Origin of the sequence: Allobosea sp. TWI1241 (assembly GCF_039673065.1) — a bacterium.
In the GTDB taxonomy this organism is placed as follows: Bacteria; Pseudomonadota; Alphaproteobacteria; order Rhizobiales; family Beijerinckiaceae; genus Allobosea.
This window is the reverse complement of sequence record NZ_JBDJKW010000023.1, coordinates 1-53,159: the sequence shown is the minus strand read 5'-3', so window position 1 is coordinate 53,159 and position 53,159 is coordinate 1. Positions and strand designations below refer to the sequence as shown.

48 protein-coding genes and 1 riboswitch are annotated in these 53,159 nt (G+C 70.7%); of the genes, 32 read left to right on the top strand and 16 right to left on the bottom strand.

What is annotated here, in order from left to right:
• The first annotated feature begins 382 nt into the window (after window positions 1–382).
• The 7 genes from ABE438_RS19830 to ABE438_RS19800 all read left to right on the top strand — a co-directional run bounded on the left by ABE438_RS19830 (window position 383) and on the right by ABE438_RS19800 (window position 8,593).
• Complete coding sequence (locus ABE438_RS19830; protein ID WP_346504404.1) at window positions 383–820, top strand: PPC domain-containing DNA-binding protein; 438 nt, start codon at window positions 383–385, stop codon at window positions 818–820.
• 318 nt (window positions 821–1,138) lie between these two features.
• The gene (locus tag ABE438_RS19825; RefSeq protein ID WP_346504403.1) at window positions 1,139–1,984 is read left to right on the top strand and encodes a VOC family protein; all 846 of its coding nucleotides are present in this window, start codon (window positions 1,139–1,141) and stop codon (window positions 1,982–1,984) included.
• 37 nt (window positions 1,985–2,021) lie between these two features.
• Window positions 2,022–3,626, top strand: a complete 1,605-nt coding sequence (locus tag ABE438_RS19820) for an ABC transporter substrate-binding protein (RefSeq protein WP_346504402.1) — start codon at window positions 2,022–2,024, stop codon at window positions 3,624–3,626.
• Between the two features lie 62 nt (window positions 3,627–3,688).
• Window positions 3,689–4,666, top strand: a complete 978-nt coding sequence (locus tag ABE438_RS19815; protein WP_346504401.1) for an ABC transporter permease — start codon at window positions 3,689–3,691, stop codon at window positions 4,664–4,666.
• Window positions 4,667–4,671: 5 nt separating this feature from the next.
• A complete protein-coding gene (locus tag ABE438_RS19810; RefSeq protein WP_346504400.1) occupies window positions 4,672–5,502 on the top strand; it encodes an ABC transporter permease in 831 nt (276 codons plus the stop codon).
• Entirely contained in the window at window positions 5,499–7,130 is a 1,632-nt protein-coding gene (locus tag ABE438_RS19805; RefSeq protein ID WP_346504399.1) for an ABC transporter ATP-binding protein, read from the top strand. Before ABE438_RS19810 ends, ABE438_RS19805 begins: the two co-directional genes overlap by 4 nt.
• Window positions 7,131–7,132: 2 nt before the next feature.
• Window positions 7,133–8,593, top strand: a complete 1,461-nt coding sequence (locus tag ABE438_RS19800; protein WP_346504398.1) for an NAD(P)/FAD-dependent oxidoreductase — start codon at window positions 7,133–7,135, stop codon at window positions 8,591–8,593.
• A gap of 6 nt (window positions 8,594–8,599) precedes the next feature.
• On the opposite strand, the gene ABE438_RS19795 is transcribed toward ABE438_RS19800, so the two are convergent.
• Window positions 8,600–9,706 (bottom strand): helix-turn-helix transcriptional regulator, encoded by a 1,107-nt coding sequence (locus tag ABE438_RS19795; protein WP_346504397.1) that lies wholly within the window; start codon window positions 9,704–9,706, stop codon window positions 8,600–8,602.
• 172 nt (window positions 9,707–9,878) lie between these two features.
• Here ABE438_RS19795 and ABE438_RS19790 point away from each other — a divergent pair, with 172 nt between their 5' ends.
• Both ABE438_RS19790 and ABE438_RS19785 read left to right on the top strand, forming a co-directional pair.
• Window positions 9,879–10,082: a CsbD family protein gene (locus ABE438_RS19790; RefSeq protein WP_346504396.1), complete on the top strand. Its 204-nt coding sequence runs from the start codon at window positions 9,879–9,881 to the stop codon at window positions 10,080–10,082.
• A 160-nt stretch (window positions 10,083–10,242) separates the two neighbouring features.
• Window positions 10,243–10,530 carry a hypothetical protein gene (locus ABE438_RS19785; RefSeq protein ID WP_346504395.1) on the top strand — a complete coding sequence of 96 codons (288 nt, stop codon included), beginning with the start codon at window positions 10,243–10,245 and terminating at the stop codon, window positions 10,528–10,530.
• Window positions 10,531–10,542: 12 nt separating this feature from the next.
• Here ABE438_RS19785 and ABE438_RS19780 read toward each other — a convergent pair whose 3' ends face one another.
• The 6 genes from ABE438_RS19780 to ABE438_RS19755 are packed head-to-tail and all read right to left on the bottom strand — an operon-like array spanning window position 10,543 to window position 16,405.
• On the bottom strand, window positions 10,543–11,373 hold the full coding sequence (locus tag ABE438_RS19780) for an inositol monophosphatase family protein (protein ID WP_346504394.1): 831 nt from the start codon (window positions 11,371–11,373) through the stop codon (window positions 10,543–10,545).
• Between the two features lie 6 nt (window positions 11,374–11,379).
• Window positions 11,380–12,222: an endonuclease/exonuclease/phosphatase family protein gene (locus ABE438_RS19775; protein ID WP_346504393.1), complete on the bottom strand. Its 843-nt coding sequence runs from the start codon at window positions 12,220–12,222 to the stop codon at window positions 11,380–11,382.
• Window positions 12,223–12,250: 28 nt separating this feature from the next.
• Window positions 12,251–13,132, bottom strand: a complete 882-nt coding sequence (locus ABE438_RS19770; protein ID WP_346504392.1) for a carbohydrate ABC transporter permease — start codon at window positions 13,130–13,132, stop codon at window positions 12,251–12,253.
• Entirely contained in the window at window positions 13,129–14,007 is an 879-nt protein-coding gene (locus ABE438_RS19765; RefSeq protein ID WP_346504391.1) for a carbohydrate ABC transporter permease, read from the bottom strand. Before ABE438_RS19765 ends, ABE438_RS19770 begins: the two co-directional genes overlap by 4 nt.
• Before the next feature lie 19 nt (window positions 14,008–14,026).
• Complete coding sequence (locus ABE438_RS19760; RefSeq protein ID WP_346504390.1) at window positions 14,027–15,319, bottom strand: ABC transporter substrate-binding protein; 1,293 nt, start codon at window positions 15,317–15,319, stop codon at window positions 14,027–14,029.
• Window positions 15,320–15,367: 48 nt separating this feature from the next.
• Window positions 15,368–16,405 (bottom strand): ABC transporter ATP-binding protein, encoded by a 1,038-nt coding sequence (locus ABE438_RS19755; protein ID WP_346504389.1) that lies wholly within the window; start codon window positions 16,403–16,405, stop codon window positions 15,368–15,370.
• 332 nt (window positions 16,406–16,737) lie between these two features.
• On the opposite strand from ABE438_RS19755, the gene ABE438_RS19750 reads away from it, so the two are divergent.
• Window positions 16,738–17,037: a hypothetical protein gene (locus ABE438_RS19750; RefSeq protein WP_346504388.1), complete on the top strand. Its 300-nt coding sequence runs from the start codon at window positions 16,738–16,740 to the stop codon at window positions 17,035–17,037.
• 76 nt (window positions 17,038–17,113) lie between these two features.
• Here ABE438_RS19750 and metZ read toward each other — a convergent pair whose 3' ends face one another.
• Window positions 17,114–18,310, bottom strand: coding sequence for an O-succinylhomoserine sulfhydrylase (metZ, locus tag ABE438_RS19745; RefSeq protein ID WP_346504387.1), 1,197 nt, complete (start codon window positions 18,308–18,310; stop codon window positions 17,114–17,116).
• A gap of 304 nt (window positions 18,311–18,614) precedes the next feature.
• On the opposite strand from metZ, the gene ABE438_RS19740 reads away from it, so the two are divergent.
• The 5 genes from ABE438_RS19740 to ABE438_RS19720 all read left to right on the top strand — a co-directional run bounded on the left by ABE438_RS19740 (window position 18,615) and on the right by ABE438_RS19720 (window position 23,265).
• Window positions 18,615–19,085 carry an Lrp/AsnC family transcriptional regulator gene (locus tag ABE438_RS19740; protein WP_346504386.1) on the top strand — a complete coding sequence of 157 codons (471 nt, stop codon included), beginning with the start codon at window positions 18,615–18,617 and terminating at the stop codon, window positions 19,083–19,085.
• A gap of 125 nt (window positions 19,086–19,210) precedes the next feature.
• A complete protein-coding gene (locus ABE438_RS19735) occupies window positions 19,211–19,897 on the top strand; it encodes a fumarylacetoacetate hydrolase family protein (RefSeq protein WP_346504385.1) in 687 nt (228 codons plus the stop codon).
• 25 nt (window positions 19,898–19,922) lie between these two features.
• Entirely contained in the window at window positions 19,923–20,852 is a 930-nt protein-coding gene (locus tag ABE438_RS19730; RefSeq protein WP_346504384.1) for a dihydrodipicolinate synthase family protein, read from the top strand.
• A gap of 159 nt (window positions 20,853–21,011) precedes the next feature.
• Window positions 21,012–22,256 carry an amidase gene (locus ABE438_RS19725; protein WP_346504383.1) on the top strand — a complete coding sequence of 415 codons (1,245 nt, stop codon included), beginning with the start codon at window positions 21,012–21,014 and terminating at the stop codon, window positions 22,254–22,256.
• A gap of 619 nt (window positions 22,257–22,875) precedes the next feature.
• Window positions 22,876–23,265, top strand: a complete 390-nt coding sequence (locus tag ABE438_RS19720; RefSeq protein ID WP_346504407.1) for a DUF983 domain-containing protein — start codon at window positions 22,876–22,878, stop codon at window positions 23,263–23,265.
• 24 nt (window positions 23,266–23,289) lie between these two features.
• Here the strand turns inward: ABE438_RS19720 and ABE438_RS19715 are convergent, their stop codons facing one another.
• Both ABE438_RS19715 and ABE438_RS19710 read right to left on the bottom strand, forming a co-directional pair.
• The gene (locus ABE438_RS19715; protein WP_346504382.1) at window positions 23,290–24,330 is read right to left on the bottom strand and encodes a threonine aldolase family protein; all 1,041 of its coding nucleotides are present in this window, start codon (window positions 24,328–24,330) and stop codon (window positions 23,290–23,292) included.
• 49 nt (window positions 24,331–24,379) lie between these two features.
• Window positions 24,380–25,150 carry a hypothetical protein gene (locus ABE438_RS19710; RefSeq protein ID WP_346504381.1) on the bottom strand — a complete coding sequence of 257 codons (771 nt, stop codon included), beginning with the start codon at window positions 25,148–25,150 and terminating at the stop codon, window positions 24,380–24,382.
• A gap of 500 nt (window positions 25,151–25,650) precedes the next feature.
• On the opposite strand from ABE438_RS19710, the gene ABE438_RS19705 reads away from it, so the two are divergent.
• From ABE438_RS19705 to ABE438_RS19680, 6 genes are all read left to right on the top strand, one after another.
• Window positions 25,651–25,953 carry a hypothetical protein gene (locus tag ABE438_RS19705; protein WP_346504380.1) on the top strand — a complete coding sequence of 101 codons (303 nt, stop codon included), beginning with the start codon at window positions 25,651–25,653 and terminating at the stop codon, window positions 25,951–25,953.
• A 69-nt stretch (window positions 25,954–26,022) separates the two neighbouring features.
• Window positions 26,023–27,132, top strand: coding sequence for a methionine ABC transporter ATP-binding protein (locus tag ABE438_RS19700; RefSeq protein ID WP_346504379.1), 1,110 nt, complete (start codon window positions 26,023–26,025; stop codon window positions 27,130–27,132).
• On the top strand, window positions 27,122–27,787 hold the full coding sequence (locus ABE438_RS19695) for a methionine ABC transporter permease (RefSeq protein WP_346504378.1): 666 nt from the start codon (window positions 27,122–27,124) through the stop codon (window positions 27,785–27,787). The genes ABE438_RS19700 and ABE438_RS19695 overlap by 11 nt, the downstream gene beginning before the upstream one ends.
• A gap of 40 nt (window positions 27,788–27,827) precedes the next feature.
• Entirely contained in the window at window positions 27,828–28,631 is an 804-nt protein-coding gene (locus ABE438_RS19690) for a MetQ/NlpA family ABC transporter substrate-binding protein (protein ID WP_346504377.1), read from the top strand.
• A 53-nt stretch (window positions 28,632–28,684) separates the two neighbouring features.
• Window positions 28,685–29,473, top strand: a complete 789-nt coding sequence (locus ABE438_RS19685) for a MetQ/NlpA family ABC transporter substrate-binding protein (protein ID WP_346504376.1) — start codon at window positions 28,685–28,687, stop codon at window positions 29,471–29,473.
• Window positions 29,474–29,520: 47 nt separating this feature from the next.
• Window positions 29,521–30,309, top strand: coding sequence for a MetQ/NlpA family ABC transporter substrate-binding protein (locus ABE438_RS19680; RefSeq protein WP_346504375.1), 789 nt, complete (start codon window positions 29,521–29,523; stop codon window positions 30,307–30,309).
• Window positions 30,310–30,405: 96 nt separating this feature from the next.
• On the opposite strand, the gene ABE438_RS19675 is transcribed toward ABE438_RS19680, so the two are convergent.
• From ABE438_RS19675 to ABE438_RS19655, 5 genes are all read right to left on the bottom strand, one after another.
• Window positions 30,406–31,113, bottom strand: a complete 708-nt coding sequence (locus ABE438_RS19675) for an ABC transporter ATP-binding protein (RefSeq protein ID WP_346504374.1) — start codon at window positions 31,111–31,113, stop codon at window positions 30,406–30,408.
• Window positions 31,113–31,892: an ABC transporter ATP-binding protein gene (locus tag ABE438_RS19670; RefSeq protein ID WP_465248646.1), complete on the bottom strand. Its 780-nt coding sequence runs from the start codon at window positions 31,890–31,892 to the stop codon at window positions 31,113–31,115. Before ABE438_RS19670 ends, ABE438_RS19675 begins: the two co-directional genes overlap by 1 nt.
• A gap of 17 nt (window positions 31,893–31,909) precedes the next feature.
• Complete coding sequence (locus ABE438_RS19665) at window positions 31,910–33,781, bottom strand: ABC transporter permease (protein ID WP_346504373.1); 1,872 nt, start codon at window positions 33,779–33,781, stop codon at window positions 31,910–31,912.
• Between the two features lie 124 nt (window positions 33,782–33,905).
• Window positions 33,906–35,120, bottom strand: coding sequence for an ABC transporter substrate-binding protein (locus ABE438_RS19660; protein WP_465248645.1), 1,215 nt, complete (start codon window positions 35,118–35,120; stop codon window positions 33,906–33,908).
• Window positions 35,121–35,451: 331 nt separating this feature from the next.
• Complete coding sequence (locus ABE438_RS19655; protein ID WP_346504372.1) at window positions 35,452–35,661, bottom strand: cold-shock protein; 210 nt, start codon at window positions 35,659–35,661, stop codon at window positions 35,452–35,454.
• A 204-nt stretch (window positions 35,662–35,865) separates the two neighbouring features.
• Window positions 35,866–35,967, top strand: a riboswitch (TPP riboswitch).
• 86 nt (window positions 35,968–36,053) lie between these two features.
• Between ABE438_RS19655 and thiC the strand changes: the two genes are divergently transcribed.
• From thiC to ABE438_RS19600, 11 genes are all read left to right on the top strand, one after another.
• Window positions 36,054–37,931, top strand: coding sequence for a phosphomethylpyrimidine synthase ThiC (thiC, locus tag ABE438_RS19650; protein ID WP_346504371.1), 1,878 nt, complete (start codon window positions 36,054–36,056; stop codon window positions 37,929–37,931).
• A complete protein-coding gene (locus ABE438_RS19645) occupies window positions 37,928–38,719 on the top strand; it encodes a hydroxyethylthiazole kinase (RefSeq protein WP_346504370.1) in 792 nt (263 codons plus the stop codon). Before thiC ends, ABE438_RS19645 begins: the two co-directional genes overlap by 4 nt.
• Entirely contained in the window at window positions 38,713–39,369 is a 657-nt protein-coding gene (thiE, locus tag ABE438_RS19640) for a thiamine phosphate synthase (protein ID WP_465248647.1), read from the top strand. Before ABE438_RS19645 ends, thiE begins: the two co-directional genes overlap by 7 nt.
• Before the next feature lie 380 nt (window positions 39,370–39,749).
• Window positions 39,750–42,188: a hypothetical protein gene (locus tag ABE438_RS19635; RefSeq protein WP_346504368.1), complete on the top strand. Its 2,439-nt coding sequence runs from the start codon at window positions 39,750–39,752 to the stop codon at window positions 42,186–42,188.
• Window positions 42,189–42,218: 30 nt separating this feature from the next.
• On the top strand, window positions 42,219–42,728 hold the full coding sequence (locus ABE438_RS19630) for a hypothetical protein (protein ID WP_346504367.1): 510 nt from the start codon (window positions 42,219–42,221) through the stop codon (window positions 42,726–42,728).
• 87 nt (window positions 42,729–42,815) lie between these two features.
• Window positions 42,816–43,277, top strand: a complete 462-nt coding sequence (locus ABE438_RS19625; protein WP_346504366.1) for a hypothetical protein — start codon at window positions 42,816–42,818, stop codon at window positions 43,275–43,277.
• Between the two features lie 70 nt (window positions 43,278–43,347).
• Window positions 43,348–45,429 (top strand): cysteine peptidase family C39 domain-containing protein, encoded by a 2,082-nt coding sequence (locus ABE438_RS19620; RefSeq protein ID WP_346504365.1) that lies wholly within the window; start codon window positions 43,348–43,350, stop codon window positions 45,427–45,429.
• Entirely contained in the window at window positions 45,426–48,017 is a 2,592-nt protein-coding gene (locus ABE438_RS19615) for an ATP-binding cassette domain-containing protein (RefSeq protein WP_346504364.1), read from the top strand. Before ABE438_RS19620 ends, ABE438_RS19615 begins: the two co-directional genes overlap by 4 nt.
• Window positions 48,014–49,324: an NHLP bacteriocin system secretion protein gene (locus ABE438_RS19610; protein ID WP_346504363.1), complete on the top strand. Its 1,311-nt coding sequence runs from the start codon at window positions 48,014–48,016 to the stop codon at window positions 49,322–49,324. The genes ABE438_RS19615 and ABE438_RS19610 overlap by 4 nt, the downstream gene beginning before the upstream one ends.
• A 112-nt stretch (window positions 49,325–49,436) precedes the next feature.
• Window positions 49,437–50,048, top strand: a complete 612-nt coding sequence (locus ABE438_RS19605; protein WP_346504362.1) for a fused MFS/spermidine synthase — start codon at window positions 49,437–49,439, stop codon at window positions 50,046–50,048.
• Entirely contained in the window at window positions 50,045–51,607 is a 1,563-nt protein-coding gene (locus tag ABE438_RS19600) for a fused MFS/spermidine synthase (RefSeq protein WP_346504361.1), read from the top strand. Before ABE438_RS19605 ends, ABE438_RS19600 begins: the two co-directional genes overlap by 4 nt.
• A 6-nt stretch (window positions 51,608–51,613) precedes the next feature.
• On the opposite strand, the gene ABE438_RS19595 is transcribed toward ABE438_RS19600, so the two are convergent.
• A partial coding sequence (locus ABE438_RS19595; RefSeq protein ID WP_465248644.1) for an ATP-binding protein occupies window positions 51,614–53,159 on the bottom strand: 1,546 nt, incomplete at its 5' end.

Genomic DNA, 53,159 nt, shown 5'->3' with positions numbered 1-53,159 from the left:
CAGACCATCAACCCGGTCAAACTAACCGGACCAAACGCCCTGTGCTAAACAGTGAAGCGTGGAGGCCGGCCCCGCCAAGCGGCGGCGCCGTCTCGATGGCCGCGTTATAGGCAAACCGATTTTGGGTGTCAACACACCCCCTCGAAGAATTTTCGTCGGCTCGCTTTCGCTCCTCGGAAAACTCAGCCGAAACGGCCTCGAAATGCTCCTTTTCGCAGTGCAACAGCGGGAAATCGGCGGTTTCAGCCACGAATTTTTCTGTTTCGACGGAGCACCTCGCCGGGCTAGCCTGTCCCGGAAGGCCGTTTCGACCGGATCGGACGGCCTCAACCACGACCCACCGGCACCGCCGCGCGGGCATTTTCAGGGAGGACGGGCCGGCATGACGGAGCCGAAGCGCTTTATCGCGACCCCGACGGGCTACTTCATGGTGCTGCGGCGCGGCGACGACGTGTTCGCGCGCCTTGAGGCGCTGATGCGGGAGGAGGACATCGCCTTCGCGACCTTCTCCGGCTTCGGCTTCCTGAGCCGCGCCATCTTCGGCTTCTACGACTACGTCGCCAAGGCGTTCCGGCCGAAGACCTTCGAGCAGCTCGAACTGACCAACATGACCGGCACCTTGGCCTGGAAGGAGGGCGCGCCCTCGATCCATGCCCATGGCGTCGCTGGCGACGAGAGCTTCCGCGCCTATGGCGGGCACCTGCTGGCGCTCGAAGTCGGGCGCGGCTCGGTGGAGATCGCGATCACCACGCTGCCGATACGGCTGGAGCGCGCGGTCGATCCCGATATTGGGGCCAACGTGCTCCAGCTCGGCTCCTGAGCACAGCGCCGGCGGCCCGCACCCGCGCCGCCGGCGCAGCCTGCCCGCAGCGGGCCTTGGTCTTTCGGGCGGTTGTTTTGATGAATCGCGCGGTGCGCGGGCGTGAGCGTGTCGTGCGCATACGTGAACGCGCGCGCATGAGCGCGGATCGCGCCCCTGCAACGCCTCGGCGCGCGCCACGGAGAACGTTGTTCTCCAATCCTCGAAGACAACGCTAGAGACAGCCTATCGCGACCGCGGATAGCATCGATCCCGAAGAAGAAAACTTCTGTCGCTGCCCGACGCCGCCCGCGGCGTCCACTGATCCGGATCGTTTCGATGGCTCTGAAGCATATCCTCGGCGTCGATCATGTCGTCGTCGCCGCCCGTGACCTCGCCCGCGCGGCCCGGGACTGGGAGGCGCTCGGCTTCACCGTGTCGCCGCGCGGCCTGCATTCGCCCATTCTCGGCACGGCCAACCACACGATCATGCTCGGCGAAGACTATGTCGAGCTGCTGAGCCCGGTCGCCGAGACCGAGCAGAACCAGCCGACGCGCGACTTCCTCGCCGCCGGCGAGGGCATCGAGCGCATCGCCTTCACCACCGACGACGCCGAGGCCGGCGCCGCCGAGATCAGCGCGCGCGGCTTCCCGGCGATCGGGCCGATCCATTTCGGCCGCCCGGTGCCGCTGCCCGGCGGCGGCGAGGCCGAAGCGCGCTTCAGCGTCTTCCGCTGGCCTTTGAGCGAGCGCCCGGGCGCGACGCGCATCTTCGCCTGCCAGCACCGCACCCGCGAGGTCGTCTGGCTGCCGGAACTCCAGGCCCATGCCAACGGAGCCGTCGCGCTGCGCCGCATCGAGATCCTCAGCGCCGACCCGGCCGCTGCCGCCGCCCATCTCGCGCGGCTGACCGACCAGGCGGCCGTGCAGGAGGGCGATGCCTGGCGCGTCGCCTCCGGGCCGAACCGCGCCGATTTCGTGTTCTACGACGCGCAGGGCCTCGCCGCGCGCTATCCGGCCGCCGCTCGCGAGGGCGCCCGGGCCGAGGGCGTGGTCGCGCTGGCCATCGCCAGCCGCGATCTCGACGCGGCGGCCGCCGCCTCCGGCGCGATCCACCATGGCGAGGCCGCCACCGTCCCGGCCGGCCGCGCCGCGGGCGTCATCGTCAGCTTCGTCGCCGCCTGAGCCGCGGCCCATCGCCCTTTCCCTGCGAGGACAGATCATGCAGCCCACCCGCCGCGCCGTCCTGATGACCTCCGCCGCCATCGCGGCCAATGTCGTTAACCCGTTCCGCGCCTTCGCGCAGGAGACGCCACGCAAGGGCGGCGTCTTCGGCGTTCACTACGGCGCCGAGCAGCGCCAGCTCAATCCCAGCCTGCAGGCCTCGACCGGCGTCTATGTGGTCGGCGGCAAGATCCAGGAGCCGCTGGTCGACCTCGACGCCAACGGCCAGCCGGTCGGCGTGCTGGCCGAGAGCTGGGAGGCCGCGCCCGACGGCAAGACCATCACCTTCCGCCTGCGCAAGGGCGTGACCTGGCATGACGGCCAGCCCTTCACCGCCGCCGACGTGCAGTTCACCGCGCTGGAGATGTGGAAGAAGATCCTCAACTACGGCACGACGCTGCAGCAGTTCCTCACCGCGGTCGACACGCCCGACGCGCATACGGCGGTGTTCCGCTACGAGCGGCCGATGCCGCTCAACCTGCTGCTGCGCGCCCTGCCCGATCTCGGCTACGTCTCGCCGCGCCATCTCTACGAGGGCAAGGGCGACATAAGGAACAACCCGGTCAACCTGGCGCCGATCGGCACCGGCCCGTTCAAGTTCGTCTCCTATGAGCGCGGCCAGCACATCATCGCCGACCGCAACGAGCGCTACTGGCGCGAGAACGCGCCCTATCTCGACCGCATCATCTGGCGGGTGATCACCGACCGCTCGGCCGCCGCGGCCCAGCTCGAGGCCGGGCAGCTGCATTACAGCCCGTTCTCGGGGCTGACGATCTCGGACCTGGCGCGCCTGGCCAACGACAAGCGCTTCATCGTCTCGACCAAGGGCAACGAGGGCAACGCCCGCACCAACACGATCGAGTTCAACTTCCGCCGCAAGGAACTCGCCGACATCCGCGTGCGCCAGGCGATCGCGCATGCGCTGAACATCCCCTTCTTCATCGAGAACTTCCTCGGCGACTTCGCCAAGCCCGGCGTCGGCCCGATCCCCTCGGTCTCGACCGATTTCTTCCCGTCCGACAACGGCCCGCAATACGCTTACGACAAAGCGCGCGCGGTGAAGCTGCTCGACGAGGCCGGCTTCAAGCCCGGCGCCGGCGGCACGCGCTTCACGCTGCGGCTGCTCCCGGCGCCCTGGGGCGAGGACATCTCGCTCTTCGCCACCTTCATCCAGCAGTCGCTCGGCGAGGTCGGCATCAAGGTCGACGTGGTGCGCCTCGACGGCGGCGGCTTCCTGAAGCAGGCCTATAACGACTGGGAATTCGACCTGATCACGGGCTGGCACCAGTACCGCAACGACCCGGCCGTCTCGACCACGGTCTGGTACCGTTCCGGCCAGACGCGCGGCACGCCCTGGACCAACCAGTGGGGCTGGACCGACCCGACGATCGACAAGATCATCGATGACGCGGCCAGCGAGACCGACCCGGCCAGGCGCAAGGCGCTCTACGGCGAGTTCGTCCGCCGCGCCAACAGCGAGCTGCCGATCTGGACGCCGATCGAGCAGCTCTTCGTGACCACGATCAGCGCCAAGGCGCGCAACCACTCGAACACCCCGCGCTGGGGCTCGTCGAGCTGGCACGATCTCTGGTTGGCCGAGTAGGGGCAGACATGCCTAGATGGGCCGACGACGTCGACCCATCCAGGCAGAATGGCAGTTGGACGATGCGTATCCTCACCCTTGCGGGGCGGCGGCTCGCCGCCTCGATCCCGACCCTGTTCCTGATCCTGATCGGCATCTTCCTGCTGCTCCAGTTCGCGCCCGGCGACACGGTCGACGCGATGATGGCGCAGATGGGCGGCGGCGACGCCAAGCTGGCCGAGGAACTGCGCCGCTTCTACGGGCTCGATCTCGGCACCGCCGAGCGGCTCGGGCAGTATCTCTGGCGGCTGGTGCGCTTCGACCTCGGCGTGTCGGCCATCTACGGCAAGCCGGTCGCGTCGGTGATCGCCGAACGCCTGCCGGCGACACTTTTGCTCATGGTCTCGGCACTGTCCTTCGCCTTCTTCGCCGGGATCGTGCTCGGCGTGCTGGCGGCGCGCCATGTCAACCGCTGGCCCGACACGCTGATCTCGACGCTCGGCCTGATCTTCTACGCCACGCCCTCCTTCTGGTTCGGGCTGATGACGATCGTGGTGTTCTCGGTCCATCTGCAATGGCTGCCGGCGGGCGATTTCGAGGATGTCGGCGCCGGGCTGACGGGTTTTGCCCGCACGCTCGACATCGCGCGCCATCTCGTGCTGCCGACGGCGACGCTCGGCCTGATCTATCTGGCGATCTATCTGCGCCTGATGCGCGGCGCGATGCTGGAGGTTCTGAACCTCGACTTCGTCCGCACCGCCCGCGCCAAGGGGCTCGACGAGACCAGGGTGATCACCCGCCATGTGCTGCGCAACGCGCTGCTGCCGATGGTGACGCTGATCGGCCTGCAGGCCGGCACCATGCTCGGCGGCTCGGTTGTGGTCGAGAGCGTGTTCTCGCTGCCGGGGCTCGGGCGCCTCGCCTATGAATCGGTGATCCAGCGCGATCTCAACACGCTGCTCGGCATCGTCTTCGTCTCGGCGCTGCTGGTAATCGCGGTGAACTTCATCGTCGACCTGCTCTATGCGCGCCTCGACCCGCGCATCGCCCAGGAGGGCTGAGGGCGATGGACGCCGTGAAACGCTATTTCCGCAGCCCGGCCGCAATCATCGGCCTATCGCTGCTGCTCGTGGTGGTGGCGATGGCCGCGACCGCCGGCTGGCTCTATCCGCGCGACCCGCTGGCGCTGGCCGGCCGGCCGCTGCAATGGCCCTTCGCCAATCCGCGCTTCCCGCTCGGCACCGACAATTCCGGCCGCGACATCGCCGCGCAGATCTTCCATGGCGCGCGCATCTCGCTGCTGATCGGCGTGGTGGCGACGGTGATCGCCATCGCGATCGGTATCGTCGTCGGCGCCGTCGCGGGCTTCTATGGCGGGCGGGTCGACACGCTGCTGATGCGCATCACCGAGGCCTTCCAGACCCTGCCGAACTTCCTGCTGCTGCTCGTGCTGGTCGTCGTCTTCGGCTCGACGCTGCCGACGGTGATGCTGGCGATCGGCATCGTCTCCTGGCCGGCACCGGCACGGCTGACGCGGGCCGAGTTCCTGTCGCTGCGCGGGCGCGAATTCGTCCAGGCGGGCCGTACGCTCGGCCTCTCCGACCTCAAGCTGATCTTCGGCGAGGTGCTGCCCAACGCGCTGCCGCCGGTGATCGTCTATGCCAGCGTGGTGATGGCGGTGGCGATCCTGCTCGAAAGCTCGCTCGCCTTCCTCAAGCTGTCGGACCCGAACGTCGCCTCCTGGGGCAATCTGATCGGCCTCGGCCGCGACGTGCTGCGGGTGCAATGGTATGTCTCGGCCATTCCGGGCGTGGCGATCCTGCTCACCGTGCTCGGCGTCTCACTGGTCGGCCAGGGCCTGAACGACGCCCTCAATCCGAGGCTGAAGGGACGATGAGCGCGATCCTCACTCTGGACGGGCTCTCCGTCAGCCTGCCGGCGGGCGCCGACCGCGCGCATGCCATGCGCGACGTCTCGCTGAGCCTCAAGGCGGGCGAGACCGTCTGCGTCGTCGGCGAATCCGGCTCGGGCAAGTCGATGACCGCCAGTGCGGTGATGGGCCTGCTGCCGACCGGCGTCGCGATCTCGGGCGGGCGCATCCTGTTCGACGGCCGCGACCTCGCCGCCGCCAGCCCGGCCGAGATGCGCAAGGTGCGCGGCGCCGGCATCGCCATGATCTTCCAGGAGCCGATGACGGCGCTGAACCCGCTGCGCAGCATCGGCGACCAGATCGGCGAGATGTTCTCGATCCACACCCGGCTCGACCGGCGCGCCATCGCGGCGCGCGTGCTCGACCTCCTGGCCGAGGTGCAGATTCCCGATCCGGCGCGGGCGGCGAAGGCCTATCCGCACGAACTGTCCGGCGGGCAGCGCCAGCGCGCCATGATCGCCATGGCGCTGGCGCTCGACCCCAAGGTGCTGATCGCCGACGAGCCGACGACCGCGCTCGACGTCACCACCCAGGCGCAGATCCTCAAGCTGATCCGCGAATTGCAGGCCCGCAAGGGCACGGCGGTGCTGTTCATCACCCATGATTTCGGCGTGGTGGCCGAGATCGCCGACCGCGTGGTGGTGATGCAGCACGGGCTGGTGGTCGAGGAGGGCGAGCCGGCCAGCGTGCTGGAGCGGCCGAGCCATCCCTATACCCGCCAGCTCATCGCCGCCGTGCCGGCGCTGAGCCCGCCGCCGCCGCGGCCGCTGGCGCAGGAGACGATCCTGACGCTGGCGAACGTCTCCAAGACCTATCGCACCGGCGGATTCCTCGGCCGCGGCCAGCGCGTCACCCATGCGGTGAAGGATGTCAGCCTCGCCCTGCCGAAGGGCGCGACGCTCGGCATCGTCGGTGAAAGCGGCTCGGGCAAGTCGACCCTGGCGCGCTGCATCGTGCGGCTGATCGACCCCGATGGCGGCGAGATTCGCCTGGCCGGGCGCGACCTGACCAAGCTCGGCCGCCGCGAGATGCGCGCCCAAGCCAAGCATGTGCAGATGGTGTTCCAGGACCCGTTCGCATCGCTCAACCCGCGCCGCAAGGCGGGCGAATTGGTGGCGCAGGGCCTGATCGTCGCCGGCATGGCACGCCGCGAGGCGCTGGCGCGGGCTCGCGAGCTCTTCGGCCTGGTCGGGCTCGATCCCGCCGCGGCCGACCGCTATCCGCACGAATTCTCCGGCGGCCAGCGCCAGCGCATCGGCCTGGCGCGCGCACTCGCGCTCGAACCTGACGTGCTGGTGGCGGACGAGCCGGTCTCGGCGCTCGACGTCTCGGTGCAGGCGCAGGTGCTCAAGCTGCTGGCGGAGCTGCGCGAGCGGCTCGGCCTCTCCATCGTGTTCATCACCCACGATCTGCGCGTCGCAGCGCAGGTCTGCGACCTGATCGCGGTGATGAAGGATGGCGAGGTGGTGGAATCCGGCACGGTGGCCGAGGTCTTCGGCCAGCGCCGCCACCCCTATACCCGCGCCCTGCTCGACTCGATTCCCGGACAAGGCTTCGGCGCGAGAGGCCCGGCGCACGCCGCGGCAGAGCTTTGACCATGCAGCGCATCGCCACGCCCGTGCCCATCGCCGGTGGCCTCGCGCAGCACGAGGTGCGCGTACGGCAGGATCTCGCTCTGCTCGGCATTCCGGCCAAGCCCTGGCTGCATCCGCGCCGCGATCCCGGCGGGGCGGAGGTGCTCGACGTCGCAATCGTCGGCGCCGGCATGAACGGCATTGCCGCCGCGGCCGCCCTGCTCCAGCGCGGCATCACCGGCATCGCGCTGTTCGACGCCAACCGGCCCGGGCTGGAAGGCCCGTGGAACCGCTTCGCCCGGATGGACACGCTGCGCTCGCCGAAGACGCTGACCGGCCCGGCGCTCGGCATCCCCTCGCTGACCTTCGCCGCCTGGTATTCCGCCAGCTTCGGCGCGGCGGCCTGGGAGGCGCTCTACAAGATCCCCAACGCGATCTGGGTCGACTATCTGAGCTGGCTCCAGCGCGTGCTGGCGCTGCCGGTGCGACACGAGACGGCGGTGGCGGCGCTGCGCCCGGCCGGCGGGCTGCTGGCGCTCGACTGCGACGCGCCGGGCGGCGCCGCGACCGTGCTGGCGCGGCGCGTCGTGCTCGCGACCGGGCGCGGCGGGGCCGGCGGCGATCTCTGGCCGGCGATCGTGCCGGCGACGCTGAAGCCCGATCTCGCCGCCCATGGCAACGACCCGATCGATTTCGCGAGGCTGCGCGGCAAGTCGGTCGCGGTGCTGGGCGGCAGCGCCTCGGCCTGGGACAATGCCGCAACCGCGCTCGAACAGGGCGCGGCCAGCGTCGACATGTATCTGCGCCGCGAGCACCTGCCGCAGGTCAACAAGGGGCGCGGCTCGGCGACGCCGGGCTTCTTCCATGGCTGGGCCTTCCTGCCCGACGCCGAGCGCTGGGCGCTCGCGGCCTATCTCGACGGCATGCTGGCACCCCCGCCGCACGAGACCGTGCTGCGCGCGCTCCGCTCGCAGGGGCTGTCGATCCGCTTCGGCCATCATCTCGCGACGGCAAGGGGCGAGGGCGCGCACATCGTGCTCGGCCTCGACGCGCCGGAGGGCAGGATCACGCGCCGGCACGATTTCCTGATCGTCGCGACCGGTTTCCAGGTCGATGCCGACGCCGTGCCCGAGCTCGCCGCCTTCGCGCCGCATGTGGCGCGCTGGGGCGACCGCTACACGCCGCCGCCGGAGCTCGACCGGCCGGCGCTGGCGAAAGCGCCCTATCTCGGGCCGGGCTTCGAGCTGCTGCCGCGCGGGCCGGAAGCGCCGGCGGAACTGTCGCGTATCCATCTCGTCAATTACGGCGCCCATGTCAGCCAGGGTGCGATCGCGAGCGACGTGCCGGGCGTCACCATCGCCGGAGACCGCGTCGCCACCGCGATCACCGCCTCGCTCTTCGCCGAGGACATCGCAACGGTCCGCGCCGATCTCGACGCCTTCGACGAGCCGGAGCTGAAGGACACGCCGTTCTACCGGCCCTGAAACGCCTCAGCCGGCATCGCCGGCCAAGCCGAGCCGCACCAGCGCCGCCTGGCTGTTGACGCCGGTCTTGGCATAGACCGCCTTGAGCTGGCCGCGCACCGTCTCGCGCGAGACGCCGCCGCGCGCCGCGATGCCGGCCAGCGTCAGCCCGGCGAGGATGCCGCCGGCGACGCGGCGCTCGGCCGGCGTCAGGCCGTAGCGCCCGGCCAGCGCCTCCGCCCCGGCATGGGGCAGGGCTTGCGGGCGATCCTCGATCACCAGCGCGACCGAGGGGCCGCCGAAGAACTCGATCACCCCGCCCGTCTCAGCCCGGATCAGGGTGAGGCGCCGGCCGCCGAGACGCAGCTCATGCTGGCGCGCGCCCTGATGCCGGCGCGAGAGCAGGGCGCGCAGCAGCGCGTCGGCGTCACGGTCGCACAGGCGCAGTTCCCCCGTCACGCCAAGGCGAACAAGATCGCCGCTGGCGAGCAGGCGCTCGGCCGCCGGCGAGCCCGCGCGGAGCCTCGCGCCCTCCCCGATCATCAGCACCGCCAGATCCGGCGCCTCGAGCAGCGAGCGGCCATACTGCGCCAGCGCCGTGCCGAAGCCGCCGCCGCGATAATGCCGGAAAGCGCGGGCCAGATGCGGGGCGAGCCGCGTCAGCAGCGTGGCGACGACCTCGTTTTCGTCGGGATCGACCCGCGCGGTCAGGGTGCTGAGCAGGAAGGTGCAGGAGCGCTCGCGGAACAGCGTCACGCCGATGCCGGCCTCGATGCCGCCGCGACGCAGGAAGTCGGCATAGTATTCGGTGCGCAGGAACTGCTCGCGCGGCAGGATGCGCTCGCCGACAATGCCGGTGCCGAGCGGCGTCGCCGCGACGCGCCGCATCCACGGATTGAGCGCGGCGTAATGCTCGGCATAGGCGCGCATGTCGCAGCGCTCGACGCCGGAGCCGAGCGAGATCGCGCCGCCGGCCGCCGCCTCGTCATGGAAGAACAGGGTGGAGATGCCGCCCGGCACCTCGGCGTTGAGGCTGTCGAGGAAGGCCTGCCAGTCGCTCTCGCCGAGCATCGCGGCATAGATCAGGTCGACCAGCCCGCGTTCCGTCCGCTCGAGATCCGCAGCGTTCACCATGGCGCCCCACCGCTATCCTGCCCATGGCCGCATCCCATCGCGGCTGCGGACAGGATAGCGGCCATGCGTGCCATGACCAAGCGGAAGCCTGACGAGGGTCCGGGGCTGCGCGCGAACAAAACCGCGTCCGGCGCGTTCATCCAGCGAACCCATTCGAACACAGGAGGTCCCGATGGACTGGAACCGCGTCGAAGGAAACTGGAAGCAGATCAAGGGCAAGGTCAAGGAGCAGTGGGGCAAGCTGACCGATGACGATCTCGACGTCATCGCCGGCAAGCGCGACCAGCTCGAGGGCAAGATCCAGGAGCGTTACGGCATCGAGAAGGACAAGGTCCGCAGCGATGTCGACGGCTGGTATTCGCGCCAGAGCTGGTGACGATCGCTACGCCGACGGATATCTGTCCGCCGGACCGGCCCTGACCGGTGAAGAGGCCGCCATCTTCGGATGGCGGCCTTTTTCGCATTCAGGGAACGGAAGCGTCCGGTTCGCCGTTACCCTGAGCAGAGGTGACCTTGAGGCAGAGGAGGACCGCGTCATGACCGATGATCGCCGCGACCAGGCCACGCCCGACATGCCCGCCAGCTATCGCACGCCGCAGCGGCCGGGCCAGAGCGGCGAGCAGGCGGAGAACCGCGCCGGCCCCAATCCCCGCTCCGTCAACCCGACCGGCCCGCACGCGCCCTACGAACCCGCCGATCGCGACGGGCTCGCCGCCGAGAAGCACTGGTCGGAGACGATTCCGGCAGTCAGCGACACGCCGCGCGCGCCGAAGCAGAGCGGCACGATCCAGGTGATGGACGGGGTGCGCAAGCGCGGCGCCTGAGCGCCGCCGCCGTCAGCCGACGCCGCGCAGGACTTCGCGCGCGGCCAGCCAGGATTCCGCATCGGGCGCGCAGAGCAGGCCGGTCGCCGGGCGGTCGACGCGATACTCCGAGCCGTCGAGCAGGCGTGCATGGCCGCCGGCCTCGGTGTGGAGCAGCACGCCCGGCGCGTGGTCCCAGGGGTTGAGCCGGCCATAGAGCAGCACGTTCACCTTGCCCGCCGCGGCGAGCCGGTATTCGTGCGCGCAGCAGCGTAGCGAGGCGACATTGGCGAAGGCCGGGAAGCAGGCCGGCACCGCGTCGCGCTGTGGCTGCGGGAAATAGCGCCAGCTCATCATCGCGGTCATGGCGGCGGGCGCCGCGCCGGCGCAGACGCGCAGGTCGCGCGTGGTGCCGTCGGCCAGGCGCAGGAAGGCGCCCTCGCCGCGCAGCGCCATGGCGCTGTCCTCGACCACCGGGTCATGGATCACCGAGGCGACGATCTCGCCGCGCACCACCACCGCCGCCATCACGGCAAAGAGCGGCAGGTCGGAGGCGTAGTTCAGCGTCCCGTCGATCGGATCGACGATCACCGCCAGGTCGGCGCCGGCGAGCCTGGCCAGCAGCGAGGGATCGCGCGTCGCGCCTTCCTCGCCGACCATCTCCGCGCCCGGAAACGCCGTCTCGACCGCCGCGGCGATGAAGCGCTCGGCCGCCTCGTCGGCTTCGGTGACGAGATCGTCGGGCGCCGATTTGGCGCGGACGTCGCCACTGGCTAGCCGGCGGAAGCGCGGCATCACCTCGCGGCGCGCCGCCTCGGCCAGAATGTCGGCCAGCCGGCCGTGATCCTTCGCAGTGAAGCGCATGGCAGCTCAGCCCAGATCGAAGTCGACGAGGATGGGCTGATGATCGGAGACCTGGGTCTCGACATCGCAGAGCACGCTGCGGGCGCGCGCCGCGAGGTCCGGCGTCGCCAGAACATAGTCGAGGCAGCCCGGCTGGCCGTAAGTCTGGTCGAACAGGCAGGCGGTCGGCGGATGCGGCTCGTTTCCGCGCGCCGCGGCCCAGAGATCGATCAGCGGCGGCACGCCGTCGTCGAAGGGCGCCAACAGGCGGGCCAGAACCGCGTCGTCGGGGCGCATGTTGAAGTCACCGGTCAGCACGGCGCTCTCCGAGCCGGGGGTGAGCGTATAGGTGTGCGGGCCGGGCTCGCGCGGCAGGCGGCTGCGCGCGACCGCCATGCGATGGGCCTCGCGGATGCCCTCGACCTGTGCGGCGCGCAGGGTCGCGGAGGAGTATTCGAGATGCGTCGTCATCAGGCGCACCGGGCCGAGCGGCGTCAGCGCCATCGCCTCGATCATCACGCGCGGCATGTTGCGGCTGTAGGCCGCCTCCCAGGGCAGGAGATGGCGATGGGCCTGCGCTACCGGGAAGCGGCTGAGCAGCAGGTTGCCGAAGCGCTTGCGCCCGCCCCTGCCGTCGTCGACATCGACGCCGATGCCCTCGATCGCCGTGAAGCCGGGCAGCAATTCGGCAAAGCGCGCGAACTGGTCGGTTTCGTCGTTGCCGTCGAGATCGGGGAAGTTGGCGGCGACCTCCTGCAGGCAGAGCACGTCGAAATCCGCCATTTCGCGGGCATGGGCGACGATGCGGTCGGGATCGACGCGCCCGTCCATGCCCCGGGCCCACTGGATGTTCCAGGTGATCAGTTTCATCGCGTCCGCCGCCGTCCTCGTCTGCCGGTCACTTGATGCCCGCGCGCATGAAACTCTGCACGAACTGGCGCTGGAAGAGCAGGAAGCCGACCAGCAGCGGGGCGGAGGTCATCAGCGTCGCGGCGCAGATGATCGCCCAGTCGATGCCCTGGTCGGTCGAGGAGAAGATCTGGAGGCCGACGGTGAGCGGGCGCGCCTCAACGGAGTTGGTCACCAGCAGCGGCCAGAGGAAGTTGTTCCAGTGATAGCTGACCGAGACCAGCCCGTAGGCGATATAGGTCGGCTTCGCCAGCGGGACATAGACCTTCATCAGCACCTGCAGCGGGCTCGCCCCCTCGACGCGGGCGGCGTCGTCCAGTTCCTTCGGCACGGTCTTGAAGGTCTGGCGCAGCAGGAAGATGCCGAAGGCCGAGGCGACATAGGGCAGCGCGATCGCGGTGATGGTGTCGACCAGGCCGAGCTTGGCCATGGTGCGGTAGTTCTCGACGATCAGCGCGTCGGGCATGATCATCAGCTGCGCCAGGATCAGCGCGAAGGCGACGTCGCGCCCCCAGAAATCCTGCCGTGCGAGCGCATAGGCCGCGAGCGTGCCGAGCACCAGCTGGCAGACCAGGATCAGCGTCACCAGCACGAAGGTGTTGAGGAAATAGCGCGCGAAGGGCGCCGCCGCCCAGGCGCGCTGGAAGTTCTCCAGCGTCAGCGGCGCCGTCAGCTCGAAGCGGGTGGTGAACTCGCTGGGATGGAAGGCGGCCCAGACCGCATAGGCCAGCGGCAGCACCCAGATCAGCGCGAGCAGGATGGCGCCGAGCGATTCCAGCGTCAGCGACAGGCCCTTGGGCGCATAGGGATCGGCGCGGCTGATGCCACCGGCGGCCGCCTTGCCGGGCGCGGATTTGGCGACGGCGCTCATCGATAATGCGTCCTGCGTTCGAGCCAGCCATATTGCGCGAAGGCGACCAGGGCGAGCAGCAGCAGGAGCACGCAGGTCAGCGTCGCCGCATAGGCGGTGTCCCAGAAGCTGAAGCCGACCTGGTAGATATAGTAGAGCAGCAGCGTGGTGGCGTTGTCGGGCCCGCCGCGCGTCATCACGAAGAGATGGTCGACCATGCGGAAGGCGTTGATCATCGCGTTGATCAGCACGAACAGCGTCGTCGGCATCAGCAGCGGGAACTGGATCCGCCGAAAGTAAGTCCAGCGCGAGGCGCCCTCGATCGCCGCCGCCTCGCCGAGGCTGGGCGGGATGGTCTGCAGCGCCGCGAGGTAGAAGATCATGAAGAAGCCGGCCTCCTTCCAGATCGCCACGACGGTCACCGCATAGAGCGCGGTGTCCTGCGAGCCGAGCCAGTTGGTCGGCCGCCCGCCGAAGGCGGCGACGATCTGCTCGAGCAGGCCGTATTGCGGCGTGAAGAAGAACAGCCAGATATTGGCGACCGCGATCATCGGCAGCACGGTCGGGGTGAAATAGGCCATGCGCACCCAGGTGCGCGCCACGATGCGGTCGTTGACCCAGACCGCCATCAGCATGGCGAGGGCGATCGAGGTCGGGATCGTGCCGAGCGCGAACCAGAGATTGTTTGTCATCGCCTTCCAGAAGATCGGGTCGGCGAGCATGGTCTGGTAGTTGTCGAGCCCGACGAAGCGCGCGGGCCTGCGCCCGCGCGGCGTCGAATAGAACGACTCGATGAAGCTCGCGACCGCGGGCCAGTGCGTGAAGAGGGCCAGGCAGGCCATGGCCGGCAGCAGGAGCAGCCAGCCATGGATCGTCGCGGTTGCGCGCTGGTTCATCGGTCGCTACGTCGCCGGTTCAGCGATAGGCCTTGAGGATGCGCTCGGCCTCGGCCTGCGCGTCCTCCAGCGCCTTCTGCGGAGTCTTGGTGCCGGTCAGCGCCGCCTGGAGCCCGTCGTTCAGGGCCTTGGTGACGCGCTGGTTCTCATGGGTCGAGAGCTCGGCGACGGCGTGCGGGAGCTGGTCGCGCGCCACCAGCGCCTGTGGGAAGTCGGCGACATATGTCTTCATCGCCGCGGTCTCGTAGGAATCCGGGCGCACGGCGACATAGCCGGTGTCGATCGACCACTGGGCGGCGCGCTCGGGCGTGGTGATCCAGCGCACGAACTTGAAGGCTGCTTCCTGCTCGGCCTTGGAGGCCTTCTTGGAGATGTAGAAATTGCCGCCGCCGGTCGGGCTGCCGAGGCGCTTTCCGGCCGGGAGCAGGCCGACGCCGAAGGGGAACTTGGCGTTGGTGCGGACATTGGTGAGGTTGCCCGTGGTCGTCCACATCATGGCGACCTTGCGCTCGAAGAAGTCGCGCGGGGTGGTGCCCCACTCGACGATGCCGGGCGGGTGGACCTTGTGCTTCTGGGCGAGGTCGACCCAGTACTGCAACGCCGCGACCACCGCCGGGTTGGCGTAATCGGTCTTGTCGCCGGCGGCATTGGCCAGGATCGCGCCGGCCTGGGTCGAGAAGCCCTGGAACAGCCAGTAGGGGAAGCCGGAGGACGGGACCTGGATGCCCCATTGTGTGACGTTGCCGGAGGCGTCGCGCTTGGTGAGCTTCTGCGCGAAGGCGACCTGCTCGTCCCAGGTCTTCGGCGGGGTATCTGGGTCGAGCCCCGCCTCCTTGAACAGCTCCTTGTTCCAGTAGAGCACCACGGTGGAGCGCTGGAAGGGAATGCCCCAGGTCTTGCCGCCGGTCTGGCTGTTCTCCATGAAGCCGGGGAAGAAGCTGGCGAGCCACTTCTTGTCTTCGTCCGTCTTCACGAACTCGTCGAAGGGGACGATGGCGTCCTCGTCGATCAGCGTGAACATGTCGGTGGAGAGCAGCACCGAGAGCACCGGCGGCGTGCCGCTCTTGTGCGCGGTGAGCGCCTTGACGATCGTCTCCTGATAGGTGCCCGCATAGATCGGGTTGACCTTCAGCCCGGCATTCTCGCCGGCGAAGCCGGTGGCGTAGCCGTCGATCAGCTTGGTGATAGGGCCGCCGACGGCGACGGGGTAGAAGAAGGAGATCTCGGCGGCCTGCTGCGCGCGCAGGATCGCCGGCATCGCCACCGAACCGGTCAGCGCCAGCGCGCCGGTCATGAAATCACGTCTGTCCATCTGATCAACTCCCTGTTGCGTGGGATCGCCCGGCTTCTCGCGGCCGGATCACCCCGGAACCACCCTGCGCTCGGTCGACTGGTCGAACCAGTGCAGCAGGGATTGTGACAGCCTGATGTAGATCCTGTCGCCCGCCGCGGCCCGGACCTTGCCGGGGCGGCGCACGATGAAGGGATGCCCGCCGATGCGGGCCTCGACCAGCGTGTCGGCGCCGAGATACTCGACCGCGACCACCTCGGCGGCGATGCCGCTCTCGCCGAGCTCGCTGACCTCGGGGCGGATGCCGACGCTGAGCCCGGCGGGATCGAGCCCGGGCGGGGCTACGATCGCGCCGCCGGCGGCGGTCAGCGCCTGGAGCGGCACGACATTCATCGGCGGGGTGCCGACGAAGCGGGCGACGAAGATACTGGCCGGGTTCTCGTAGAGCTCGTCCGGCGGCGCGTCCTGCTCGATGCGGCCATTGCGCATCAGCACGACCTGGTCGGCCATGGTCATCGCCTCGACCTGGTCGTGGGTGACGTAGACCATGGTCATGCCGAGGCGCTGCTGCAGCTCGCGGATCTCGCGGCGCATCTCGACGCGCAGCTGGGCGTCGAGATTGGAGAGCGGCTCGTCCATCAGGCAGACCGGCGCGCGGGCGACGATCGCGCGCCCGAGCGCGACGCGCTGCTGCTGCCCGCCGGAGAGCTGCGAGGGCTTGCGCTCGAGCAGCCCGTCCAGGCCGAGAATGTCGGCGGCCTTCTTCAGCCGCTCGTCCTGCTCCGCCCGCGAGACCTTGCGGACCTGCAGGCCGAACAGGATGTTCTCGCCGACCGAGAGATGCGGGAACAGCGCATAGTTCTGGAAGACCATGGCGATGCCGCGCTTCGACGGCGGGGCCGTGGTGACGTCGCGTCCGCCGATGACGATCGAGCCGGCGCTGGCCTCCTCCAGCCCGGCGACCAGCCGCAGCGTCGTCGACTTGCCGCAGCCCGAGGGGCCGAGCAGCGCGACGAGCTTGCCGCCGCCGACGGAAAAACTGACATCGTCGACCGCGGCGGTGCCACCCCAGGTCTTGGAAACGCCGCTCAGCTCGACCGATACCATCCGCCGCAAACCATGCTTACCCGGCTCATCTCTGCCGGAACGCCGCAGTTCGCCCGGCGAAGGACCATGTCGTCCGGGCGGGGCGACCATCGCGCGAAACCCCGGGGCGCCACAAGAGCGATGAGGCGCGACCTGCGGCCGCCTTCCACATCTAAGCGGCCCCCGCGCGGCGCAAGATGGCGATTTCATGTCAGACGCCGCCAAGGCCGGCCTGCGGCGCCTCGGCTACGGGCGGCGTGTGGATCGCCTCCCGCCGCGCGCACGACCGTACTTGACGCTCGCCAACTCCGCCGCTTTTGTGGCCACATCTCTACAGGGAAAGGGTTTTCTCCATGCGCGCGCTCATCATCGCAGGCGTCCTGGCCGCCGGCCTGGCCGGCTGCCAGACCGTCGAGCAGTCGGCCGCCGAAGCCGACCAGGTCTGCTACGACGCCGGCCATCGCCCCGGCACCCGCGCCTTCGAGCGCTGCCGCAGCGACGTGTTCCAGAGCTTCCGTCGCTCCAACGCGGCGGCGAGCAATGCCGTCGCGGCCGGCGTGGTCGCGGGTGCGGTCGGCGGCGCGGTCATCGCCGCCTCGTCGCGTCCGCGCTATTACGGCTATTATCGCTGCGGCTACTGGGGCTGCTACTGAGCCCCGCGGCCCCTCGGGCCTGACGATCAGGCCGGGCCGGCGCCAGGATCCTGGCCCCGGTCCGGCGCCTTCCCCGTCACAGCACGGACAGGGCCTGCGCCAGATCGGCGATCAGGTCGTCGGGATGCTCGAGCCCGACCGACAGGCGCACCAGCCCGTCCCCCACCCCCATCTCCGCCCGCACCTGCGGGGTGAAGCGCTGATGCGTCGTCGTCGCCGGATGCACGATGAGGCTCTTGGCGTCGCCGAGATTGTTGGAGATCCGGATCAGCCGGAGCCGGTCGAGCACCCGGAACGCCTCATCCCGCCCGCCGTCGAGCTCGATCGCGATCATCGTCGAGGGGCCGGTCATCTGGCGGGCGATGATCTCGGCCTGCGGATGGTCGGCATCGCCGATGAAGGTGACGCGCGCCACGCCCTGCCGGCCGCGCAGCCACTGGGCGATCTGCACCGCGCTCTGCGCCTGCCGCGCGATGCGCAGCGGCATCGTCTCCAGCGCCTTGAGCATCACCCAGGCGTTGAAGGGCGAGAGCGACGGCCCAGTCTGGCGCAGGAAGAGCTGGATATCGCCCTCCAGCACCTCCTTGCGGCCGAGCACCAGCCCGCCGAGGCAGCGCCCCTGCCCGTCGATATGCTTGGTGGCGGAGTAGACGACGAGATCGGCGCCGAGCGCCAGCGGACGCTGGTAGAGCGGCGTGGCGAAGACGTTGTCGACGACCAGCAGCGCGCCCGCCTCGTGCGCGATCGCGGCGATCGCGGCGATGTCCAGCACCTCCAGCGTCGGATTGGCCGGGCTCTCCAGGAAGAACAGGCGGGTCTCGGGCCGCACGGCGGCGCGCCAGGTGGCGAGGTCCGTGCCGTCGACCAGGGTCGCGGCGACGCCGTAGCGCGGCAGGTGATCCTCGACGATGTAGCGACAGGAGCCGAAGAGGGCGCGCGCCGAGACGACATGGTCGCCAGCCTTGAGCGGGCCGATCACCGCGGCGGTGACCGCGGCCATGCCGGTCGCGGTGGCACGACAGGCCTCGGCCCCCTCGAAGGCCGCCATGCGCTCTTCGAGCATGGTGACCGTCGGGTTCGAGAGCCGGCCGTACTGGAAGCCGGGCTCGCTGTTGAGGAAGCGGCCCTCGCACTGCGCGGCGCTGTCGTAGACATGGCCCTGGGTGAGGAAGAGCGCCTCCGAGGTCTCGCCGAACTGCGAGCGCAGCTGCCCGGCATGGACCAGGCGTGTCTCGGGATGGAGCGTGTCGACGGGGGGAAGCTCGATCGTCATGGCTGATCGCCCAGTTTGTTCGATATAACGGACGACAGGATTAACACCGCCCGCACCGTCCGTAAATCAGAACATAATTTTCTCTTTGACGAACGCGCAGGAGAGAGGCCATGCCCGCACGGCGCGGTATCGTCCTGTCCGGCGGACTTAAAGAGGCCGGACGCAGGCGGCCGCCGTCTTCCCGGTTTGACAAAAAACAGAAGCTTGCTTCTATTTCAGCGACGCATATTGGCCATCTGAGATATTATTTTCTCTGAAGAGCCAGTCAGAAGATGTTTATTCTCATTTCCATAAAGGCCACCCCATGGATCAGATCGACCGCAAGATCCTGACCATCCTGCAGGACGACGCCACGGTCTCGATCGCCGATCTCGCCGATCGCGTCGGCCTGTCGCAGACGCCGTGCTGGAAGCGGATCCAGAAGCTGCAGCAGAGCGGGGTGATCACCAAGCGCGTGGCCCTGGTGGCGCCCGAGAAGATCGGCCTCGGCCTCACCGTCTTCGTGCAGATCGAGACCTCGGACCATTCCGGCCCCTGGCTGTCGCGCTTCGCCGACAGCGTCGCGGCGATGCCGGAGGTGATGGAATTCTACCGGATGGCCGGCGACGTCGATTACATGCTGCGCGTCGTCGTCGCCGACATGGCCGCCTATGATGCCTTCTACAAGCGGCTGATCGAGACGATCCCGCTCAAGAACGTCACCTCGCGCTTCGCCATGGAGCGCATCAAGGCGATCACCGCCTTCAAGGTGCCGGAGCTGCCGAAGGCGCCCTGAGGGGTCGCGGGCCCGCCCCGAAGCGACGCGTGAGCGGGGCGCAGTCCGCCCCGCCGCCTGCGGCACTTGCCCCGGCGGGCGCGCTCCCGCATGAACGCTCCCGCATTTCTCGAACGGGGCGCGCCATGTCCAGCTATGTCATCGATCCGCCGAAGGTCGTCACGGTCCCGGTCGCCGGCGGCGGCGAATTCCCCGTGCGCCGCATCTTCTGCGTCGGGCGCAACTACGCCGAGCACACCCGCGAGATGGGCGGCGATCCCGACCGCGAGGAGCCGTTCTTCTTCACCAAGCCGGCCGACGCGCTGCTGACCGGCGGCGCAGACATGCCCTACCCGCCCAAGACCGCCGACCTGCACCACGAGATGGAACTGGTCGTCGCGATCGGCCGCGGCGGCACGGACATCACTGAGGCCGCGGCGCTCGACCATGTCTATGGCTACGCCGCCGGGCTCGACATGACCCGCCGCGACCTGCAGGCCGTCGCCAAGAAGGCCGGGCGGCCCTGGGACATGGCCAAGGGCTTCGACCTCTCGGCCCCGATCGGCGAGATCGTGCCGGCCGCCCGCATCGGCCATCCCGCCGCCGGCGCGATCACGCTCTCGGTCAACGGCAAGCTCCGCCAGAGTTCCGACCTCGACCGCCAGATCTGGAACGTGCCGGAGACGATCGCCTATCTGTCGGGGCTGGTGACGCTGGCGCCGGGCGACCTGATCTTCACCGGCACGCCGGAAGGCGTCGCCGCCGCCGTGCGGGGCGACCTGCTGGAAGGCGCCATCGCCGGGGTCGGCAGCGTCCGCACCCGCATCGTCTGATCCGTCGCCGCAGAGGGAGGAAACCATGCGCCTGACCACGCAAGCCGGGGGCGTCTACCCCATCGCCCCGACCCCGTTCACCCCGGACGGCGCCGTCGACTGGACCTCGGCCGACCGGCTGTTCGACTACTATGCCGGCATCGGCTCGGACGGCGTCACCGTGCTCGGCATCATGGGCGAGGCGCCCAAGCTGGAGCCGGAGGAGTCGATCGGCCTGGTCAAGCGCGCCGTGGCGAAGATGGGCGACAAACCGATCATCGTCGGCGTCTCGGCGCCCGGCTTCGCGGCGATGCGCTCGCTGGCGCGGCAGGTGATGGATCTCGGCGCCGGCGGCGTGATGATCGCGCCCCCGACCAATCTGCGCACCGACGACCAGATCGTCGGCTACTACGCCCAGGCGGTCGAGGCGATCGGCAGCGACATCCCCTTCGTGATCCAGGACTATCCGCTGACGCTCTCGGTGGTGATGACGCCGGCCGTGATCCGCCGGATCATCCAGGACAACCCCTCCTGCGTGATGCTGAAGCACGAGGACTGGCCGGGCCTGGAGAAGATCGCGACGCTGCGCCGCTTCGAGGCCGAGGGCTCGCTGCGCCGGGTCGCGATCCTGACCGGCAATGGCGGCCTCTTCCTCGATTTCGAGATGGAGCGCGGCGCCGACGGCGCCAATACCGGCTACGCCTTCCCGGAGATGCTGATCGACGTTGTACGCCTGAGCAAGGCCGGCAAGCGCGACGAGGCCCACGACATCTTCGACGCGCATCTGCCGCTGGCGCGCTACGAGCAGCAGCAGGGCGTCGGGCTCGCCGTGCGCAAATACGTGATGGCGCGCCGCGGCATCCTCGCCCATGACGCCCAGCGCAAGCCCGGCTCCACCCTGACCGCCGCCGCCAGGGCCGAGGTCGACTACCTGCTCGCCCGGCTCGCGCGGCACGACGCCCGCGCCGCTCTCTGACGGCGCCAGTCCCTGACGGCTTCAGACCGGGCCGCGCGCCTCCCGCGGGAGGCGGTGCGGCCCGGCGCCGGCGCGGCCTTCCGTGAATCGCATGCTTCATGCCAGCATCGGTGTCTCCCCGCCTGACGGCACCCGAGACACCAGCCCTGGAAGGACAGCATGCTTTCGGCTCGCGACATCGCCCGCCGCGTCGCTAACGGCGAGGCCTCCGCGCAATCCATCCTGACCGAGTGCGAGCGCCGCATCGACGAGCGCGACGCAGACCTGCAAGCCTTCGCCGCGCGGCCGACCTCGCTGGAGGCCGGCAGCGGCCCGCTCGCCGGCGTGGCCTGCGGCGTCAAGGACATCATCGACACCGCCGACCTGCCGACCGGCATGGGCTCGCCGATCTATGCCGAGAACCAGCCGCGCGCCGACGCGCCGATCGTGATGCGGCTGAAGGCGGCCGGCGCCACCGTCGCCGGCAAGACGCAGACCACCGCCTTCGCCTTCCTCGACCCCGCCCCGACGCATAATCCGCATGATCCATCGGCCAGCCCGGGCGGCTCCTCCGCCGGCTCGGCGGCCGCGGTCGCGGCCGGGCTGGTGCCGCTGGCGCTCGGTACCCAGACCGGCGGCTCGGTGATCCGCCCGGCCGCGTATTGCGGCACGGCGGCGATCAAGCCCTCCTTCGGCCTGCTGCCCACCGTCGGCGTCAAGCCGTTCTCCTGGTCTCTCGACACGCTCGGCCTGATGGCCGCGAGCGCCGACGATCTCGGCTTCGCCCTGGCGATCCTGACCGACCGGCCCGAGCTCGATGCCGAGGCGCTCGCGCTTCGCGGGCTGCGCGTCGGGCTGTGCGAGCAGCGCTTCGCCGAGGCGCCGGAGGCCGCCTGCGGCGAGGCGCTGGCGCGGATCGCCGAGATGCTCCGCGAGGCCGGGGCCGAGGTGCTGACGCTCGACGAGCCCGACGAGCTGGGCGAGGCCTTCCGGGCCCACGGCCCGCTGCAGGACTGGGAAGCCTGCCAGGCGCTCGCCTGGGAATACGCCACGCATCGCGAGGACCTGCCGCCGAAGCTCGGCGCCTATCTCGACGCCGCGCGGGCCACCACGCCCGCCGCCTACGACGCCGCCCGCGAGGCGACGAGGCGCGGAGCGGAGAGCGCGGCGCGCTGGCTCGGCCAGGTCGACATCGTGCTGACCCATGCCACGCCGGGCGAGGCGCCGGAGACCCTCGCCTCGACCGGCGATTCCCGCTTCAACCGGCTCTGGACCCTGCTGGGCACGCCCTGCCTGACCGTGCCGCTGGCGCGCGGACCGCGCGGCCTGCCGGTCTCGTTCCAGATCGTCACCGGCCTGGGCGAGGACGCGAAAGCGATCGCCGCCGGCAAGGCGATCGAACGCCTGATCCTGATGGCGGCGTGACGGAAAGCCGGCAACAGAGCGGCACCCGGACGCGCCTCGAAGGGCTGCCAGCGAAACAATTCGGACATATTCGAGGCAATTCGCAAGTGGAACAACATGACTATACTATAATCTGGGAAGGCGATAATCATGCCCACGATCAGCGCAAAGCCAGAGAGCGCATTAACTCAAAATTAAGCACCATTCTCTCAGGCTTTCCTCTCCGACAGAGGGCCGGCACTTGCGCGGTGGCGCATTTCTGCTAGGTTCCGCCACAGGTCACTGACAAGGAGGGTCCGATGAGCCTCGCGCTGAGTCTCGACCGCCTGGCCATGGGAGCAGCGTTCCTGCTCGTCCTGGCCATCGTGGTCGGCGCATTCTGACTGGCTTCCAGTCGACGTCGCAAAGACCGTCCAACAGTTCGAAGAGCGTCGCCGGATCCCCGGCGGCGCTCTTTCCATTCCGGGACCGGTGCGCCATCCGCTCCGAGGCCGCGACCGGCCAGCGACGCCTCGACGGGCCCTCGGCGGGCTGAGGCAACGGGACGCAAGCCGATTTCGCCGGCAGTCGACTATATATCGTCCGGACGAGAGCGCGCCTCTGCTGCGTGACCGCGCGGCGCCTCTCCCGGAGCATCATGATGTCGAAGACCGAGTGGCCCGCCCTTTCCCCGTTCCAGACCGGCATGCGCGGCCGCTGCCCGCGCTGCGGCGAGGGGCATCTCTTCGACGGGTTCCTGACGCTGAAGCCGTGCTGCGAGGCCTGCGGGCTGGATTACGGCTTCGCCGATCCAGCCGACGGCCCGGCATTCTTCGTGATGATGTTCGTCTGCGTGCCGGCGCTGGCCTTCGCGCTCTGGCTCGAGCTGGCCTATGAGGCGCCGGCCTGGGTGCACCTCGTCACGACGCTGCCGGTCGTGCTGCTGACCTGCATCCCGCCCTTGCGCCCGCTCAAGGGCTGGCTGGTCGCCTCGCAGTATTTCTACAAGGCCGAGGAAGGCCGCCTCGCCAAGCCGGCCGCGCCGCGCTGAGGGCGCTGCGGGGCGCGCCGCGCCCTATCGCGCGATCTGCGCGATGATCTCCAGCGCGCGCTCGACATCAGCCGCACCAACGTCGAGATGGGTGACCATGCGCACGCTGGAAGGCCCGAAGGCGCCGACGCCGAGACCGCGCTCGCCGCAGGCCGCGACGAAGCCCTCGGCCGTGAGCCCGGTGCCCGAGACGTCGAAGAAAACGATATTGGTCTCGACGGGTGCGTCCGGCAGGCGGATGCCCGGCAGGCCGGCGAGCCCCATGGCTAGCCGGCGCGCATTGGCGTGATCCTCGGCCAGCCGCTCGACGTGATGATCGAGCGCGTAGAGACCGGCCGCCGCCAGGAAGCCGGACTGGCGCATGGCGCCGCCGAGGCGCTGCTTCAGGCGCCAGACCTCGCGGATGAAGTCGCGCGAGCCGGCGAGCACGGCCCCGACAGGCCCGCCGAGCCCCTTGGTCAGGTCGATCCAGGCGGAATCGAAGCCGCCGGCGAAATCCCGCGCCGGGACGCCGGACGCCACCACCGCGTTGAGCAGGCGCGCCCCGTCCATATGGGCGGCGAGCCCGGCCTTGCGCGCTTCCGCCAGCACGGCGCGCAGCGTCGCCAGCGGCCAGACCGAGCCGCCGCCGAAATTATTGGTCTGCTCGACGCTGAGCAGCCGCGAGCGCGGCACGTAGCGGCTGGCCGGGCGCACCGCGGCGGCGACCGCCTCGGAACCGAAGATGCCGCGCTCGCCATCGAGCGTGCGCAGCATCACGCCGGCCAGCGCGGCCGGGCCACCGCCCTCCGAATTGACGATATGGCTGGTGCGGTCGCAGATCACCTCGTCGCCCGGCCGGCAATGCAGCGCCAGCGCGATCTGGTTGCACATGGTGCCGGAGGGCAGCAGCACCGCATCCTCCTGACCGAGCAGCTCGGCGACCCGCTCGCAGAGCCGGATCACGGTCGGGTCCTCGCCCTTCTGCTCGTCGCCGACCTCGGCCGCCATCATCGCCGCGCGCATGCCCTGCGTCGGCCGGGTCTTGGTGTCGCTGAAGAAGTCGAGGGCGATCTTGCTGGCCATGGCGGATGGGCTCCGGGGCGAGGATGAGGAGGGCGATCGAGCGCGCAACCTATTTCAGCGCGACGATCAGCATCAGGAACAGGGCGACGATCAGGAGCTGCTTCAGGCTCCAGTTGATGCGGCGCAGCGCCTCGGCGACCTCGTCCTCCGGCGGCTCGTCGTCCTGCGGCCCGCCTGCTGCGAAGACGGCGGGCGGCTGCGGGACGGGCTCGCCCGTGTCGGCTGGACCGGCCTCCTCGGCCGGGCCCTGCGCCCATTCCAGCGTCTCGACACGGCCATGCGCGCTGGCGCAGCGGCCGCTCTGCGGATCGAGCCCGAGATGGAAGGCGAGCGGACGGCCGGGCGCCGGCTCGGTCTCGCCCTCGCGCAGCCAGAGATCGGTGCGGGCGCTCAGCACCAGCCGCCCGGCCCGGCCGGCGGCGAGATCGGCCAGCAACGCGTCGAAGAGCGGCTGCGGCATGAACAACGCCACCACCGGCGGCGGCTCGACCAGCGCTTGGTCCGCCTCCTCGTCCGGGCCGAGACGCAGCATGGGCGGGCGCCCGCCCTCCGCGGCGAAGGGACGCACCACCAGAGCGAGCTCCGGCAGGGCGGCACGGCTGTCGACCCGGTGCAGCGTCACCCCGAGCGGACGCACCCGCCCCTCGAGCCGGCTGCCGTCGCGCGCGACGCCGTCCTGCCAGGCGTGACCGTTCACCATGACGAACGCGTCGGCCTCGAGCCTGAGCGGCGGATCGGCGGCCCGCACGAACTGTCCCGGCACGCCGGAGACGGTCATCCGCCCCTCGACGATGCTGATGGCGCCTTCTGTCTGCGTCATGGGCCCGGCCGATCATCCTCTCCACGCGGCGAGGCAGGCACGGGAATCGCGCCGGCCCCGCCTGCGCCGCGACGATAGCAGGTCGCGCCGCGCAGGCCAGACGAGGCGGCGCCGCGGATCGGAACCACTGCCGGAGCCCGGCCGGCGATGCAGTCCTGCTCCCGGGCGTCGTCTCTTTAAAAGAACATTTGGATTGACGAGCAGAACGAAACCGCTTAGCGTGGGGCTGTCGATGGTTGAGATCGTCGGCCGCGGAGATTTGAGCGAGCAGCTTGCGCCGCGTCACCAAACGCTAAAGCGCCACGACGTGGTCGTGGGCTCCCCGTTCGAGAGGAGATGGACATGACCGGATACACGATCCTCATCACCGGTTTGTCGCGCCTGTCGATGATGGGCTGCTGTCGGCGCTGACGCGCCCCTCCGGCCGCGCCTTTCGGGCCGGCCAGCCATCCCGACACAGCCATCGTCTTCGACACGCCGCCCCGCGGCGGAGGATCGCCATGCCCTATCTCGCCCACACGCTTTTCGCCCCTCCGGGCCCGCCGGCGCTCGCCGCCGCCTCGCCCGCCATCCGCCAGGCCGAACGCCCGCAGCGGCAGGCCTATGTCATCGAGGTCGGCGAGACCCAGGCCGGGCTCGTCGCCCGCCGGGACGACGAACGCTTCTTCACCTTCATCTCGGCGACCGCCGCCTTCGACAGCCTGGACGGGCGCCGCTTCGCAACGCCGGTTGCGGCGGAGCGCGCCGCGCGCCACATTCTCGCCCCGCACCGGGGCCGCAGCGGCAGACCGGCATCACCATGACGCCGACCGCCGCCATCGAAGGGGGCCGGCACGAGGAGCGCCCCCGTTTCGCGAATGACCGAGGACATCATGAACGCCCCCGTTAAGCCGGCCGCCTTCGGCGCCGCGACGGCCGTCGCCACGCCGCAGGCCGCGCCGATCATCCGTTTCGAGCAGGTCGGCAAGACCTATCCCGGCCGCCGCGGCCAGGCCGCCGTCACGGCGCTGCGCGACATCGACCTCACCGTGCCGCGCGGCGGCGTGGTCGGCGTGATCGGCCGCTCCGGCGCCGGCAAGTCGACGCTGATCCGCCTGGTCAACGGGCTGGAGCGGGCAACCGCCGGCCGGCTGCTGATCGAGGACGAGGACGTCACCGGCCTCGACGAGAGCGGCTGGCGCGCCCGGCGCCGCCGCACCGGCATGATCTTCCAGCACTTCAACCTGCTCTCCTCGCGCACCGTGGCCGACAATGTCGCGCTGCCGCTGGAGATCGCCGGCGCCAAGGCCGAGGAGATCCGGCGGCGCGTGACGGAGCTGCTGGCGCTGGTCGGGCTCGACGACAAGGCCGGGCGCTATCCGGCGGAGCTTTCGGGCGGCCAGAAGCAGCGCGTCGGCATCGCCCGCGCGCTCGCGACCCGGCCGAGCATCCTGCTCTGCGACGAGGCGACCTCGGCGCTCGATCCCGAGACCACCGGCCAGATCCTGGCGCTGCTGCGCAAGGTCAACCGCGAGCTCGGCCTGACCATCCTACTGATCACCCACGAGATGCAGGTGATCAAGGAGATCGCCGACCAGGTGGCGGTGATCGAGGGCGGTACCATCGTCGAGCAGGGCGGCGCCTTCGACGTGCTGACCCGGCCGCAGCATCCGACGACGGCGCGCTTCCTCGAGTCGGTGACCGGCGTCACGCTGCCGGACTATCTCGCCCATCGCCTGCAGGCCGCGCCCTCGCCCTGCAGCTCGGCGGTGGTGCGCGTCACCTTCACCGGCGGCAACGCCACCGCCCCGGTGATCAGCCGGCTCGGCAGCACGATCGGCGTGGACGTCAACATCCTCGCCGGCCGCATCGACGCCATCGCCGACCGCCCCTTCGGCCAGTTGCTGATCGGCGTGCCCTCGGAAGAACCGACGGTCTCGGCCGTGCTCGGCGCGCTGCGCTCCCTCGAACTCGACGCTGAGGTGCTCGGCCATGTCGCCTGAACTCATCCGCCTGATCGCCGATTCCACGCTCGATACGCTGGTCATGGTCGCGGTCGCGGCCGGGCTCGGCACGCTGCTCGGCCTGCCGCTCGGCGTCTTCCTCGCCACCAGCAAGAAGGGCGAGCTGTTCGCGGCGCCCGCCGTCAACGCCGTGCTCGGCATCGTGGTCAACGCCACGCGCTCGACGCCCTTCATCATCCTCGTCGTGGCGATCATCCCCTTCACCCGGCTGATCGCCGGCACCTCGATCGGTACCACCGCGGCGATCGTGCCGCTGACGGTCGCCGCCACGCCGTTCATCGCCCGCCTGATCGAGGGCGCGATCCGCGAGGTCGACCAGGGGCTGATCGAGGCGGCCCGCGCGCTCGGCGCCACGCCGGTGCAGATCGTGCGCAAGGTCCTGATCCCCGAGGCGCTGCCGGCGATCACACTCGGCCTGACGCTCGCCGTGGTCAGCCTGCTCGGCTTCTCGGCCATGGTCGGCGCTGTGGGCGGCGGCGGGCTCGGCGATCTCGGCATCCGCTACGGCTACCAGCGCTTCATGCCCGACGTGATGGCCATCGTCGTCGCCGTGCTGATCGTGCTCGTCCAGGCCGTCCAGACCATCGGCGAAGCCCTCGCCCGGCGCCTGAACAAGCGCCTGCGCCACGCCTGAGTTCGACCGAACCGTTCGTCACGCCATCAGGAGCAGACCCATGACTGCGCATCCCTCCCGGCGCCTTCTCCTCGCCGCCGGCCTCGCTCTCGCCCTGCACGCCGGCGCCGCCCTGGCGCAGGCCAGGCCCGAGATCCGCGTCGGCGTGACCGCCGGCCCGCATGCCGAAGTGCTCGAAGTCGTCCGCAAGGTCGCCGCCGAGCGCGGGCTGACCCTCAAGGTCATCGAGTTCACCGACTATGTGATCCCCAACCAGGCGCTGGCCCAGAAGGAGATCGAGGCGAACTCGTTCCAGCACGAGCCCTATCTGCGCAACCAGATCGCCAAGACCGGCTGGCCGCTGGTGCCGGTGGCGAAGACGACGGCCTCGCCGCAGGGCGTCTATTCCAAGAAGGTCAAGTCGCTGGCCGAGCTGCCGCAGGGCGCCCGCGTCGCCATCGCCAACGACCCGTCGAACGGGGCGCGCGGCCTGCTGATCCTGCACACGCACGGGCTGATCAGGCTGAAGGACCCGGCCAATGTCGCCGCGACCGTCGCCGACATCGCCGAGAACCCGAAGAAGCTGCGCTTCGTCGAGCTCGACGCCGCCCAGATCCCGCGCTCGCTGCCGGATGTCGACCTCGCCTCGATCAACAACAACTACGCCGTCCAGGCCGGGCTGAACCCGGCGACCGACGCGCTCGCCCGCGAGCCGGTCGACGGCCCCTGGGTCAACATCATCGCGGTGCGCGCCGAGGACAAGGACAAGCCCTGGGTGAAGGAGCTGGTCTCCGCCTACCACTCCCAGCCGGTGAAGGACTTCCTCGAGACCCGCTTCAAGGGCACCTATCTGCCGACCTGGTAAGCCGGCCACCGCCCGCCGCCCCGTTCACGCCGTCCACGAAAGACCACGCCGTCATGACCACCCGCAGGACCATCCTCGCCGCATTCGCCGCCGTCGCACTCGCCGCGCCGGCGCTCGCCCAGGACATCAAGGTGATCCGGATCGGCGTGACGCCCGGCCCGCACGCCGAGATCGTCGAGCAGATCAAGCCCGTCATCGCCAAGAAGGGCTACGAGCTGAAGATCTTCGAGTTCTCGGACTTCGTGATCCCCAACCAGGCGCTCGACATCGGCGATCTCGAGGCCAACGCCTTCCAGCACCAGCCCTATCTCGACAACCAGGTTAAGGACCGCGGCTACAAGATCGTCGGCGTGGCCACGACCGTGAACTTCCCGATGGGCATCTACTCGTCGAAGTACAAGAGCTGGGACGCGGTGCCGGACGGCGCCACCGTCGCCATCCAGAACGACCCGACCAATGGCGGGCGCGCGCTGCTGCTGCTGCAGGACAAGGGCGTGATCAAGCTCAAGGACGGCGTCGGCTTCAAGCCGACCGCGCTCGACATCGTCGAGAACCCGAAGAAGCTGAAGATCATCGAGATCGAGGCCGGCCAGACCGTGCGCTCGCTGGCCGACGTCGCCGCCGCCGCGATCAACACCAGCTACGCCGTCGACGCCAAGATCGACCCGAATTCGGCGATCCTGCGCGAGAGCCCCAAGGGGCCCTACACCAACCTGATCGCGGTGCGTGCCGCCGACAAGGACAAGCCCTGGGTGGCGGCGCTGGTCGAGAGCTATCGCTCGCCGGAGATCAAGCAGTTCGTCGCCGACCGCTTCAAGGGCTCGATCCTGCCGACCTGGTGAGCAAAGAGACAGCCTAACCACCCTCATCCCAATCCGGAGTCGTTAAGATGACCACCCGCAGGACCATCCTCGCGGCCGCGCTGGCGGCTGCCTTCGCCGCCCCCGCCGCGGCCCAGCAGACCCAGACGATCCGCATCGGTGTCTCGCCCGGCCCGCATGCCGAGATTCTCGAGAAGGTGAAGCCGATCGCCGCCAAGAAGGGGCTGGAGCTCAAGCTGATCGAGTTCTCCGACTATGTCGTGCCGAACCAGGCGCTCGACGCCGGCGAGCTGGAGGCCAATTCCTTCCAGAACCAGCCCTATCTCGACAACCAGGTGAAGGATCGCGGCTTCAAGATCGTCTCGGTCGGGCTCACCGTGAACTTCCCGCTCGGCATCTATTCGGCCAAGTATAAAAGCTGGGACGCGGTGCCGAACGGGTCCAGCGTCGCCATCCAGAACGACCCGACCAATGGCGGGCGCGCCCTGCTGCTGCTGCAGGACAAGGGCGTGATCAAGCTCAAGGACGGCGTCGGCTTCAAGCCGAGCCCGGCCGACATCGTCGAGAACCCGAAGAAGCTGAAGATCATCGAGATCGAGGCGGCGCAGACGGCGCGTTCGCTCGCCGATGTCGCGGCGGCGGCGATCAACACCAACTACGCCGTCGACGCCAAGATCGAGCCGACCTCGGCCATCCTGCGCGAGGATCCCAAGGGCCCCTATGTCAACGTCATCGCGGTGCGCGAGGCCGACAAGGACAAGCCCTGGGTCAAGGCGCTGATCGAGAGCTACCACACGCCAGAGATCAAGCAGTTCGTCGCCGAGCGCTTCAAGGGCGCGGTGCTGGCCGGCTGGTGAGCCGCCGGCAGATCCTTCCTCCCCCGGCCGCCTTCGCGCGGCCGGCCCCTGCCCCGGATGCGCGAGCATCCGGGGTTTTTTGACGGGCGACCACCCTCAGACCGAGAGATATTGCACCCTGACCGCCTCGTCGGCCTGGAGCTCGGCCATGGTGCCGGTGAAGCGGATCACGCCCTTCTCGATGATCGTGGCGCGGTCGGCGACGGAGCCGGCGAAATGCAGGTTCTGCTCGGAGATCAGCACCGAGAGCCCCTCGCCCTTCAGCGCGCGGATGGTGTTGGCCATCTCCTCGACGATCACCGGCGCCAGCCCCTCCGAGGGCTCGTCGAGCAGGACGAGGCGGGGATTGCCCATCAGGGTGCGGGCGATGGTCAGCATCTGCTGCTCGCCGCCCGACATCGCCCCGCCCGGCCGGTCGCGCATGCGCCCGAGATTGGGGAATAGCTGGAAGAGCCGCTCCGGCGTCCAGTGCGGCACGCCCTCGCGCGGCGGGCGCTGGCCGACGGAGAGGTTCTCCATCACCGTCAGCTCCGAGAAGACGCGCCGGTCCTCCGGCACGTAGCCGAGGCCGAGCCGAGCGATCTCGAAGGGCTCGCGGGCCTGCACCGGGCGGCCGTCGAAGACGACGCTGCCGCCGGCCGGCGGCACCAGCCCCATGACCGCCTTCATCGTCGTCGACTTGCCGGCGCCGTTGCGACCCATCAGCGCCAGCACCTCGCCCTGGCGCAGCGAGAAGGTGACGCCCTGCAGGATATGCGCCCGGCCGTAATAGGCCTGGAGCCCCTCGATCGCGAGCAGGGTCATCAATGGCCTCCCGAGGTCGCACCCGAGCCGAGATAGACGGCGCGGACATTGGCGTCGCGGCGGACCTCCTCCGGCGCGCCATGGGCGATCAGCCGGCCGCGGTCGAGCACGATGACGCTGTCGGCATGGGCGAAGACCACGTCCATGTCGTGCTCGGTGAACAGCACCGCGATGCGCTGCTCGCGGGCGATGCGGGCGGTGAGCGCCATCAGGTCGACGCGCTCGCGCGGGGCCATGCCGGCGGTGGGCTCGTCCATCAGCAGCAGGCTCGGCCGGTTGGCCAGCGCCACCGCCAACTCGACGCGCTTGACGTCGCCATAGGCCAGCACGCCGCAGGCCCGGTCGCCCTGCTCGGCCATGCCGACGAGGTCGAGCAGGGCGTCGGCCGCGGCGGCATGGCGGTCGCGCGCCCGGCCGAACGGACTGAAGGTCCGGCCCTCGTGCGAGATCAGCGCCATCTGCACGTTCTCGCGCACCGTCATCGAGGGGAAGGTCGCGGTGATCTGGAAGGTGCGGCCGACGCCCATGCGCCAGACCTCGCGCGGCTTCAGCCCGGTGATATCGCGCCCGTTGAGCGCGACGCGGCCGCGATCGGGCCGGAGCTGGCCGTTGAGCATGTTGAAGCAGGTGGTCTTGCCGGCGCCGTTCGGCCCGATCAGCGCCAGCATGCGCCCGGCCTCGACGGCGAAGCTGACGCCGTCGACCGCCTTCACGCCGCCGAAGGAGCGGGCGAGGTCGCTGACGGTGAGGACCGGGACGGTGGCGGTGGTCATCGCCATGGGGGACATCGCGCCGCTCATCGTCCCGCCTCCGCTCCGGCGCCGCGCCCGGCGCGCTCGCGCAAGGCGAGCACGGTGCCGACCAGGCCGCGCGGGAACAGCACCACCAGCAGCACGATCGAGAGCCCGAGCACGAAGCGCCAGTACATCGTCGCCTTCATCAGCTGCTCATGCAGGCCGGCATAGGCGAAGGCGCCGATGATCGGCCCCGACACCGTCTGTACGCCGCCGAGCAGCACCATCAGCAGCGCGTCGACCGAGCGCGGGATCGCCATATAGGTCGGGAACACGGAGCCCTTGAGGAAGGCGAACAACGTGCCGGCGAGACCGGCCGCCATCGCGGCGACGACGAAGGCGAGCCATTGCGCCCGCATCACGTCGATGCCGATCGCCTCGGCCCGCAGCGGGTTGTCGCGGCCGGCGCGCAGGGCATAGCCCAGCGGCGAGAAGACGAGATGGCGCAGCAGCAGCACCGCCACCGCGGAAAGGCCGAGCGACAGGTAGAAATACACCGTCTTCGAGGTCGCCCAGGCGCTCGGCCAGACGCCGAGGATGCCGTTGTCGCCGCCGGTGAGCTCGACCCATTGGAAGGCGGTGGCCCAGGCGATCTGCGCGAAGGCGAGCGTCAGCATGGCGAGATAGACCCCCGAGAGCCGGACGCAGAACCAGCCGAAGACCACGCCCGCGATCCCGGCGAGGAAGGGCGCGAAGATCAGCGCCGTCTCCATCGGCGCGCCGAGCCATTTCACCGCCAGCGCCGCGCCATAGGCGCCGAGGCCGAAATAGGCGGCGTGGCCGAAGGAGACCATGCCGCCCGGCCCCATCATGAAATGCAGCGAGGCGGCGAAGAGGGCGAAGATCACCAGCTCGGTCAGGGTCAGGACGATATGGTCGGGCGCGATCACCGGCACCAGCGCCAGCAGCACGAGGCCGATCAGCCCGGCGAGCCGGGTCGGTCCGTCGGCAGGCGTCAGCAGCGGCTCGGCCGGGCCGTGCGGCCGGGCATGGCCGACCGGGGCGCGGCCGAGCAGCCCGTACGGCTTGACCACCAGCACCACCGCCATGACGAGGAAGACCAGCACCAGGGTGATCTTGGGCAGGATCAGGATGCCGAAGGCGTGGAGCACGCCGATCAGCACCGCCGCGAGATAGGCGCCCGTGACGCTGCCGAGCCCGCCGACCACCACGACCACGAAAGCCTCGGCGATCATCGAGAGGTCCATGTGCAGGTTCACCGCCTCGCGCGGCAGCTGCAGCGCGCCGCCGAGCCCCGCCAGCATTGCGCCAAAGGCGAAGACCGAGGTGAAGAGCCAGCGCTGGTTGACGCCGAGCGCGCCGACCATGTCGCGGTCCTGCGTCGCGGCGCGCACCAGCGTGCCCCAGCGCGTGCGGTGGAAGATGAACCAGATCAGGCCGAGCACCAGCGGCCCGACCGCGATCAGGAAGAGCTCGTAGGTGGGGAAGCGGTTGCCGGCGATCACCACGAAGCTGCTCAGGCCCGGCGCGCGCGGACCGAGCTTGTCCTCGGCGCCCCAGCCGGCCAGCGTCAGGTCCTGGATCATCAGCACGACGCCGAAGGTCGCGAGCAACTGGAAGAGTTCGGGCGCGTGGTAGATCCGGCGCAGCACCACCAGCTCGATGACCACGCCGATCACCGCGACGATCGCCGCCGCCAGCACGACGCTGCCCCAGAAGCCGAGCGCGCTGCCGGCGCCGAACTGCGAGACCAGGGTGAAGGCGACATAGGCGCCCAGCATGTAGAGCGAGCCGTGCGCGAAGTTCACGATCCGCGTCACGCCGAAGATGATCGAGAGGCCGGACGCCACGAGGAAGAGCGCAGAGGCCGAGGCCAGGCCGTTCAGCGTCTGCGTCAGGATGAGATCGAACATGGCGGCAAGCCTCGGGCGTCATTCCCGGCCGAGGCGGTCGGGAATCGCGTCGGGAACGGATCGCGATGGCTGGGCGGCGGGCCGACCCGGCAAGCCGCCGGACCAGCCGCGCGTCAGCGCTTCGTCAGCCTTTGGGGCGCATCGCGCGGGCGACGTCGTCGGGCGGCAGGTAGTTGGCGCCGTCGGCATAGCGCCAGTCGACCATCACGCCCTTGCCGTCCCTGATCGCCGTCTTGCCGACATAGGCGCCCATGGTCGACTGGTGGTCGCTGGCGCGATACTCGATCGGCCCGAACAGCCCGGCGAATTTCAGCCCCTTGAAGGCCTCGATCAGCTTGTCGTTCTCGGTCGAGCCGGCGCGCTTGATCGCCGCCTCGATCGACTTCACCGCATCGTAGCCGACGATCGAGCCGAGGCGCGGATAGTCGTTGTACTTGGCGACGTAGGCCGCGCGGAAGGCGACGTGCTCCGGCGTCTTGATCTCGGCATGCGGATAGCCGGTGACGATCCAGCCGACCGGCGTCTCGGTGCCGAGCGGGTCCATGTATTCCGGCTCGCCGGTCAGCATCGAGGCGACGACGCGGCCCTCGAACAGGCCACGCGTGTTGCCCTGGCGCACGAAATTGGCGAGGTCGGCCGCGAAGGTGACGTTGAAGATCGCGTCGGGCTTCGAGGCCTCGAGCGCGCGCACAGTGGCGCCGGCGTCGATGCGGCCGAGCGCCGGGAACTGCTCGGCGACGAACTCGACATCGGGCTTGGCCTTGCTCAGCAATTCCTTGAACCAGCGCACCGCCGACTGGCCGTATTCGTAGTTCGGCGCGACGATGGCCCAGCGCTTGGCCGGCAGCTTGGCCGCCTCCTCCACCAGCATCGCCGCCTGCATGTAGGTCGAGCAGCGCAGGCGGAAGGTGTAGGGATTGCCCTGGCTCCAGACCAGCGCGTCGGAGAGCGGCTCGGAGGCCAGATAGAGCCGCTTGTTCTGGCGGGCGAAGTCGGCGATGGCGAGGCCGACATTGGAGAGGAAGCCGCCGGCGATCAGGTCGACCTTCTCGGCGTTGACGAGGTCGCCGGCATGGCGGACCGCATCCTCGGGCTTGCCGCCATCGTCGCGGAAGACGGTCTCGACCTTGCGGCCGAGCAGGCCGCCGCCGGCATTGATCTGCTCGATGGCGAGATCCCAGGCCTGGCGATAGGGCTTCAGGAAGGCCGGCTGGGCGGTATAGCTGTTGATCTCGCCGATCCGGATCGGAGCGCCCTGCGCGCGCAGAACGGACGGCATGGCCAGGGCAGCCGCGCCGAGCGCCGCTCCGCTGACGAACTGACGACGGTCGATGGTCATGAGACTCCCCCGTTCATTCGCACGGCTTCATCATATCGCAGCCCCTCGCTGCACGATCCCCAGATTAGCCCGCCCGGACGAAACGCCAAGCGGGAAGGGAATTCGTTTGTATGCTTACGAAATGTCGATGCGCTTCTCTGGTTTGTCAATCATTCAAAACTGACCGGACCCGCGCAAATCCGGGCAGGGAGTGCCGCAACTGGCGCCAGACTGCGTGCGCAACGCGCAGGACAGGACGCCGCCGCCTGTGACGGGCGGCGGGCGCGGAATGGCGATCGCGATATCCGATCGGGCGCGGCCGGAGCGCAGCGCCGGCCGCGAGAGGCGGCGCTCAGCCGGCCTGCAGGTTCACCGCGGCGGAGCGGCCGGTCTTGCGATCGGGCTCGAGCTCGAAGGTGATCTTCTGCCCCTCCGCGAGGCTGCGCATTCCGGCGCGCTCGACGGCGCTGATGTGCACGAAGACGTCATTCCCGCCGGCGTCGGGGGTTATGAAGCCATATCCCTTGGTCTCGTTGAACCATTTCACGGTGCCTGTCGCCACGTGACCTCCCTCTCTTCTCGTCCCGCCGCGAAAGGGCGCGGCGGCGATGGCAGTGTAGGGGCAGGCGCGAGCCGGTGGCAATCGCCGATCTGCCGTTGCGTCAGAGCGGGCGGCCCGCGTCGCCCCGCCCCGGCCGCAGGGTCGCCCTGCGCCGGCGGCGCGAAGCCTCCCGTTGCGTCGCCGGCCCGCCCGGCCTAGGGTCCGAGCCGTTCCGAGGGGTGCCCGCAAGGGCTGAGATGGCGAAAGCCGAACCCGTCGAACCTGATCCGGGTCATACCGGCGGAGGGACTGGAACGCGGCTCGCGCCCGATTTGCGACGCGCGGTGACCGCAGACAGCGCTGGACCGTCCAGACACCCGGATCTCCTGAAGCCAAGGAGGAGATCCAAGACCATGACCACCCAGACAAAAACCGGCAAATCATCCGTCCGGCAGGCGCCGCAGAGCGTCACGACCGGGCCGATCATCGGCTCGCGCAAGATCTATGTCGCGGCGCCCGAGCATCCCGACATGCGTGTGCCCTTCCGCGAGGTGCAGCTCACCACCGACGCCGAACCGCCGGTGCGCATCTACGACCCGTCCGGCCCCTATACCGAGACCGACGCGGCGATCGACCTCAATGCCGGCCTGGCGCAGCCGCGCCGCGCCTGGCTCGACGCCCGCGGCTTCGCGACCGTGCCCGGCCGCGCCGTCACCGCCGCCGACAACGGCAACATCTCCGAGGACCAGCTGGTGCCGGCCTGCCCGGCGCAGCGGCCGATCCTCGAGGCGAAGCCCGGCCAGATGGCGACGCAATACGAGTTCGCGAAGGCCGGCATCGTCACGCCCGAGATGATCTATGTCGCGCATCGCGAGAATCTCGGCCGCGCCGCCATGCTGGAGGGCGCCCGCGAGCGCCACGCCGACGGCGAGAGCTTCGGCGCCGCCGTGCCGGACTTCGTGACGCCCGAGTTCGTGCGCGAGGAGATCGCCCGCGGGCGCGCCATCATCCCGGCCAATATCAACCATCCCGAGCTGGAGCCGATGGCGATCGGCCGCAACTTCCTGGTCAAGATCAACGCCAATATCGGCAACTCCGCAGTCACCTCCGGAGCCGCGGAAGAAGTCGAGAAGCTGGTCTGGGCGATCCGCTGGGGCGCCGACACGGTGATGGACCTCTCCACCGGCCGCAACATCCACAACATCCGCTCCTGGATCCTGCGCAATTCGCCGGTACCCATCGGCACGGTGCCGATCTACCAGGCGCTGGAGAAGGTCGGCGGCGACCCGGTCAAGCTCGACTGGGAGGTGTTCAAGGACACGCTGATCGAGCAGGCCGAGCAGGGCGTCGACTACTTCACCATCCATGCCGGCGTCAGGCTGCCCTACGTGCCGCTGACGGCGTCCAGGGTGACCGGCATCGTCTCGCGCGGCGGCTCGATCATGGCGCGCTGGTGCCTGGCGCATCACCGCGAGAGCTTCCTCTACGAGCGCTTCGACGAGATCTGCGAGATCATGCGCAAATATGACGTGTCGTTCTCGCTGGGCGACGGGCTGCGCCCGGGCTCGATCGCCGACGCCAACGACCGCGCCCAGTTCGCCGAGCTGGAGACGCTGGGCGAGCTGACGCAGATCGCCTGGCAGAAGGGCTGCCAGGTGATGATCGAGGGCCCCGGCCACGTGCCGATGCACAAGATCAAGGAGAACATGGACAAGCAGCTGCGCGAATGCGGGGAAGCGCCGTTCTACACGCTCGGGCCGCTGACCACCGACATTGCGCCGGGCTACGACCACATCACCTCCGGCATCGGCGCGGCGATGATCGGCTGGTATGGCTGCGCCATGCTCTGCTATGTCACGCCGAAGGAACATCTCGGCCTGCCGAACCGCGACGACGTGAAGACCGGCGTCGTCACCTACCGCATCGCCGCCCATGCGGCGGACCTCGCCAAGGGCCATCCGGCGGCGAAGCTCAGGGACGACGCGCTCAGCCGCGCCCGGTTCGACTTCCGCTGGGAGGACCAGTTCAACCTCGCGCTCGATCCGGACACGGCCCGCGCCTTCCATGACGAGACCCTGCCGAAGGAGGCGCACAAGGTGGCGCATTTCTGCTCGATGTGCGGACCCAAGTTCTGCTCGATGAAGATCACGCAGGATCTGCGGGCCGAGGTGCTCGCCATGGGCGAGGCCGAACGCGCCGCGCTGGAAGGCATGGCGGCGCAGGGCATGGCCGAGAAGTCGCGCGAGTTCCTCGACAAGGGCGGCAGCCTCTACCTGCCGGCGGCCGAGTGAGCGCCGCCGGCGCCAGCGCGGCCGGTGCCGCCGGGGGCATCCCCGGCGGCCTCTCGCCCGAGGCGGTCATGGCCGTGCTGCGGCGGGTGGCCGAGACGCGCCCGCGCGTGCAGTGCCTGACCAATACGGTGGCGCAGGCCTACACCGCCAACATGCTGCTCGCCTTCGGCGCCGTGCCGTCGATGGCGAGCCATGTCGACGAGATTGGCGCGATGGCGCGCGGCGCCGGTGCGGTGCTGATCAATCTCGGCACGATCAGTCCCGACACAGCGGCCGCGATCCCGCCGCTGCTGGCGGCCGTGCGCGAGAGCGGCCGGCCGCTGGTGCTCGACCCGGTCTTCGTCGAGCTCTCGCCGCTGCGCCGCCATCTCGCAGCAGAAGTCATGGCGCTGCCGGAGCTCGTGGTTCGCGGCAATGCGGCCGAGATCGCGGCGCTCTCCGGCGAGATCGCCGCGGCCGGCAGCGGCGCGACGCTGGTCACCACCGGCGCGGTCGACCTGATCGACGGGCCGGGCGGACGCCATCGCAGCGGCCACGGCCACCCGCTGATGGCGAAGGTCACCGCCGTGGGCTGCGCCGCCGGCGCGCTGATCGCCGCCTGCTGCGCGGTCGAGGACAACCGCTCGCTGGCGGCGGCGGCGGCGCTGACAGCCTATGGCATCGCCGGCGAGATCGCCGCGACGCAGGCGAAGGGGCCGGGCAGCTTCGCCATCGCGCTGATCGACGCGCTCGCCGGGATCGACGCGGCGCAACTCGCCGCGCATATGCAGGAGCAGGACGCATCATGAGGCTCGACATCTCGGTCTACGGCATCGTCGACCCCCAGATCGCCCGCGGCCGGCCTCTGGCCGCTCTGGCGCGGGCGGCCGTCGACGGCGGCGCCACGCTGATCCAGTACCGGGCCAAGGGCGAGGCCACACGCACCATGCTGCGCGAGGCGCTGGCGATCCGCGCCGCGCTCGCCGGCACCGGCGTGCCGCTGCTGATCAACGACCGCATCGACGTGGCGCTGGCAGCCGGCGCCGAGGGCGTCCATCTCGGCAATGACGACATGCCACTGCCGGAAGCGCGGCGCCTGCTCGGCGAGAAGGCGATCATCGGCGCGACCCTCAACCGCGAGACCGCGCTCGCCAGCCTGGCCGAGACCCGCATCGACTATGCCTGCGCCGGGGCGTTCTTCGCCACCAGCCACAAGGCGGACGCCCAGGCGCCGCTCGGGGCCGAGGGCTTCGCGGCGCTGCGGGCGCAAGCCGCGCGCGTGCTCGGCCCGCTGCCGGTCGGCGCCATCGCCGGGATCACGGCGGCCAATGCCGCGCAGGTGATCGCAGCCGGGGCCGACGGCGTCGCGGTGATCGGCGCGATCTTCGCAGCCGACGACCCGGCAGCGGCAGCGGCCGAGCTGCGACAGGCGGTCGCGGCTGCGCGGGCCGCGCGCTGACCGCGAAAACGCCGACGGCGCCGAATACCGCGCAGGGTTAACGCCGTCTGACCGTTGGGCACCGCAGCCGCCGCGCAGCCGTTGCGGCGCCGTCATGCGATTGAAATGTCATAGCATTTCTATAGCCTGCTTCCCGGTGGACGGCGCCGGGTTAGCCCTGTCGGACGAATCGCGTCCCGTCCGCAAACCATCCACCGGCCCTCTCAACGCGAGATGCCGCCGAGGATGCCGCCGCCTTAATCGATCCGAAATCGCTCTGCCGCTACCAAGTCCGCCACAAGCGCCCCCGGCAACAGGACAGCTCGGCCCGGGTGAGCGTCGCGACAAGAACCGGGAACCAAGCCGAGCCGGAGGCGCAGTCGCCACTGCGGAGTTCGATCATGACAGAAGCGCAGGACAAGGGGCGCAAGCCCGACGGACGCAAGGGTTCCATCCCGCTCGACATGCTGAAGGCGATCGTCGGCGGGGCCAATCCGAACGAGAAGAAGCAGGTCGACGGCGACCTCGCCGTCGCGCTGACCGTCGGCGCGCCCGACCATGTGGCCGACAGCAAGGTCGCTCCCCAGGCCAAGCCCGCACCGGCGGTGGTCGAGAGCAAGACCAGCTATGGCGAGGATGCCCGCTTCGACATGCGGCTGGTCTTCGCCGCGCCGGAATCCGGCAAGCCTGACAGCCGCGTCACCATCACCGCCACGGGCCAGAAGGGCGACGCCAACAGTGTCAAGGTCGAGCTCTCGGACCCGTCGAGCGGCGTCAAGGAGAAGCTGACGCAGAGCGAGGTGTCGCAGCGCGCCGCCGACGGCAATCCGCTGTTCAAGACGGTCGAGGCCCGCCTCAAGGAGATGCATGGCGGCGACAAGAAGGCGCCCGACTTCTCCAAGGATATCGAGAGCGGCTTCCGCAAGAGCGCGACAGGCGAGACCGCCGGCCCGATGGGCAAGGTCAAGGGCAGCGACACCCATGCCAAGGCGGATGTGAAGACCGTCCAGGTCAAGGATCCGGAAACCGGCAAGACCTCGACCCAGTGGAAGTCGAGCGTCTCGACGCCGGCCATCGACAAGGCGAAGGCCGAGACCGCGAAGGCCGAGAAGCAGCAGGCGCAGAAGGAGCTCACCGACCGCTGGGACGCCGACAAGGCGAAGAAGGCCGAGGAGAGCAAGGCCCGCCAGGAGCAGCAGGCCAAGCCGGCCGAGAACCCGCTCAAGGACATGCGCGACGCCCGGCAGGCCAGCCAGACCGCGCAGGGCGACCTGACCAAGGCGACCGAGAGCCAGCTCAAGGCCGACCTCGCCAAGCAGCTCTCCGCGGCCAATGTCGCCAAGACCGATTCCGCCGTGAAGCTCGCCGCGCAGAACCAGGACCGCGCGGCGATGGACAAGGCCGTCAAGGACCATGCCGACGCGCTCTATCACGACGCGCTGAACGCCAAGGCGCTCGACAAGGCCAACAAGGACCAGGACAGCGCCCGCAAGGCGGTGGGCGACACCGGCAAGTCGGCGGACGAGGCCCGCGCCAAGTTCGAGCAGGCGAAGAAGGAGCTCGCCACCGGCAAGCCCGGAGCCGGCGAGAAGGACGGCGAGCCCGGCCGCGGCCGGGCCAACACGGTCGGCGCCAAGCCCACGACGGGCGAGGCGGGCAAGGACGAACCGACGCGCCAGCGCGCCGACACCATGCCGAAGCAGACCTCCGACAAGAGCGTCGAGCCGCCCAAGCCCGGCTTCGTCGACAAGGCCGCCAAGCTCGGCGAGCAGCATTGGGGCAAGGTCAACCAGCACGCCAGCAAGATGCTGGAGGGCATGGACAAGGACGCCGCCAAGAAGGCCGGCACCTATCACGAGAACAAGAGCGAGACCGTCCTGGCCGGCGGCATCGACAAGACCACCAAGGTCGAGGGCAACGTCGCCAAGGAGCGCATCACCGTCGCGCAGGTGAAGACCGAGGGCAGCACCGAGACCTACACCTCCGGGCTGGCGCGCGGCGCCGCGGCGAACTGGGCCGTGCGCGCCGAGGCCGGGATCGAGGACAGCAAGACCGTCGATCACGGCAACGGCGTCACCACCAAGGTGACCGACAAGGCCTATGCCTCGGCCTCCTTCGAGAACAAGGCCAAGGCGGTGGTGACCGAGAACAGCGTCTCGGCCGAGGCTTCCACCAAGGTCGCCCTGCACGCCGAGGCGAGCCATTCGACCACGACCAAGATCGGCGGCATCGAGACCAAGGACACGGTCGGCGTCGCCGCCCATGCCGAGGCCAACGCCAAGGCCGGCGTGCGGCTCGGATTCGACGGGCTCTCGGCCAGCGCCAAGGCCTCGGTCGAGGCCTCGATCAAGGCGAACCTGACCAAGGAGACCAAGGTCGGCGACCACACCTTCAAGCAGGAGCTGGAGGTTTACGCCAAGGCGAAGGCCGAGGCGAAGGCGGAGGCCGAGGTCACCTTCAACCCCTTCGCCAAGGACGGGAAGATCAAGGCCAAGCTCGGCGTCGGCGCGGAGGCCTCGGCCGGGGTCGGCGTCGAGGGCACCACCGGCTTCCACGGCAAGAACGGCGGCGCCGATGTCGGCGGCGGTCTCTATGCCGGCAAGATCGGCGCCAAGGCCGATGGCGATTTCGAGATCAAGGACGGCAAGGTCTCGGCCAGCCTGAGCGTCGGCGCGGCGCTCGGCATCGGCATCACCATCAACATCAAGATCGAAAGCAATGTGAAGCAGGCCATGGCCGACGCGGCCCGCGACATCGAGAAGGGCAACCTCGCCCAGAAGGTGCTCGGCCACCTGACCAACAACCCGGTCGGCGGCTTCTTCCGCGGCCTGTTCGGCTGACGACCCGCGACAGCGACAAGGATCTCCGAGATGATCGACGAGAACAGCACACCCGAAGAGATCGCCGCCTACAAGGCGAAGCTGGAGCGCGAGCTCGACCCCGTGGCCAAGGAGCTCGACGCCAGCTCGCGCAAGCAGATCCTGGCGGCGGCCAAGGCCGAGGGCTGGTCGGATTCGCAGGCCGACTGGCTCGACAAGCTCGCCAAGCAGCCGCTGTTCCAGGCCGTCGCCGACGGCGTACCTGGCGAGGAGGCACTGCAGCAGGCCTATGGCATCGCCCGCCGCAAGCTGGCGGCCGGCTATTTCGACAACGCGCTCGACGAGGGCAAGAACCTCTACACCGCCTTCCTGACGGTGGTGGACCTCGAGAAGCAGATCGCCGAGCGGCGCGGCGACACCCCGCCCGACTATCCCGACGCCATTCTGTTCGAAGCCTGCCGGGCCGTGGAGCGGGCGGCGGCCGAGGGCCTGTCGACCGAGGACCAGATCGCCACCGGCTTCGGCATGATCCGCGAGCTGAGCGCCCGCGGTACCAACTGATGCCGCTCCGGCGCCGATGACCGGGCGGGACCGTTCCCCGGGACGGCCCCGCCGCGTGCCTTTTCTTCGCGCGAGACGCTCAAGCCCATGTTCTTTCCGGCCGAACCGCCGTCCCTGCCGCCCGCCGCGCCGGCCATCGTCCTCGTCCAAGGCAAGAGCCGCGGCGCCGCGCCCGAGGCGGCTCTGGCCGAACGCGCCAGGCGCGACGGCTGGTCGGAGTCGCAGGCCGGCTGGATCGGCAAGCTCGGGGCCGCCGCGCTGGCGGCCGAGGGCGGCGCGAAGACGCTGGATGAGGCCTATCAGCAGGGCCGGCGCGGGCTGTCGGTCGGCTATTTCGACAACGCGCTCTCTCAGGGCAAGACCCGGCTCGTCGCCTTCCTCACCGTGATCGACCTGGAGAAGCAGGTGGCGCAGCGCGCCGGCGCGGCGCCGCCCGCCTATAGCGACGAGGCGCTGAAGGCGGCCTATGTCGCGCTGGCGCAGGCGGCCGAGGCCGGCGCCTCCAGCGCCGAGCAGCTCGAGATCGCCTTCGCCTCGCTGCGGAAATGACGATGTGCGGCCGCGGGCGCGACGGGACGGCGGCATGAGCGGGCGCGGCGCCGGAGCGCGCGGCCCCAGCGTGCCCACAATCCTGCAGATGGAGGCGGCCGAATGCGGCGCCGCCTGCCTCGCCATGGTGCTGTGCGCCCATGGCCGCTGGGAGAGCCTGGAAGCGGTGCGCGACGATTGCGGCGTCTCGCGCGACGGCGCCTCCGCCGCCGACATCGTCGCGGCGGCGCAACGGCGCGGGCTGGATGCGGAGGCCTTCAGCCGCGAGGTCGACGAACTCGCGGCGCTGCCGCTGCCGCAGATCCTGTTCTGGGACTTCAACCATTTCGTGGTGCTGGAGGCGATCGGCCGCTCCGGCTTCCTGGTCCACGACCCGGCCCATGGCCGGCGCCGCATCGACCGCGCCGAGTTCGGCCGCCGCTTCACCGGGGTGACGCTGGCCTTCACGCCGACGCCGACCTTCCGCCGCATCAAGCCGCCGCCCGGCACCGCCCGCCAGCTCCTCGCCATGCTGCGCGGCTCGCGCGGCATGTTCGCCACCCTCGTGCTGACCGCGATCGGCATGGTGGCGCTCGGCGTGCTGGTGCCCGGCCTGACCCGCGTCTTCGTCGACGACTATCTGGTGCAGGGGCACAGCGACTGGCTGGTGCCGCTGCTCGCCGCCGTGCTGGCGATCGGCCTGATGGGCAGCGCGCTGGCGGCGCTCTACACGCGCGGCGTGCTGCTGTTGCAGACCAAGATCACCGCCGTGGTCTCGGCCCGCTTCGTCCGGCGGCTCTTCGCCCTGCCCTACGAGTTCTTCGTGCGGCGCAGCCCGGTCGAGGTCTCGGCGCGGCCGCAGCTCGCCGCCCAGCTCGCCGGCACGGTCTCCGGCGCGCTGACCCAGCTCGCCGTGCACCTGATCGCGATGGCCGGCTATGTCGCGATGATGCTGGCCTACAGCCCGCCTCTGACCCTGGTCATGCTGGTCTTCGCCGGCATCGAGCTGCTGATTCTCCGCGCCGTGCGCCGGCGCGTCGCCGAGCGCGCGGTGCATCTCCAGATGGCCGCCGGCCAGGCCCATGCCGCGGCGGTGCAGGGCGTCGCGCTGCTGGAACAGGCCCGCGCCACCGGCAGCGAGGCGATCCTGTTCAACCGCATGCTCGAGGCCCAGACGCGGCTCGCCAATTCCGAGCAGGAGCACGGGCGCACCATGCGCCTGCTCGCCGCCCTGCCCTATGCCGGCAGCCGCGCCACCACGCTCGCCGTGCTCGGCGCCGGCTCGCTGCTGGTGATCGAGACCGAGATGACGCTCGGCACGCTGCTCGGCTTCCTGATGCTGGCCGGCATGTTCTCCTCCTCGGTCGGCGCGCTGACGCAGATCAGCGCCGCGATCGGCCAGAGCGCCGCGGCGATCGGCCGGCTCGGCGACGCGCTGGAGGCCGGCGGCGAGGACAGGGCGGCGGACGCGCCCGCCTCGCCCGGCCTCACCGGCCGGCTGCGCCTGCGCGAGGTCGGCTTCGCCTATACCAACGGCCAGCCGCTGCTCGGCGGCGTCACGCTGGGCGTCGAGCCGGGCGAGGCGATCGGCGTGATGGGTGCCTCCGGCGACGGCAAGAGCACGCTGGCGCGCCTGCTCGCCGGGCTGCTGCAGCCGACCGCCGGCGAGATCCGTTTCGAGCGCCGCGACGGCGGCTGGCAGGCCCCACTGGCCGGGATCGGCTTTGTCGACCAGACCCATTTCTTCCCCGGCGGCCCCTTGCGCGCCGCGCTGACGCTGTGGACCGAGGCGGTGGACGACGCCGCGATCGCCCGCGCGCTGGCCGATGCCGAGATCGCCGCGGTCGTGTCCGCCCGCCCCGGCGGGATCGACTGCGTCGTCGGCGAGAGCGGCGCCGGCTTCAGCGGCGGCGAACGCCAGCGCCTCGCCATCGCGCGTGCCCTGCTGGCCCAGCCGCGCATCCTGGTGCTCGACGACGCCACCAGCGCGATCGACGAGGCGACAGAGGCGCGCCTGCTGCGCAATCTGCGCCGGCGCGGCACCACGGTGATCCTGCTGACCAACCGCGCCAGCGCGCTCGCCCGGATGGACCGGGTCGAGGGGCTCTATCGCGGCATGCTGGTCCCGGTCGATGCCGGCGAGATCGCCCGGCAGGCGGGAGAGGCCGCATGACCGCGCCCGACGAAAGCCTGGCCGCGCTGCTGCCGCTCGCCGGCGGGCGCTTCCACGCCCTGCCGCCGGCCGATGGCGCGCCGATGACCCTGCGCGGCGGCGAGGCCGATCTCTATCTCGCGCCCGGCGAAGGCGGCGGTGCGCCGCGTTTCGTCGCGGCGCTGCCCGAGGGCACGGTCCTGCCCGGAACGGCGACCGCCGTGCCGCTGCTGCTGCGCCCGCGCGTCGACGTCGCGCTGGAGCCGGGCGGCGAGGCCGGCGGCGCCGCGTTCTGGCTGGCGGCGCTCACCGAGGCCGCCGACCTGCCCGCGGGCGGCCATGCCGCGCCGGAGACGCCGGCGATCTACGCCGCCGAGACCGACCGCCTGCTCGCTATCGTCGCCGAACGGCTGGCGAGCGCCGAGCGGCGCGAGGCGTCCGACGCCGCCGGTCGCAGCGCGGCGGCGGAGGACGACTACACCGAGACGCTGGGCGGCTTCGGCCGCCTGCTGGCCGGGCGCTTCAGCCGGCCGCCCACGGGCGTGCGGAGCCCGCTGGCGGTCGCGGCGGCGCGGCTGGTCGAATTGCGGCGGATCAAGCCGCAGGCGGTCCGCGAGCAGGAGGGCGAGGCGCCGGAGGCCTATGTCGAGCGTGTCGCCACCGCCCATGGTCTGCGGCTGCGCCGGATCAGGCTCGACATCGGCACGCGCCCGGACGGCGACGGGCCGATCCTCGCCTTCGACGAGGCCGGCCGGCCGCTGGTGCTGCGCCCGCGCCTGCGCGGCGGCTATCTCGTCGAGACGCCCCAGAGCGCTGCCCCGCCGCGGCGGATGACGGAGGCCGATTGGCGGCGCCTCGGCCGCGACGGCTACATCCTGCACGCGACGCTGCCGGCAGGCCGGCTCGACTATCGCACGGTGACGCTGTTCGGCCTGCGCGACAGCCTCGGCGATTTCGGCCTGCTCGCCGCCTGCGGCATCGTCGGCGCCCTGCTGGCGCTGCTGCCGCCGATCGCTTCGGAGCAGATCGCCACCATCGCGGTCCACACCGCCGACGTGCCCTTCCTCGCCAACCTGCTGGTGGTTCTGCTGGTGGCGCTGGTCGCCGAGACCTGCTTCTTCGTGATCGGCCATCTCGCCGAGCTGAAAGCGCAGGGCCGCGCTGGCCTCGCCTTGCACGCGGCGATGGTCGACCGGCTGCTGCGCCTGCCGCCCTCCGTGCTGCGCGGCGCCAACACGCTGATCCTCGCCACGCAGATGGAGACGGTGGAGAAGTTCCGCCGCGCCCTGCTCGGCTTCGGCACCACGGCGCTGCTCGCCCTGTTCAACGGGCTGGCGGCGGCGGCGCTGGTCGCCTTCGTCTCGCCGCTCTCGGGCCTGATCGCCATCGCGCTGGTGCTGGTGCTGCTCGCGGTCACCGCGCTGATCGGCTGGGCCCAGTTCAAGGCGATCTACGAGGGCGAGCGCATGGACGTCGTCGTCCTCGCCTTCGTCTACGACCTGATCCGGCTGGTGCCGGTGGTGCGGGCAGCCCGGCTGGAAAAGCGCGCCTTCACGCAATGGAGCGAAAACTTCCTCGCCTTCCAGAGCCGGCTGATGCGCTCGGCCCGCGTGGCGAACCGGCTGGCGGTGCTGGAGCCGTTCTGGGAAGCGCTGGTGCTGGCGCTGTGCTTCGTGGCGATCGCCTATGCCGGCGCCTCGGCCCATCTCGACGCCGGGCAGGCGATCGTCTTCGTGCTGGCGCTGGGGCGGCTGCTGCGCGCCGGCAAGGAGCTGTCGCATGCGGTGATGGGCGCCGCGCGGCTGCTGCCCATGGCCAAGCTGGCCCGCCCGCTGATCGAATACGAGGTCGAGCCGCTCGCGGCCGGCGCGCCGGTGACCACGCTGCACGGCGCGGTCGAGATGCGCGAGGTCGACTTCCACTACGGCTCGCGGCGCGTGCTCAACCAGGTCTCGCTGTCGATCGCGCCCGGCGAATTCGTCGGCTTCGTCGGTCCCTCGGGCAGCGGCAAGTCGACCACGCTGGCGCTGCTGACCGGGCTCGACCGGCCCGATGCCGGCCGCGTGCTGCTCGACGGGCAGGACCTCGCCGGGCTCGACCGGCGCCAGGTCGCCCGCCATGTCGGCATGGTGCTGCAGAACAGCCGGCTCTTCCCCGGCACGATCTTCGAGAACATCCGCAGCATCAGTGGCATCGAGACCGACGAGGCCTGGCATCTCGCCGAGCAGGCCGGCATCGCCGACGAGCTGCGGGCGCTGCCCATGGGCATGCACACCATCGTCGGCGAGACCGGTTCCGGTCTCGCGGCGGGGCAGGTGCAGCGCCTGCTGATCGCGCGCGCCCTGGCGGGCAAGCCCGGCATCCTGGTGCTCGACGAGGCGATGAGCGCGCTCGACGGCGCCTCGCAGCGGCGCATCCTGGCGAGCCTGGAGCGGCTGTCGATGACGCGCATCCTCGTGGCGCACCGCCCGGCGACGCTCGCCGGCGCCGACCGCCTCTTCGTCTTCGACCAGGGCGCCATCGTCGCCTCCGGCCCGCCGCAGGCGCTGCTGCGCCGCGCCGGCGAACCCGACGACGCCCAAGACCTCGCGGAGCCCGAGACGCCATGACCGAGCAGAGCCTGTTCAGGCCCGAGGCCGAGGCCGCGCTGCAACGTCCGGAGCAGCTCGCCACCTCGCTGCGCCTGGTGCGGCCGGGCCATCTCACCGCCGTCGTCGTGCTGGTCGCGGTGGTGGTGCTCGCCATCCTCGGCGCCGCCTTCGTGCGCGTGCCGATCAGCGTGCAGGGCACCGGCGTGATCCTCAGCTCCAAGGGCGTGCTGGAATTCACCGTGACCTCGAACCATGAGGGGCGGATCACCGACATCCTGGTCGATATCGGCCAGCGCGTCGGGCCGGGGCAGGAGATCGCCCGCATCGTCCAGCCGCAGCTCGACACCGAGCTGAAGCTGGCCGAAAGCGAGCTCGAGCAGATCGGCCAGGAGGCCGAGCGGATCCGGGCGCTGCAGGCGCAGGCGACCACGCTGTTCGAGAGCGTGCGCAAGCAGCAGGAGGCCAATGCCCGCGAGACGATCGACCTGCTGGACCAGCGCCGCCAGCTGCTCCAGCAGCTCGCCGACGGGCAGGAGGCGCTGCGCAAGAGCGGCACCATCACCTTCGACCGCTATCTGCATGTCAGGGCCGACCTGGCGGAGGTGCTGGAGCGCACCGCCAACAAGCGCGGCGAACTGCTGGCGTTGTCGCTCTCCAGCGCCGAGCGCCAGGCCCAGTACGAGCGCGAGCTGCATGCGCTCGCCACCCGCCGATCGCAGGCCGAGCGCCAGATCCAGCGGCTGCGCGAGCGGCTGCGCAACGAGACCTCGGTGCGCAGCACGCAATACGGCATCGTCTCGGAGCTGAAGGTGGTGCCGGGCGACCTGGTGCGCTTCGACACCGCGCTGGTCAGCCTGCTGCCGGTCGACGAGAGCTTCGCCGGCCTGCGCCGCGGCGGCACCCATCTCGTCGCCGCCGTGCTGATCCCGGCCAAGGACGGCAAGAAGATCCGCCCCGGCATGGCCGCGCTGATCGACCCGACCTCGGTGCGCCGCGACGTGTTCGGCGCGATCGAGGGCGTCGTCACCAAGACCTCCGACGTCGCGACCAGCCCGGAGCAGTTGCGCAGCATGCTGCGCAACGACGATCTCGCCCGCAAGCTGACGGCCAGCGGCCCGCCCTTCCTCGTCACCGTCGAGATGACGCGCGACGAGCACACGAAAAGCGGCCTGCGCTGGACCTCCTCGGACGGGCCGGACGCGCAGATCACCGCAGGCACGCTGCTCGAGGCCAAGGTGCTGACCGAGCGCGTCTCGGTGCTCGGCCTGCTGGTGCCGGCGCTGAAGGAGATGCTGCGCGGCCCCAATCGCAGCCATCTCGACTGAGCAAGCCGCTCCCGCTCGCGACCATCCGCCCCGGCCGGCGCGCGTTGACCGGGCGGGCGGGGCTGCCTATCCCGGAGGCGATGCCAGCTCATCTCAGACGCGGCGCGGCCGCGTGATCCCGCTTTTGCTGCTCGCCGAGGCGCTGGTCGCCTTCTGCGCGCTCGCCTTCGAGACCGCCACCGCGCGGCTGGTGGCGCCCTTCGCCGGCATGTCGACCGACAGCTGGACCGCAATCATCGCCGGCTTCCTGTTCTCCTGGGCGATCGGCAACCATCTCGGCGGGCTGCTGGGGGCAGGCGCGGCGCGAAGGCGGCTCGGCCTCGCTGCCGCCGGCATCGCAGCGGGCGCGCTCGCCGTCGCGCTGACGCCCGCTTTGCTGCCGGCGCTCGACGCGCTGATCGTCGCGCCCGACCCGACGGCGCGCTGGCGGCTCGCCCTGTTCTGCGCCCTGCCGACGCTGGCGCCCGGCCTGCTCTTCGGGCTGGCGCCGCCGTTGCTGATGACCGCGATCATCGCCGCTGCCGGGGGGCGCGGCGGGGTGGTCGGCCTCGCCATCGCGGCCGGGGCCGCCGGCAGCGCCGCCGGCGCGATCGCGGTGCTCTGGCTGGCGCTCGACCAGCTCGGCGCGCGCGGCACCAGCCTCGCCATCGCGGCGCTCGGGTTCGCCACCGCCCTGCTCGTCCTCGGCGCCGCGCGGCTGACACGCCGGAGGGTGCCGGCATGAGCCGCCTGCCGCTGCCGCTCGTCGTCTTCCTCTCGGCCGCCGCCGCGCTGGCGATCGAGCTCGCCATCGTGCGGCTGGGCGCACCGCATGTCGGCCAGTCGCTGCTGCCCTGGACCGCCGCGATCACCGCCGTACTGCTCGGCCTGACGCTCGGCCACGCGCTCGGCGGGCGGGCCGGCGGGCCGCAGGCATCGCCGGAGCGGCTGCGCGAGCTGATGGCCGCATCCTGCCTCTGCGCCGGCATGGGCGCGGTGGCGATGCCGGCGCTGGTCGAGCCGGTCGCCACCCTGTTCGCCGACGGGCCGGGCTCGGGCGCCCGCGCCACGCTGGCGCTGATGGGCCTGTGCTTCCTGCCCAGCGTCGCCGCCGGCTTCGTCACGCCGCTGGCGATCCGCATCGCCATGGCGACGGCCGGGGACGGCGCGAAGCCTGCCCTGCCGCGCCGGATCGCGGCGATCTACGCGGCCTCCGCCATCGGCAGCGTCGCGGGCACGGCGGCGGCCGGCTTCTGGCTGCTGGAACAGGTCGGGGCGAGCGGGCTGGCACTCGGCGCCGCGGCTCTCTGGGGCGCGACGGGCCTTCTGCTGCTGCGCTGGCGCGGCCGGCCGGCCCATGCGGCGGCCTGGACCGCGCTCGCCTTGCTGATCACGGCCGGCGCCATGGCGCTCGGCACCGCCAGCCCGTGCAGCGTCGAGTCGCGCTATACCTGCGTGCGCTATCTCGACAGCACGGGATCGGCCGGCGAGCGCCTGCGCTTCATGATCCTCGACGAGGGCGTCCACAGCGCCACCGACCTCGACGATCCCGGCCGGCTGCCGCTTGGCTACGCCGCGCTGGTCGACCGGCTGGCCGGCATCGCCTTCGCCGCCTCGCCGGAGCGCAGCGCGCTGGTGATCGGCGGCGGCGGCGCGACGTTGCCGCGCGCCTGGGCGCGGGCGCAGCCGCCGGCGCAGGTGCTGGTCGCCGAGCTCGACCCCGTGGTCGCGGCCGAGGCCGCCCGCGCCATGGACGCCACCGGCCCGCATCTGCGCACCGTCACCGGCGACGGCCGCGCCGTGCTGCGAGCCGAGCCGCCGGCACCGCGCTATGACGTGGTGCTGATGGATGCCTACCGCACCCACACCGTGCCGCCGCATCTGGTCACCGCCGAGTTCGGCGCGCTGGTCCATGCCCGGCTGCGCGAGAACGGCGTCTTCCTCTCCAATGTGATCGACCGGGCCGGGAGCCTGCTGCTGGCGCGCAGCCTGGCGCTGACGCTGGCGCCGCTCTATGGCCGCGTCGAGATCTGGGTGGCGCAGGGCGAGGCGGAGGACGGCGCCACAAATGCCGTGGTCGCCGCCTGGAAACGCGCCGCCGACGCACCGGCGGACGACGTTCTCGCCGTGACCGCGAGCGTGATGCCGGCTGACGACGTCGCCCGCCGCCGCACGGTGAGCTGGCGGCGCCTGGAGGACGAGGCGGCCCTGCGCCGGCGGCTCGGCGGCTGCGCGCTGCGGCTCAGCGACGACCGCGCCCCGGTCGACCGGCTGCTCGCCGGGCAGGCGCCCTGCCCCGATTGAGGCCGGTCAGAGCTGCGGCTCCCAGCCGCTCATCTCCAGCACCGTGCCGCCCAGCCGCGAGAAGGCGCGCTGGCGGCAGGAGAACACGATGATCTGCTGCTCGCGCGCCTGCCGGTGCAGCGCGTCGAACATGCGCTCGATACGGTCATCGTCGGAATAGACCAGCGCATCGTCGAGGATCACCGGCGCGGCGCGGCCCTCGCGCGCCAGCAGCCGCGCGAAGGCGAGGCGGGTCAGGATCGAGAGCTGCTCGCGCATGCCGCCGCTCAGCCGGTCGATCTCCTCCTCCTGGCCGTTGCGCCGGATGGCGCGCGGCAGCAGCGTATTCTCGTCGAAATCGATGGCGACGTCGTCGAAGAGCAAGCCGAGCAGCGGCTGCAATTCGGCGAGCACCGGCTGGAGATAGAGATCGCGCGCCGCCGAGCGCGAGGCCTGCAGCACGTCGCGCAGACGGCCGAGTACGGCGAGCTCGGTCTCGTAGGCGGCGACGCGCGCCTGCGCCGCCGCGCGCTGCTCGCCGGCCTCGCGCCAGGCCTCCTCGACCGCGTCGTCGGAGCGTGTGCGGATCTGGCCGTTCAGCTCGGCGAGGGTGACGCCGAGCCGGGCGATCTCCTGCTCGGTCCCCACCAGGGCCGAGCGCGCCCGCTCGAAGGCGGCCTCGACCGAGCGCAGGTCCGGCGCCTTCGCCTGCGCCTCGGCATGCTTCGCCTCGGCCTCGTCGCGCCGGGCGCTGCTCTCGCGCGCGGCGGCGGCGAGCGCGGCCTCACGGCCATCCCGCTCCTCGGCCGGGCCGAGTTCGAGCGACAGCCGCTCGCGCTCGCCGCGCAGGCGGGCGGCGGCAGTCTCCGCCGCGAGCAGCGCGTCTCCCTGGCGGGCGAGCAGCGGCTGCACCTCGCGGGCGGCGTTGCGGGTCTCGGCGAGCAGCTGCTGCGCCGCGGCATGGGCGGCGCGCACGGCCTGCGGATCCTCCTTGAGTTCGAGTGCCGCGGGCGCAGCCGCGTCGTCGAGCCGGGCCATGGCGGTGCGCAGCGCCGGCAGCCCGTCCGGGGCCAGCAAGGCGAGCTGGGCACGCAGGCCGTCGCGCTCGCCGGCATGGCTGCGACCGGGCTCCTGCCGTCGGCGCGCCGCAGCGATGCTGTCGACGCCGAGCTTCGCCAGCATGGCGCGCAACGTCTCACGCGCCGCAGCCAGCGTCTCGCTGGCCTTGACCGGCTGGCCGGAGCGCAGCGTCAGCCTGCCGATCCCCGGCAGGTCCAGCGCCTGCCCGTCGCGGACCGGGCGCTCGCCATCGGCCTCCAGCACGACGCCGTCGAGGCTGATGCGCGGGGCGCCGGCGAGATAGTCGATGCGCAGCGTCGGCAGGGCGGCCTCCTCGGCAGCCTCCAGCCGCGCCACCGCGAGTTCCTGCGCCTGCAGCCGGTCGAGCGCCTCGGCCGGCAGGGCGACGGCGGCGAGCGCCGCTTCCGCCCGCTCCAGCGCGGCACGCGCTGCCTCGGCCTGGTCGAGGCGGGCGCGCAGCGTCTCGCGCTCCTGCGCCGCCTGGCGGGCGGCC

Coding starts and splice junctions, on each gene's coding strand:
- ABE438_RS19830 (WP_346504404.1), top strand. CDS start 383: ATGACGGAGCCGAAGCGCTTTATCGCGACCCCGACGGGCTACTTCATG.
- ABE438_RS19825 (WP_346504403.1), top strand. CDS start 1,139: ATGGCTCTGAAGCATATCCTCGGCGTCGATCATGTCGTCGTCGCCGCC.
- ABE438_RS19820 (WP_346504402.1), top strand. CDS start 2,022: ATGCAGCCCACCCGCCGCGCCGTCCTGATGACCTCCGCCGCCATCGCG.
- ABE438_RS19815 (WP_346504401.1), top strand. CDS start 3,689: ATGCGTATCCTCACCCTTGCGGGGCGGCGGCTCGCCGCCTCGATCCCG.
- ABE438_RS19810 (WP_346504400.1), top strand. CDS start 4,672: ATGGACGCCGTGAAACGCTATTTCCGCAGCCCGGCCGCAATCATCGGC.
- ABE438_RS19805 (WP_346504399.1), top strand. CDS start 5,499: ATGAGCGCGATCCTCACTCTGGACGGGCTCTCCGTCAGCCTGCCGGCG.
- ABE438_RS19800 (WP_346504398.1), top strand. CDS start 7,133: ATGCAGCGCATCGCCACGCCCGTGCCCATCGCCGGTGGCCTCGCGCAG.
- ABE438_RS19795 (WP_346504397.1), bottom strand. CDS start 9,706: ATGGTGAACGCTGCGGATCTCGAGCGGACGGAACGCGGGCTGGTCGAC.
- ABE438_RS19790 (WP_346504396.1), top strand. CDS start 9,879: ATGGACTGGAACCGCGTCGAAGGAAACTGGAAGCAGATCAAGGGCAAG.
- ABE438_RS19785 (WP_346504395.1), top strand. CDS start 10,243: ATGACCGATGATCGCCGCGACCAGGCCACGCCCGACATGCCCGCCAGC.
- ABE438_RS19780 (WP_346504394.1), bottom strand. CDS start 11,373: ATGCGCTTCACTGCGAAGGATCACGGCCGGCTGGCCGACATTCTGGCC.
- ABE438_RS19775 (WP_346504393.1), bottom strand. CDS start 12,222: ATGAAACTGATCACCTGGAACATCCAGTGGGCCCGGGGCATGGACGGG.
- ABE438_RS19770 (WP_346504392.1), bottom strand. CDS start 13,132: ATGAGCGCCGTCGCCAAATCCGCGCCCGGCAAGGCGGCCGCCGGTGGC.
- ABE438_RS19765 (WP_346504391.1), bottom strand. CDS start 14,007: ATGAACCAGCGCGCAACCGCGACGATCCATGGCTGGCTGCTCCTGCTG.
- ABE438_RS19760 (WP_346504390.1), bottom strand. CDS start 15,319: ATGGACAGACGTGATTTCATGACCGGCGCGCTGGCGCTGACCGGTTCG.
- ABE438_RS19755 (WP_346504389.1), bottom strand. CDS start 16,405: ATGGTATCGGTCGAGCTGAGCGGCGTTTCCAAGACCTGGGGTGGCACC.
- ABE438_RS19750 (WP_346504388.1), top strand. CDS start 16,738: ATGCGCGCGCTCATCATCGCAGGCGTCCTGGCCGCCGGCCTGGCCGGC.
- metZ (WP_346504387.1), bottom strand. CDS start 18,310: ATGACGATCGAGCTTCCCCCCGTCGACACGCTCCATCCCGAGACACGC.
- ABE438_RS19740 (WP_346504386.1), top strand. CDS start 18,615: ATGGATCAGATCGACCGCAAGATCCTGACCATCCTGCAGGACGACGCC.
- ABE438_RS19735 (WP_346504385.1), top strand. CDS start 19,211: ATGTCCAGCTATGTCATCGATCCGCCGAAGGTCGTCACGGTCCCGGTC.
- ABE438_RS19730 (WP_346504384.1), top strand. CDS start 19,923: ATGCGCCTGACCACGCAAGCCGGGGGCGTCTACCCCATCGCCCCGACC.
- ABE438_RS19725 (WP_346504383.1), top strand. CDS start 21,012: ATGCTTTCGGCTCGCGACATCGCCCGCCGCGTCGCTAACGGCGAGGCC.
- ABE438_RS19720 (WP_346504407.1), top strand. CDS start 22,876: ATGTCGAAGACCGAGTGGCCCGCCCTTTCCCCGTTCCAGACCGGCATG.
- ABE438_RS19715 (WP_346504382.1), bottom strand. CDS start 24,330: ATGGCCAGCAAGATCGCCCTCGACTTCTTCAGCGACACCAAGACCCGG.
- ABE438_RS19710 (WP_346504381.1), bottom strand. CDS start 25,150: ATGACGCAGACAGAAGGCGCCATCAGCATCGTCGAGGGGCGGATGACC.
- ABE438_RS19705 (WP_346504380.1), top strand. CDS start 25,651: ATGCCCTATCTCGCCCACACGCTTTTCGCCCCTCCGGGCCCGCCGGCG.
- ABE438_RS19700 (WP_346504379.1), top strand. CDS start 26,023: ATGAACGCCCCCGTTAAGCCGGCCGCCTTCGGCGCCGCGACGGCCGTC.
- ABE438_RS19695 (WP_346504378.1), top strand. CDS start 27,122: ATGTCGCCTGAACTCATCCGCCTGATCGCCGATTCCACGCTCGATACG.
- ABE438_RS19690 (WP_346504377.1), top strand. CDS start 27,828: ATGACTGCGCATCCCTCCCGGCGCCTTCTCCTCGCCGCCGGCCTCGCT.
- ABE438_RS19685 (WP_346504376.1), top strand. CDS start 28,685: ATGACCACCCGCAGGACCATCCTCGCCGCATTCGCCGCCGTCGCACTC.
- ABE438_RS19680 (WP_346504375.1), top strand. CDS start 29,521: ATGACCACCCGCAGGACCATCCTCGCGGCCGCGCTGGCGGCTGCCTTC.
- ABE438_RS19675 (WP_346504374.1), bottom strand. CDS start 31,113: ATGACCCTGCTCGCGATCGAGGGGCTCCAGGCCTATTACGGCCGGGCG.
- ABE438_RS19670 (WP_465248646.1), bottom strand. CDS start 31,892: ATGGCGATGACCACCGCCACCGTCCCGGTCCTCACCGTCAGCGACCTC.
- ABE438_RS19665 (WP_346504373.1), bottom strand. CDS start 33,781: ATGTTCGATCTCATCCTGACGCAGACGCTGAACGGCCTGGCCTCGGCC.
- ABE438_RS19660 (WP_465248645.1), bottom strand. CDS start 35,120: ATGACCATCGACCGTCGTCAGTTCGTCAGCGGAGCGGCGCTCGGCGCG.
- thiC (WP_346504371.1), top strand. CDS start 36,054: ATGACCACCCAGACAAAAACCGGCAAATCATCCGTCCGGCAGGCGCCG.
- ABE438_RS19635 (WP_346504368.1), top strand. CDS start 39,750: ATGACAGAAGCGCAGGACAAGGGGCGCAAGCCCGACGGACGCAAGGGT.
- ABE438_RS19630 (WP_346504367.1), top strand. CDS start 42,219: ATGATCGACGAGAACAGCACACCCGAAGAGATCGCCGCCTACAAGGCG.
- ABE438_RS19625 (WP_346504366.1), top strand. CDS start 42,816: ATGTTCTTTCCGGCCGAACCGCCGTCCCTGCCGCCCGCCGCGCCGGCC.
- ABE438_RS19615 (WP_346504364.1), top strand. CDS start 45,426: ATGACCGCGCCCGACGAAAGCCTGGCCGCGCTGCTGCCGCTCGCCGGC.
- ABE438_RS19610 (WP_346504363.1), top strand. CDS start 48,014: ATGACCGAGCAGAGCCTGTTCAGGCCCGAGGCCGAGGCCGCGCTGCAA.
- ABE438_RS19600 (WP_346504361.1), top strand. CDS start 50,045: ATGAGCCGCCTGCCGCTGCCGCTCGTCGTCTTCCTCTCGGCCGCCGCC.